Origin of the sequence: Coleofasciculus sp. G1-WW12-02 (genome assembly GCF_040219735.1) — a bacterium.
Taxonomy (GTDB): Bacteria; Cyanobacteriota; Cyanobacteriia; order Cyanobacteriales; family Coleofasciculaceae; genus Coleofasciculus.
Genome location: NZ_JAVJRX010000095.1, coordinates 1 through 45,360, shown reverse-complemented (window position 1 = coordinate 45,360; position 45,360 = coordinate 1). Strand labels below are relative to the sequence as shown.

Sequence of the window (45,360 nt, the reverse complement as noted above, 5' to 3'; positions counted from 1 at the left end):
TTGTGAGTCTCGATGTATTTTCTTTGCGTATACCACTAAAACATATAAGTTTTTGTGCTAATCTAAGTCGATCAAGGATTTTGGAGGTAAAACCGTCAAGCGTACCGTCTCCATCCCCGTCAACTTACCCCATAAAAGGTTGGGGCTGTTGACCTAAATATCTCCCCCTGCTTCCCCTGCTCCCTCTGCTCCCCCTGCTTCCCCATCTCCCTATTCGCCAAAATCATCCATGGGATAGAGTTCATCGCTACTCCACCAGAAAGATGCGTCGCCGCAAGAAAAGCCTTTGAATGAAGGGTGGAAGCCTTACTTCTAAGATTTGCTGACTATTCAGAGGACATTCATACATGTTTATTAAACACTATCGTAAAAGCTTACCTGCTAGTGCGATCGCCTTAGCGCTAATGGCTGTGCTACTTCCCTCCTGCGCCGACACCACGCAAGAGGTTGTCACCGCTGGACAAGAGGAAGAAAACGTGACGGCGGAGGAAGTCGAGGAGAACACCGAACAACTCATCGGTCAAACCGTGACAATCAGAGGCGAAGTGAGACAGGTTCTGGATAATGTCTCCTTTACCATCTCAGAGGATGAGTTTTTTGGCGGTGATGAAATTATCGTGGTCAATACCTCAGGCGAACCCTTTACCCTGCCAGAAGATGACGATGTTGAAGTCCAAGTCATCGGTGAAGTGCGCCAGTTTAATATGGTAGAGTTTGAGGAAGAATTCGACTTAGACTTGCAATTCGATACAGACTACGAAAACAAACCCGCGATTGTCGCCGAATCACTGGCACTTGCACCCAAACCCGGAGAAATTACCCAAAATCCTAGCCAATTCTACAATAAAACCGTGGCTGTAGAGGGTGAAGTGGAAGAGATTAGGAGTAATAATACCTTTACCCTTGATGAAGATCAGTTAGCGGGTGGCGGTGATTTATTGGTCTTCACCTTAGTCGCACCGGAGAGAACCATGGTCGAAGGTGAAGATGTCGTCGTGACGGGTGAGATACGTTCCTTTGTCTCTGCTGAATTTGAGCGGGATTATGATTTAACCTGGGATTTGGATGTCAAACGCCAACTGGAAGCCGAATACGAGAATAAGCCTGTATTCATTGCTAAATCAATCTATCCCTCTGCTCAATAATATTTAGTCTGGTAGCATTGGTTATCTGAAGGGGCGGGTAATGAAGCGAACAGCTAAGAACAGCTAAGTTCTTATCAATCTTAATAAGCTACCTGTAGGGGCACGGCAATGCCGTGCCCCTACCATAAAGTCAGTTATCCCCTAAAAAGCAACTCTCCCGTAATTATTAATGTGATCAGTTTTTAGGTATCACATCAATTACGGGAGAGCCTAGATTTTCAGTTTAATCTATCACTTCAAAGGACTTTACTTCGAGGACAGGACCAATCATTGCTGTGGTCATTACATCTTCTCGCACTTCTCCTTTCACCTTCACCTTCAAGTTCGGTTGCTGTAACTCATCGGGGGCATCCTGAAGTTCATAGGTTTCTCCAGAATCGGCAACTAAAGCCCAAGCCCCCATGCCAATATCCTTGTGTTCGATTTTGCCTGTGACATTAATGCTCATGCAAATCTCCCTTCTTCTTTAGAGGCAAAATAGGCAAGTCCGAAGCACAGGAGTGCATTTGCCATTAAAAATAGACGCGCCCCAATGCCACTTCCTAACCACAGAAGACTAGGAGACATTACCGCACTCACCGCTAAGCAACTGGCAACACCTAAGGCTGAACCAATCGCCACCCATTTCCATTGGGGATGTCCCAGGAACAGTGCCACTAAGATAAAGGGAATCAGCACGCTGGCAAAAATGGGATTTAATAACCCACTGCCTTGAATCGCTGTACCCAATTCTGGAATCGAACTGCCCATGACTCGTAGGGGCCACTGGGGTAAGTCAAAGATATAGAAGCCGCGCAGGAAGAATAATCCTGAACTTCCAGCCACTAACCCCGTGGTCAAACTCCAGCCAAAGGACAAATAAGTCCGTAAGAACCACGCCAAGAGGTAGGAACCCAGAACCATAAGAACTTTCGGCAGCAGCGCAACCGCACCACCATCAATCCAGAACCGGAGATTCAGATAACCGTTATCGCGCAACCAACGGAAGAAATCGCGGAAGGTAATTTGTCCCTTCGTCGCTAATTTCACCGCACCGGCGGCATCTAATTGTCCAGCGCCAAAGTGGTTGAGGGGGTCATCTTCAACCGGGCGGCTGGATTGTTGGAGAACGCTGAATATTTCATCAGGATTATCGATCCCACTGGCTTTTACCAAAGCCGCTACCCCAGCAACGTGGGGGGCTGCCATACTGGTTCCCTGAAAGCCGGAAAACATGGCAGTTTTGGTTTTGGGATTAATGGTTTCTTGGACAATCTTACCCGCTTCACTACCACCAGGGGCAGAAATGTCAACCCCTGCACCGTAGTTGGAATAGGGGGCTTTTACGCCAGCCGAATCCACAGCGGCAACACCCAGAACATGGGGATAACGGGCGGGATAGGAGGCGGAATTTTGGTTGGCATTCCCTGCTGCGGCAATAATCGCGACGCCTTTGTTATAGGCATAGTCGATTGCTTCTTGCATGAGTTTACTTTCACCGCCACCGCCCAAGCTCATATTGATCACATCCGCGCCATTATCGGCGGCGAATTTAATCGCTTCCGCGATATCGGAAATCGTACCACCGCCACCCGCACTCAATACTTTTAAGGGCATGAGACTGGCTTCATACGCCACGCCAGCAACCCCGTAACTATTATTGGTAGATTGGGCAATGGTTCCGGCAACGTGAGTCCCGTGACCATTATCATCGAAGGCGTCAACTTTATCGTTTACGAAGTCGTACCCTTCGACGAGTTTGGTATCTTTGAGATCAGGAACTGGACTAATCCCAGTATCAATCACCGCGACTGTAATCCCACTTCCCCGCGTTTCATCCCATGCGGCTTCCACATTAATGCTGCGGAGATTCCATTGCTGGCTATAGTTGGGGTCGTTGGGAACAAAAAACGTACTGTAGATGTAGTTGGGTTCAATATATTCCGTGTCCTTTGCCAGTTCTGAGCGTTTGAGCTGACGCAGGAGTTGCTTATCGCCCTCCAAAATGTAAATATTGTCAACGTCAGAGAATTCGCTATTGAGTCGCGGCGTCACACCGTATTTTTGTGCGATCGCGTTTACCTCGGCGCTAATCTCTGTGGCGGGAATATCTTCCCGGAAATCCAGCACAATTGAGCCAAATTCCCCTTGATTTGCCAACCCTTTAAAGTTGAGAAGGGCAAAACTTAGCCCAATGACAAACAAACACAGTAACAAAAACTTTTTCATTGGCAACCATCCGTATATCGTGCCAGTTTAACCTCTACGATAGCTTATTGGTCATTGGTTATTGGTCATTTGTTACAACCTCTGGCGAAATCTGTTGCCACATTTGTTCTTTGTCATTTGTCCAAGCGTTTTCGCGCTCAAAACTCAGTTGGGGCGGGTTTAGTTACATCCGGGTTCAGCCGCCGCCTTGATAGAACAGCTCAAGAAACCGGAAAAACTTCTCGCATAAGTTGGGATCTCGTGCGCCGACTTCCATCTCCTTGGTAATCTCTTCTATGGCTTGCATCCAGTAGGGGCGATCGCTTGGGGGTTCATTCCGGGTACGATGGAGTCGCTTACTGATAATAGCATCAGCGATATTGACAAGCTGGAAAACTTGGACAATAAACGGAATTTCATCGCCCTCGAGTCCTTTGGGATAGCCGGTGCCATTGAGTCGTTCTTGATGAGATAGCACTAGAGGGACGAATTCTCTCAACACAGGAAGTTGCTTGCAGACTAAAGCAGACACTTCTGGATACTCGCGAATTTTTACCCAATCCTGTTCACTTAACGAACCGGGATTGAGTAAAATCGAGTCAGGAATGCTGAGTTTTCCTAAGCCATGACAGTAACTCAGGAAAACAAGCTGGCGCAGTTGGGTTTTATCTAGTTTCAGCCACCGTCCAAAATGTAAGCACATCGTTCGCAGACGATAGCAGCGTAGACCAGCCGTGACGTTTCGAGCCAGCTGGATTTGTTCAAGAAAATTTAAGATATCGGCGTCGCCGGGGCGAAGCATTCCACTTCAGAATAAGTCTAGGTTACTTTTATTGTTGCATTGTTTTTGAGGTTAGTGAGCCGCTTTATAGAGTAGAGGGCTTAATTGCTATATTCTTAACCTTACCACAAGGGCTTGATAAAATCTGAATTGTGTATTTTTAATTTCCTGCTGTATGTTTCTATTTCTCTCCAAGCTACTCCCCCTATTTGTATATCCATTAGGACTCGCTTGCGTACTGATGGTTGTGGCGTTAGTCTTGTCCTGGAAACGTCCCCGTTGGGTTCCCATACCTATCGCCTTAGGATTGATTATCTTGTTAGTCACCAGTAACGGTTGGGTTGCCAATAGCATGGTTCAATCCCTAGAGTGGCAGCATATCCCCCCTACCGAATTACCCCAGGCGGAGGCAATCGTGGTTTTGGGGGGGGCAACTCGATCGGCTTTTCCGCCGCGCCCTGCACCGGATTTAAATGAAGCAGGCGATCGCGTTTTTTATGGGGCGCAGCTTTATCAGGAAGGCAAAGCGCCTTTAGTTATTGCTTCTGGGGGACGGATTGAGTGGCGAGGTGGGGGTTCTCCGGAATCAGCAGATATGGCTGTAATCTTAGAAATGATCGGCGTTCCTCCCTCAGCTATTTTACAAGATCCTGCGTCACTTAACACCCACCAAAATGCTATCAATGTGCGGCAAATTTTACAGGAGCAAGGAATACAAAAGGTACTATTAGTTACCTCCGCTATGCACATGCCCCGCGCCCTACGGATTTTTCTGCGTCAGGGGATTGAGGCGATTCCAGCACCGACGGATTTTTTGGTCACTCAACAAGAATTGAATGAACCGAATAGTAGTCTAGCAGCTACTTTGTTGAATGGTTTGCCAGATACTCAAAATTTAGATAAGACAACCCGCGCGATCAAGGAATATATTGGTACAGCCGTTTATTGGCTGCGAGGATGGCTATGACGAATGACGTAGCTTGCTTCTCACTCCCTTGAGTATGACAAATGACGAATGACTATTTTATCTGCGTTCTTCTTGAATCAATGTGCGTTGAAAGAGTTGATGACTTTTAAACCAATGCCAGGTGCGGGAGCGATGGTTATTGCAGGGACTCAGTTGAATCATTTCATATAAATAACTATCCGGTATTGTCTTGTAGGTAAAGTGTAGGATAATTGTTGCCGAATCAACTTCCCAGGCTTTCCCTTGAATGCGTTCTGTGTCAAACCAGAGGGCTTTATCCCGATAGATTGCAGGAAATTTATGCTCCTCCCGTTTGCCGTCAGACCAGTGATAGCGATTAATTTGATAATAATGATATGAACCTGTGTCAGGGAACTGACAACTTAAGTGAGATTCATGTTTGTCAAGAACCGTTCCTTGATTATCAACTAGGATGTAAGTTCCTACCCAGTCTCCTTCATGACGGGCAAGGAGAGGCATTTCATCTTTAATACTTGACATATAGTATTCTTACACGGATCAGACTGAGAGTCAGTTTTAATTAAAAGCGCCTTCTTCCTCATAAATCCTGTCAGTGCGGCTGCTCCCATTCGCGAACCCCCCATCCCAGAAAATTTAAATGAACTTTAACAGACTAAATCCACATTGTCAATGAGTGTCGCCCCTGTTTCTCCAGTTCCTTCAGAATAAACTAAGACATTTCGTAATTGGGGATGAGGGTGAAGCAGTTCGATGGGTGCAGGTACACAATCCAATTGGTTTAATCCTCAGTCATTTTTCCATAGCGTTAACAGAAACGCCAAATTTTGTTCAGCCTTTAAAGCGTGGGGAGCATTAGCCTGCATGGAAATAAAAACGCCCGGTTCTAATGGAATCTCCTTACCCTCCAAAGTAAAGATACCCTTTCCTTCAATCACATTAATCGTAGCGTTACGAGGTGACGTATGTTCAGAAATACTCGTGTCAGCCGCTAGACAGAACAACGTGTGGTCACATTTGTCATCTTTATGAATAACTTTACTCAGTACACCCCCTTCAGGATATTCGATGCGATCGCGCAGTTGCAATGAAAATGATGATTGGCTGGGAATTTGACCGGTCATGATGATTTTCTCCTATGGCACAATTTAAAAATGTTCAAACTTCTTTGAGTTGGCTTTATCTTTAGCACTTATGGTTTATCCTATTCAACAATGCTTTTCTCAACTTCTAGCGCTTGGTAGATTCTTTCTGGTATTACTCCTGCTCCAAGCCACGTTCATAACTCCGCCAGCCGTCGCTGTACTTCGACAACACCAAGACGCGCCGGGAATTATGCGCTATCACTCTCAGGAGTCTTTGAAAGATGAATCAGGAAGAACTTGGCAGGTGGTTCTGTTCAAAACAATAATACCAGGTCAGACAACGCGCCTGAATCTGCGGTTAGTTGGCTTTCCGGGTATGGCTGAGTTTACCCATCCCCAATTCCTGGAAATTACCACAGCAGACGGTAAACTTCTCACCGCCGCCGATGTCTTTGCCCAAGCCGCGCCTGCACTTAATGTTGGTCAGTATGATGTTACCGATGTCTTTGCCAAATTACAAGCTGATGAATCTCTGAATCTTTCCATACCCCTCAAAGGTGGACAACCCCTTTCCTTAATCATTCCTAAATCTTTGGTTATCGAGTGGCAATTGTTGCTCACAGAAATTCGGTAACCTATAATTCGCCGAATCTGTACGAGAAGCAGATTTTTTCCGACATTCCTCACCCTATTTTTAGCTTAACCTGACCTTGACTGATGCCAAACCTGATTTTAATCCGATTTTTCTATGCCCCAAAAAAGAGATTTTTAAGCCAGACGCGATCGTGAAAAAGGGGACACAATAGAGTTAGGGTCAATAAAGACGCGATCGCAACCGGAATCAGCCAACTCAGCCGTGGGTTAAGCTAGGGGTAGGGGGGAAGGGATTTCTGGCAGTTGCGACTCACACCCCTAAGCCAACTGCAACGGGAATCTCTTTCTCCAAGCCATGTCATGATTAAACAATAACTAATGTTACCATGCCATCTAAAAAAGAAAACAAGGGATGTGGATGTACTTCGATACCCATTTCATTAATCCTCGTTTTGTTAGGAGTAGGTTATTGGGGCTTTAGGCATCTCGATCTTGTCGCGATTAGCCAATTTTTGCCAAATAATCCACTAACGAATCAACAACCCACGGCGGTTAATAATCAACAACCCACTCCGCCGCCATTACCTCCTGCGCCTATCCCCAACGCACCGATTGTTAATTCTCCCGTGGCGTCAGTTACTCCCACTCAGACACCGACAACTAGTCCCCAAGTTTCACCATTACCCCTACCCCCAAATCCATCACCATCACCTCAAACGCCTTGGCAGAAAAAAGAAATTCGGGGAATTTATTTAAGTCGATATCAAGCCACGAATAATGCTAGCGAAAAAATGATTCGCGAACGAGTTCGGTATTATCGCGCTCAAGGCATCAATACAATTATTCATGGCGTGTGGGGCAATGGTTGCACGATGTATAACAGTGAGGTCATGCAGCAAACCTTCGGATACAAAAGTTGTCCCAATAAATTTCAAGAGCAATGGTTAGACTGGTTAATTGATGAGGCACACAAGCAGGGAATGCAAGTTCACGCCTATTTTGAGAAGGGGATTAAACTCGATAAAAATAGTCCGATTTTTGACACAGCAATTTCCAAACGATGGATTGTGCCTGGAGTGGATAAAACCTATCCCAGCATTGATCACTACTTACTGGATGTGGAACTCCCAGAAGTCGGGAGTTTTTTCAAAAATATATTAGTCGAGTTTGTGCAAAAGTATCCCACTATTGATGCGGTTCAGTGGGATGATTACCTGGGTTATCATGCCGACTTACCCGGAAAAGTTGATCGCACAACCCATTTGACTACTTTTGTACAGCAAATGATCGCGGATATGAAGCAAGCTAACCCAAATGTTAGTTTCGATATTTGCCATCATAATCCGTATTGGGGTAAACGTTATTTTGCGGCAGACTGGGAAAATTGGAATGTTGATCGGGTTTTTATTCAAGTTTATAATGACGACAATTTTCAAGAGGAGTTGAATTATGCCGAAAACTATGCGGGAGTTGCTATTTCCGATCAGCAGTTTTCTCGCTTAAAAGAACTGGTTAATAATCCCAAAATTAAGAGTATTTTAGTCTTTCCCGCTTCAGGAAAACCCGAAGAGGCGGCGGCTTCTCTCAAGACGTTTACGAATAAAAGTAACTAGTACCCCGACAAAACACCAAAGTGTACGTCTATCAGAGTTGTGATTAGTGATAGGGGAAGAAGGGAAGAGCTTACTGTTGACCATTCTGCCACCGTGCGATCGCCTGCTGCGCGGCTTGGTAGGATGGAGTCCCCGGCGGAACTAAGGCAGCAGTTTGTCTAGCCAGTGACAACTGACCCCGCCATGCGCGGGAATGGGCGATTAAATAAATCTGGCGACTCCATTGGTTAATTAACTGTTGCGCTTGAGCATAACCCGGTTGACCGACGGGAATTTGACGCAAGGTATTAATCGCGCGATTATAAGAAGAGGCTTGATTTGGTCGCAGTTGCTGTTTAGCGGTTTGAATAAGCCCTTGGTTTTGCTGCTGCTGTTGGGCTTGAGTCTGCCAGGTTTTAATCGCCGACTGCGCCTGATTATAAATCGAGGGATAGGTAGAAGGAACTAATTTTGCCGCCGCGATCGCAGAAGCAAAATTCCCTTGTTTGGCACGTCCTTCGGCTAAATCGAGAATCACCAGACTCCAGCGCTGGATATCCTGTTGCGCCTCCTGGTAAAGGGGTTCATCGGGTTGAATTTTCTGGGCTTGGGCGATCGCTTGACTGAAGAGTGAGGCTTGATTGGGTTGGATTGTGCCTTTGGCTTGTGCCAAAATTCGTTGATTTGCTTGCATGGATTCTGGATCAGAGGGCGAGGGTGAGTCTAGGGGCTGTTCCCTGGGCTTAACCTCAGAAGTCGGTGCGATAGCCTGATTTTCCACGGGTGAGGGGGGAAGCGGCGAAGGGGTAGGTTCTGGTGAGGCGACGGGAGTTTGACCCACTGAACCGACAGTCTCTTCATCGGCGTTGGGTTGGGTTTCTGGTACAGACTCAATGATCTGGGGACTTGTCCCAGTTTGGCGGTTGAGAATCCTGAGAGTGACTAGCATCAGTACCAAAACCAGTATTAGTCCACCCACTCGCAGCAGCCATTGTTTCCATTGATTGTCTGGCTTATCCTCCTGTGAAGCTGAATCAGGCGCTTTAACCAAAGCTTTTATTGACTGGGGATGTTCATCAAAACCCGTGGGTATTAACGAGTTGGTCGGTTTTTTGTCCGGTATGGCAACGGCATAGTTGGAGACAGGGACTGTTGCGCCATTATTAGTAGAGGCTTCCTGATAGGCTGACTTGCCATTTGTCGGGTCACCCGATGTTAATGTTGAGGCAATGGTTGTCGCCGTTTTCTGTTCGGCTGAAGCGGACAGGGAGAGGGGCAAAATGAGCTGTTTTCGGGTTGTCTGTGAAGGGATGATCATTAAAGGCGTCTGTATGGGGCGCCAGTGGTGTTGACTTAACTCCGGTAAGCGATCGCATAAATACTGCTCTAAGTTTGCTAGGGTTAGATCCCTTTGATAGTAGCCCAGAGCTTCCAGTAACGCGGTGCTAAACAAACCATTCCGCAACGCCGTCGCTTCGTGGGAAAATTGCCCCAGTTGACTTGAGAGGATCAGGGTAATTCCCATCTGACGGGCTAATTCCACAGTTTGGGCACCAACAGCTTTACCGGCTTGCAGTCCAGGCGATCGGTTAATATCCAGCAGAACCAGCAGGTTTTCATCCCCTTGGGGCTTAAGAGAACTCAGCAGCGATCGCATTGATATCCCAGTCCGAGGAATATCCTGTGGATTCCCATCAATGGGCATCAGGTAATCGGTTTGTTGCCAACAGACACCATAGCCACTGAAAAAGAACCACCGCCAACCCCTCGACGAGGAATTTTTGCCGTTCGTCGGGGAGGGTTGGCGAATCGCTTCCAGCCAGCGCCAAATATTGTCCTGAGTGGGATAGGTGGATTGGCGATCAATCAGGGGTGAATGATCAGTTAGTAATAAATAATCCTGGGATGACCCCTCCGCTTGCTGCACCAGAAACTGCCACAAGGCTTGAGCATCCGCCTGTCCGTAGTTCAAGGGCGGTAAAAACTGATAGCGATTGATGCCAATTGCAACACAAGCGTAATTTGCCATGGGGAGAGGGTTTTCGACGTTGGCGGCGGGAACTTGGTCAGGTTTGCTATCGTCTTGTATGACTAATGTTTCAGTCTTGATCAAGACGTTTTGGACACAATCATTCTATTACTTCCCTTACCCTTGCGCCAGGATAACCCTCAAATCGTCTCCAACGGGAAGATTTAATCAAAATCTGCCTTTGCAGGGTTTGCAGCAGTCGCGCAAATACCTAGATTTACCGATAATCGACAAGGGAGGTTTTGGCTGAAAAATCTATGGGTCGGTGGTTGTCGATAGGGGTGAAGCTGTTGACTCCTCGGATAAATCTCTGTAAGATACACAAATAATAGGTTTTACTCCTGTCATGACCCAAGGCGAATCCCGCACTTATGTCACTACAACAACCAACCCTTGGGCGGTGGCGTTTTTGAATGACGCGGCGACACTCGGCTATGATGCTAAGATTGAGTGCCTAAAGCTACTTTTAGAGCAAAAGCCTCCCAGTAAGTCAAAGCTTAATACTCAACTACAGCAAAACCACAACATCAACAAGCGACAAGCGAACAGTATTATTGCCTATGTTGAAGGCGCAGTTAAGTCGGTCAAAGAATGCCGTAGCAATCATCTAGAGGAACTTCAGGGCAAACTCAAACACGCAACGGAAGTTATTAAGAATTTAGAAAAAAAAATTAAAGCGCACTCCTATTATCTGCAAGCGGTAGAACAGGTAAACCGAGGGAAAAAGAAGAAAGTGCCAAAGTCCCTCAAACCCAAATACCCAGACGCTTGCCCCATGCGGTGCGCTCATCATTTAACTCTGTTCAGGCAAGCCCAAGTTAAACTTCATCAAAAGAAACGGTACACCCACAAGTTGAGGCAAAAAATCGCCCAGAGCAAAACCGCTCCTGTTCACGTAAATCTGGGCAATAAATATACCGTGGAGATGATTGGTTCCAAAGACGAATCTTACGGGAATCAGATTTGCCAGTTGGATCTAATTGGGAAGTTCCTTCATATTCGAGTTCCTTATGGCCTAGAAAAGCGATATGGAAAATACATCCAATGGACGATTCGATTACCCAAACATGGGACAGACTTATTGGCAACAGCTTGGTATAACCGACAAGCCTTAACCTATCGATTCATCCAGAAAAGTTTAACGGAGTGGGAAATCCATATCACTTTTGATGTTGAACCCGCTCCCAGGATAAGTGCCCCCGTTTCTTGGGGAGCCATCGGTGTAGACCTTAACCCCAACTGCATTGGCTGGGCAATGACTGATCAGGATGGGAATCTAGACGGCTTTGGTCCTCTCAAGGTCAATATTCAATCTCAGCCCAAGGGACGCACTGAGGCTATTCTGGTTGATGTCATTACTGACTTGACTACGTTAGCCTTGGAGCATAAGCGTCCCATTGTTGTCGAAAAACTCGATTTTACGGAAAAGAAAAAACGATTGCGCGAACTAAATGCAAGGGCATGCCGTATGTTGAGTAACTTTGCCTACTCCAAATTCCTTCAATTACTTAAAGCCAGGTGCTTTAAGTTAGGTATCCAGGTTATTCAAGTGAATCCAGCCTACAGTAGCTGGATTGGATTAGTGAAGTTCATGTCTATGTATGGCATGAATAGTGCCACGGCTGCTGCTTTGGTGTTAGCGCGACGTGGGATGGGTCTATCAGAAAGACTGCCAGCCAAATCAGCCTACCAAGGAACGGAACCACGGAAGCACGTTTGGTCAGACTGGCGGTCAGTGGCGAAACGAGCCAAAGGCTCATCTCGCCATTCTTTTTTCCAGCCTAGACTGACAGTCTACTCCAGGTTACGCCCAGTACGGGGCTTTCATTCTCCTGCGGAGGATGAAGCGATATCGGCTGTTGACAATCCTTTCGGGGAGCTTGGAGAGGTCGGTGAGAATCCGACAGGAAGTCGTTATACCGTGTGACGGCGTATCATGCTCCCGTTTTGCATAGATATTTTTTAGCGGTTATCTGATCAAGCTTGTGCTGTTAAAATTTCTGTTTCATTCAACTCCTCGTCTACCCCGATGATCCAGTCAATTGCCCGAAAACAAATTGCGCCCCTCGGTTTATGGGTGTTGTTCGGTTGTACCAGTATCAGTTGGCTGATGACAGCCGCGATCGCTCCTGAGATGGCTTGTGCTTACACAGCGCGAGTGGAAGTGCCTCTGAACAGTCAGCCAGAGGAAACTTACGCCAACTTTCTCCGCCGCGCTGAAGCCGTTGCTCGAGCCGCCGCACAACGCAGTTTCGATGGCGATATTTTGGTCACTGATGTCGCCGTGACGATTGTTGGGCAACATAATAACGCGATCGCCCCCATTTTGTTGCTACAAGTGAGTCGTCAGAACTGGAAACGACGTCCTATTGTTTCGTTTTGGGCAACCTATTTCCCTGGAACTCAATCCCTGCTAGAGTTTAACCAGCCAGTCCAGTCGAACTAGCCCGCCTAGCCTGAGCCTAATCAGTAAAGAGAGAGAGGGCTTGTGCATGATGTTTGAGGTCGCGTGCTAGTTCCTCAAACATCATACCCAAGCCCTAAACCATTCAGGTTCTGATTTGTCCCTACATGCTATTGTGTCTTCTGAGGATGGGTTCTAGCCTCAGCAAAACTTCTTAATCTTTTACGTCAATTGGCTGATAGATGGTTATCCAAAACTTTGACCTGGTAGGGAATCACCGTCCTACAAGGACGGTGAGGATGCCAAGTTTTGAACTTTCAGAACTCACCGCGACCATAAACTACCGCCACAAAACAAAACTGCCCAACCTGTCGGCTTTTTTCGCGCCGACTGCACTAATTCGATTGGTTTTGTTGTTGTTGACGCTCTTTGACAGCCTGAGTTAACAAGTAGGTCGCTAGGCTACTCAGTGACCGACTTTCTTCCTCTGCCCACTGTTCTAAGGCTCTCTGGATTTCTTCCGGTAAATAAGCCGTGACCCGCCCTTTTAGTTTCATCAGCCCTAAATTTTAATGCTTCAACATATTCCAGTATATAATTTTTCACTGTTTATTGCACAATCTAACTTTGTTATACATTAAAATAATATAATTTAACGTAAACTTGTGCTGGGATAGAAGCGAGTACAAGCAACACTCAACCTGGATAGTGGAAAACTTGTGCGGCGAAGGTTCAGTCATCCGAAAATTGCCAAGATATCCACGGGACAAATTCAGCCAAAGGGGATGCGCCTCAAAAGTCCCACAAGTCTGATAATTATTTATAATATTTTTAGGGGCGACTAAAAAAACGATATCGCACTTTAATTCTAGGGCTGCAGCTTCACAAAGAATCTAATTTATTAAGCTTCTATGAAGTAGAATCATGAATCAAACTTGCTCTATTAATTGCTAAAATATGAGGAAACCCAAGAGCTGATAAAACCGTCATTAATTCTGATTAGTCCTGACCCTAAAATAGGCAACAACCAATGACAGACAAGATGAACACAACAGTATTGACAAATTACTGGCTGGTGGTTGCCAATCTATTCGCCATGACCAAAAAAAAAGGTAAACGAATCCAGTATCTACTGTTGACGTTACTCCTAGCAAGTTTACCAACGGGGGGGTTAGCTCAATCAGTTGTTGAAGCGCCAGATGGGACGGGAACGGTTGTCACATCCAATGGCGATCAGTTTGACATCACTGGCGGGCAACCCTCTGGGGATGGCGCAAATCGTTTTCATAGCTTCAGCGAGTTTGGTTTAGACGCGAACCAAACCGCTAATTTTATTTCTGATCCTAGTATCAAAAATATTCTGTCTCGTGTGACAGGTGGCGACCCTTCCGTCATTAATGGGTTGCTGCAAGTGACTGGGGGAAATTCTAATCTATTTTTAATAAATCCTGCGGGTATTGTATTTGGTGAAAATGCCCAACTTAATGTTCCCGCATCCTTTACCGCTACGACGGCTACGGGTATTGGTTTTGGCGATAATTGGTTTAATGCACAAGGGGCAAATAATTATGCTGCATTAATTGGTCAACCCAGTGCTTTTACCTTTAATACCACAAATCCTGGGTCAATTGTGAACGCGGGTAATTTGGCAGTAGAACCCGGACAAGATTTAAGCTTAATTGGGGGTACGGTTGTCAGTACGGGTAGCTTAACAGCACTAGGCGGAGAAATTAGGGTGACAACTGTCCCTGGTGAGAGTATGGTGCGGATTAGCCAAGCTGGACATGTTCTGAGTTTAGAGGTTCAACCCTCTGCTTCAATCCCATTGACTCCTCTAAATTTACCTCAGTTGTTAACCGGGAGTGGGCAGATACCTGGTTTGCAGGTGAATGGTAATGGAGACGTCCAATTAGTGGGATCGGGTATCGCTGTGGAAAATGGGGATATTGTGGCGCGTGATGTGAATTCCCAGACGGCTACACTGTCAGCTCAGCATAATCTTACCTTAGTGGAGAGTCAGTTACAGACAACGGGAGATTTGAATCTGCTGGCAAACAATACAGTACGGGTGCGAGATAGTGTGGTCAATCCGTTTCTTGCCCAAGCTGGAGGAAATCTCTACATTCAAGGGAATCAGGGTATTGATATCTTAGCGCTGAATCATCCGCAGACACCGTTTCAAAGTGGTGGTAATCTCAGTTTAGTCAGCGATGGCAATATTTCTGGCGATGCTCACTTTGCTAGTGGGAGAAATTTCTCGATTCTCAATTTGTCCGGTGAGCCAGGTGATTTTGTTAGCCTTTACGACCCAATTATTCGGGTCGATGGTGATGTTGAGTTTGGAGATTATACAGGTGCAGCCCTTTTGGTCGAGGCGACAGGTAGTATCCAGGGGGGCAATATTACGATTACTAGACCCGATGATTCTCTTGATGCTAATGCAGGAATTTCTAATTCAGATTTGCAGCTTTTGACCAGTCAACCAACCCTGATTTTGCGAGCTGGGTTGGATGCGGTAACTTCTACTAACGTTCCTGCAACTGAAGGATCAACCAATTTTCAAACACCAGGATCGCCGTTATCGCTGCCACCAGGAAGTATCAATGTAGGAAATATTAACACTTCCGATGAAGTTTCTGTACTTAACCAAGCTGATGCAGGTCCTGTAATATTGTTTGCCACGGGTGACATTATTACAGACACTATAACGGCGACTACAAGTATGGGTAGTGGAGACGATTCTGGTTTTGTAAATCTGTTGGCTCAAGGAAATATTACGACTGACACTATCAACACCAGTGATAAAGGACAGGGTGATGCGGGTTCTGTAACAGTAACAGCCGGAGGTAATATTAGCATTAATGGTATAGATGCCAGTGAACAAGGACAAGGTAATTCAGGCGACGTAACCTTGACAGCAGGGGGTTCGATTACACCAGTCAATATCAACCAAGATGCTCTCCCACCAGGCGATATGGGTCAGCTTCAGATCACACCTAACCAAACCAACCCCATACCTAATCCCCAACCGCAACCCAATCCCCAACCGCAACCCAATCCCCAACCGCAACCCAATCCCCAACCGCAACCTAATCCCCAACCGCAACCCAATCCCGAAGAGATTTCTGCACTGATTTATGAACGGATTCCTGCACTGATTTATGAACGGATTCCTCAACCCATTCCTGAACCGGAACCGATTACTGAAGCCGAATCAATTCTTGAAGCGGAACCAATTCCTGAAGCCGAACCCATTGCGGAACCGGAAGCGGAAGCGGAACCAATTACTGAAGCCGAACCCATTGCGGAACCGGAAACGGAAGCCGAACCGATTACTGAAGCCGAACCCAATCCTGAACCGGAACCAATTCCTGAACCTAATCTAAATAGTACAAACCCAAGTAGTAATGAACCGAGTGATAACAACCAAGTTAACCAATCCCGCTCTGACAGCAACGAAGCTACTACAACCCAAGAGCAATCTGAAACAAACCCGCCGATAGATTCAACTCAAACGAATTCTGTGGCTGAGTTTGAAGAAAAATTCACGCGGCAATTCGAGCAATATTTAGAGCTACCGGGAGATATTTCCCTGAGAACCCTAGCAGAAAGCCGTGCAATTCTCGCTAATACTGAAAAATCAACTGGAGCTAAACCCGCACTCATCTATGTCGGTTTTGCTCCCCAAACGATTGCTACTGATGAGGCAACAAATCTACCCTTCCCAACTCCAAGTCCTCAAGATCAATTAGAAATACTCCTGGTAACTGCTCAAGGAACCCCAATTCGCAAAGAAGTAGAAGGAGTAACCCGTGAGCAAGTCCTGAAAGTTGCTAATGAATTTCGTTTGCAAGTCACGAATGTCCGTAGCCAAAAGGGTTATGTCGTGTCGGGACAGCAACTCTATAACTGGTTGGTGAAGCCGTTGGAAGATGAATTCCAGGGTCAAGGTATTGAAAATCTCATTTTCCTCCTCGATACTAACTTGCGCTCCGTTCCTTTGGCAGCACTTTATGATGGTGAACAGTTTCTCATCGAAAAGTACAGTGTTGGCTTAATGCCAAGTATTAGCCTCACCGATACCCGTTACCAGTCGGTTACTAACATGGAAGTTCTGGCAATGGGAGCATCTCAATTTACAGACCAAAAGCCATTACCTGCTGTGCCAGTGGAGTTATCAGAAATCACTCAGGATATATGGCAGGGGAAATCGTTTCTCAATGAATCCTTCACGCTGAATAACCTAAAAGAACAGCAAAAACGTCAACCCTTTGGCATGATTCATCTGGCAACCCATGCTAATTTTGTGCCAGGAGAATTGAGTAACTCCTATATCCAATTTTGGGATAGTAAACTGCGACTGAATGAACTGTCTCAGTTAGGCTTAAACAACCCAACGGTAGAACTATTAGTCCTAAGTGCTTGTCGCACGGCGTTGGGAAATGAGGAAGCGGAATTAGGCTTTGCTGGGTTGGCAGTTAAAGCGGGGGTCAAGTCGGCGGTGGGTAGTTTGTGGTATGTGAGTGATGAAGGAACCTTGGGGTTGATGACTGAATTTTATCAGCAGCTCAAACAAGCTCCGATTAAAGCAGAAGCCATACGCCAAGCTCAATTAGCCATGCTCAAAGGGCAAGTTTATACAAAAGATGGACAACTGATTACAACTGAGGAAATGATGTCTTTGCCACCAGAACTTGCCCGGTTAAGAGACCAAAGTTTTGAACATCCTTACTACTGGAGTGCTTTCACAATGATTGGTAGTCCCTGGTAAGCCAAAGCATGGAGTATAAAGGTCACAGATTCTTATCTAGGGGCAGGTTGAAGCACTCAAATAAGCTTGTTACCGAATAATTTTGACCTGATTCAATTGAAATAATAGCAATTATAGATTGCCTAAATGAAATTCATGGCACAGATCGGGGCGCTCCTACATATAATCTGTGTTGCCCTAAAAAAATCCTATACATTTTACAGGAATAAAATATTGAGCAGATTTAAATTAAATTTTGATAAAGCTCATGGACTTAGCTAGGAAAATGTTATAATCAAAAAAACATTGTTGTTTAGATAGTCGGGGAATTTATAAGGATACTTGATGTTGGATTTCTACATCTAACAATTCTCAGCTTAATAGCTTAGGTAAACTCACTGATGAAAATTGGCAGAATATTTAATGGCAGTGAAAAGCTATCCGGAAAGAACTCATAACTCTTGAAGGATCAAGTGAATTCATTAGCAACGGTGTGAAAAAGAGCTGTAAAAACTGAAATTAATTCAGTCAATTCAATGGTTTACATTCGATACCCCGATAACCTCTACCCTTTTTTATCGTTTTGTTCTCTAAAAGCAAAGAAAATTCGGTGAAGGTTGTTCAAATGTAAGTCAAGGTTGAATTGACTCAATCTAGCCTTAAGTTATCAGGCTGCAACCCATGAATCAGAGGAAAATGGCTGTGTGGTTGACAAAGCATGGATGGCAAGTTATTAAACTATTGAAGTGGCTAACAGAAAACAGTAGTAGAAATAACCTTTTACTGTGGATGTTAGTTGTGACTTTTTTTCCCACTGTAGTTAAAGCACAATCCGTTGTGCCAGCGAATGATGGAACGAATACTCAAGTCAACTCTAGTGGTGACAAATTTAATATTACTGGCGGTCAAACCTCTGGAAATGGTACTAATCTTTTTCACAGTTTTAGTGAGTTTGGTTTAGATGCAAACCAGATGGCTAATTTTATAACGAATCCCACTATCCAGAATATTTTATCCCGTGTGACGGGGGGAAATGCTTCACTGATTAACGGGTTGATTCAGGTAACAGGGGGCAATTCTAATCTGTTCTTGATTAATCCGGCTGGGATTGTGTTTGGTCAAAATGCGCGGTTAGATGTACCTGCATCCTTTACCGCGACGACGGCGACGGGGATTGGGTTTGGGGAGAATTGGTTTAGTGCGATCGCGTCTAATGATTATACCTCTCTTGTGGGTCAGCCAAACGCTTTCACGTTCAATACTTCCCACCCTGGGGCGATTGTTAATGGGGGTAATTTGAATGTTGGCAAAGACTTAAGCTTAATTGGTGGTACAGTGGTGAGTACAGGGAACCTTGAAGCCCCGAATGGACAGATTACCATTACCACAGTTCCTGGTGAAAGTACTGTCCGCATCAGTCAACCTGGACATTTGCTGAGTCTCGAAGTTCCGGCGGAAGAGACACTGATTACTCCTCTATCTTTACCGCAATTGTTGACGGGTTCCGTTGAGGTTCCAGAACTTGAAGTGAATAGCAATGGAACGGTAGCACTCTCAGCGTCGGGTATTCCGATTGAACCTGGGGATATCGTTGCTAAAAACGTGATTTCTCAGACAGCCACCTTGTCTGCACAGCATAACTTAACCTTGGTTGAGAGTCAGTTACAAACCACAGGTGACTTAAATTTATTGGCACAAGATACGGTGCGCGTGCGAGATAGTGCGACGAATCCCTTCCTTGCCCAAGCTGGGGGAAATCTCTATATTCAAGGGAATAATACCATTGATATTTTGGCATTAAATCATCCCCAAACCCCTTTTCAAAGTGGCGGTAATCTCAGCTTAGTCAGCGATGGAGATATTTCTGGCGATGCTCATTTTACCAGTGGCGGAAGTTTCTCGATTCTGAATTTAGTCGGTAATCCAGGTAACTTTGTGAGTTATTTTGACCCGATTATTAGCGTTGATGGGAATGTGACATTTGGTGATTATAATGGTGTGGCACTGAAGATAGAATCGACAGGCAGTATTATCGGCGGGAATATCACAATTACTGGACCCGATATAAGTTTACCAGAGTCTGATCCTGATCCAGATATTCAACTTTTAACTAGCTCTCCCTCCGTAATTTTGCGGGCAGGTTTAAACCCAGCAGATTTAAAGAATTCCCCCAATGTTCCCCAAAATGCTGGAAACACAAGTTTTGCCTCTACAGGAAGTCCATCGTCACCCGGAAATATTACCGTTAAGAATATCACGACGTCTAATTCTGTGCCGACAACTGATGCTGGTACTGTAATATTAAACGCTACTGGAGATATTACTGTTGATGGCACTATTAATACAAGTGATCAAAGTTTAAATAATGCGGGTGATGTAAACTTATCTGCCGCTGGCAACATTTTGGCAAACAACATAATTACTAACGATCAGAATGATGGCAATGCAGGTTCGGTAACGTTATCGAGTTCTCGGAACATTACTATCAACAATGGTATAAATACAAATGACAATGGTTCTGGTAATGCTGGTTCGATAATATTGGAGGCGGATTCAGGTAATATCATTATCGGCAATATATCTGCAAATAGACCTGGGAATATATCCACAAGTGAAGATGATGCTGGTGATAGCGGTTCTGTACAGTTATCCGCTTCGGGCGATATTAATATCAACGGTACTATAGATGTTTCTCAACGGGGAAAGGGTGAGTTAGGTAGTATAAACTTGATCGCGGGGGGTAGCATTCGATATAACAATATCATTCCCGGAGAGCAGGAACTGAGAAATCAGGGTCTGTTTACGAGTACCGAAAATGCAGTTATTCCTGATCCGGGAACCAATCCAGAAACTCCTACAATTCCGAATCCGGGAAGCAATCCCCTGATTAATCCAGTTGCTATAATATCTCCCGATCTTGATCAGGACACTGATTGGCAGATTGATCCTGAGCAACTTATTTTTGGTGGTGAAGAGTCTCCAATTCTCACTTACGAAAGAACTCCTTCTGTGAACCCAGAAGATAATTTAGACAATCCCGATAATCCGACTTCTGTGAATCCAGAAGATAATTTAGACAATCCCGATAATCCGACTTCTGTGAACCCAGAAGATAATTTAGACAATCCCGATAATCCGACTTCTGTGAACCCAGAAGATAATTTAGACAATCCCGATAATCCGACTTCTGTGAATCCAGAAGATAATTTAGACAATCCCGATAATCCGACTTCTGTGAATCCAGAAGATAATTTAGACAATCCCGATAATCCGACTTCTGTGAATCCAGAAGATAATTTAGACAATCCCAGCGATACGACTCTCTCTGAACCAACAACTCAACCAATTAACTCAACTAATCCTAGTCCTAGGGAAACCACTAATAATCCATCTGTCTCCGCTGAAACCTCATCTAATGAAGCGAATAGCAATTCATCCACCCCCGCTAACAGCTCATCCAGCGAAGCCTCCTCATCAGGTACTTCTGACTCATCTCTCCAATCCGTTGACGCCTCAGAGGAAAACTTTACTCAGCAATTTGTAGACTATTTAGGCTTACCCACTGATATTCCCTTAGTTACTCTCGCCCAAAGCCGAGATATTCTCGGCAACATCGAGAAAAGTACAGGGGTTAAACCAGCATTGCTTTATATCAGTTTTGTTCCACAAGAAAGTTCTAATCAGGCGGAAAATCCATCATCTTCAAGCCAAAATTATCCTACTAAAACCCGCAATCCTGAAGACCAAGTAGAATTACTACTCGTTACCTCTAATGGATTACCCATTCGCAAACGACTGACAGGAATCACTCGCCAACAAGTTCTCAAGGTTGCGGATCAGTTTCGCTTAGAAGTTACCAATGTTCGCAGTCGCCAAGGCTACATTCTGCCCGGAAAACGACTCTATGATTGGCTGGTTGCTCCCATGGAAGCCGAACTGCAAGCTCTAGGTATCGAAAACGTAACGTTTATAGTAGATTACGGTTTACGCTCTATTCCTATGGCGGCTCTTTACGATGGGCAGCAGTTTTTGATTGAGAAATATAGTGTTGGCTTAATGCCGAGTTTAAGCCTAGTAAACCCGAACTACAAACCCATTGAAAACATGGAAGTTTTAGCTATGGGTGCTGCACTATTTACTGACCAAAAGCCCTTACCTGCGGTTCCAGTAGAATTATCAGAAATTACCCAATCTCTGTGGCAAGGCAGATCTTTTCTCAACGATGCTTTTACCCTAGAAAATCTAAAATCACAACGTCAGCAGCAACCCTTTGGCATTATCCACTTAGCCACTCATGCTAATTTCCAATCAGGAGCACCGAATAATTCTTATATCCAACTTTGGGATAGGAAGCTGCGACTCAATCAATTACCTCAGTTAGATTGGAATAATCCCCCCGTCGAATTATTAGTTCTCAGTGCTTGTCGCACCGCTTTGGGGAATGAGGAAGCCGAATTGGGTTTTGCTGGATTAGCGGTTAAAGCGGGTGCAAAATCAGCCGTAGGCAGTTTATGGTATGTCAGTGATGAGGGAACTCTCGGATTAATGAGCAAACTCTATCAAACCCTCAAACAAGCCCCAATTAAAGCAGAAGCACTGCGACAAACTCAACTGGCAATGTTGCAGGGACAAGTTTATCTCAAAGGGGGTCAACTGGTTGCGGGTGATAAATCAATCTCGTTACCGCCAGAATTAGCTAGACTCGGAGACGTAAACTTTGAACATCCGTATTACTGGAGTGCGTTCACTATGATTGGTAGTCCCTGGTAATTTGTCTTATGTCTTATGTCTTATGTCATTCGTTATTCGTCATTTGGTCGGGGCGGGTTTTGGAGTTGTGCAGCAAGCCCTATCTAGCAGAATCCCCATCGACAAGAGGTTCGTTCATAAAAGTGCAATCGTCCCACACCCAGATAGTACCATCGGCTTGCTCAACAGCATGAATTGGGGCAATTGGCATTCCCCAGAGACTTGCTGTACTCAGGGTTAGAGCGATGAGAGTGGAAAGGCGCATAGAACAAAGCAATGTTAGCCCAACTACTGCCATGGGCTACTTACTTTTTATTGTATGCAACTCACAAATCTGGGGGTTGATCGCGGTTAGTTAATTCCGAGGGAGGGCGATCGCTACTCCAAGCCCACCACACTGTACCACACTGGCATTGATAGAATTCTTGCCACTTCTTGCGATAATCTTCAGTCAGGACTGGTGATTGTCGATTAATCCAAACCCGTTGGGCTTCCATGCAAGAAGCATGACAGGAGGGACAGCAGAATTCTAATGCATGAGTTGCTGATTTTGTCCATTGCGGCGGAAATGGGGTAAAAGCGTCCATAGTTTATCGCTTGGTTGTAGCTTGAGGTGAGAGTTTTGTTTTGACAATCTCCTGTGCCTATTTTAGGGGTTTCCCCTGCCCAGACGTTTTGAGTTTTGAGTCAATCATGAGATAGTTTGGACAATAAGTGCTTTGAATACCCTTTATCCTCTAAGTCCGAGTCCCTCGTCTGATGAATCCAGAGCCTGAAATTCGCCGTTTGCGTGATATAATGCCCGCCTCTGGGCGAATGCTGACGAAAATTATCAGTAAACCGCAACAGACGGCGGTGATTGAAACTCCTTTGCCGATGCCTTGGTTGAGAGATCGTCCAATTTATATTAATTTTGATCTATGGCGTCGCTTACCCAGACCGCAACGGGATATGCTGCTCCTAAGTACCGTAAGCTGGTTGATTAATATCAAATGGTTTAAGCCAGATTTATATCAAGGCGTCGTAATTGCGGGATTGTTAGGGGGAATGGTGGAACTGATGCAAGGCGATGCGGTGGGTGTTGTTGTGGCGACGGGATTGAGTGCGATCGCAGGAGGTCAAATTTGGCGCAATACTCGCCGTTGCCAAACCCACTTGGATGGGGATACTGATGCGCTTAAAGTTGCTCTACGGCGCGGCTATACCGAAACAGAAGCGGCACAGCATCTATTAGCGGCGATTGCATCCGTGGCTGAGATAGAAGGGCGAGTGAGTTTAAATTTTACTGAATTAATTCGCAGCCAAAACCTGCGGGCGATCGCAGGTATTTCCCCAGTGGGGGTTCCTGAAAGTGTTAAACAGGAATAGTCATTTGTTATTCGTCAAATAATCAGGGCGGGCGCGAGTCACATCTGTTGTGAGGTAAGAAAGGATAAGAGTAAAACCCGCGCCTACAAACGCGCCATGCTCTATGAGCGAAGTGAAGGGTCAAAACTCAAAACTCATCCACCTAGGGGATGTTAAGTTTTGATAACTTTGGGCATCCTGTTGATGGAAGCCGATTTTTTTGAGTCATGAAATCTTGAATATTAGTTACGGTGAAGATTTAATTTTGTCCATATTTCCTGGGAGTCAGAAACGTTTCTGGCGATACCTAATCACAGTTGCTCTAGTCGCGATCGCCTATATGGGTAGCGCTCATTTTACCCTGTTGTGGTTGGGATTGGGCGCTGAGGCGTCTCCGGTGTGGGTTAGTGCGGGGATTGCTCTGGCTGTGCTCTTCTTGGAGGGGAAACGGCTGTGGATTGGTGTGGCGATTGGTGCATTCTGGTTAAATCTGTCCCTGGGTGCTTCATTTTTGGTGTCCCTGGGTTCAGTTATTGGCTGCACGTTACAAGCTGTTATCGGTGCGATGGGATTACGTCGCCTGGATTTTAACCCGACGCTAGAACGCCTCAAGGATGCATTTGCCCTAATTATCGTCGGTGCGCTTATTGCCCCTTCAATTAACGCCACTATTAGTACAGTAGTGAATTGCTGGGTGGGTTTCATCCCGTGGCATCAATTTGGACTGAATTGGGGCACTCTTTGGTTGGGGGACAGTATGGGAATCTTAGTTTTTACTCCCTTACTACTATTAATTGCCCAAGGATTCCCCCAGGGAATGTTGCGGCAAAATTATCCACCCCATACGATTTTAGAAGCCGTCTTGTGTGGGGCTTTACTGTGGATGTTCAGTTGGCTGGTTTTCCAGTCTCGAACCATTTTTGCCCTCTCCGACTACCCCCTGGAATATTTGCCTTTTCCCTTTGTCGCTTGGGCGGCGCTGCGATTTCGGGTGTGGGGTGCTGTTTTTGCCAGTGTCGTTGTTTCGGGAATGGCAATTGGCGGAGCTATCCAGGGAATCGGACCTTTTGTGGTGAAGACGGGAAGTACCCAAGGAGCAATCCTACTGCTACAAACTTTTCTGGCGGTGGTGACAGTAACCGCTTTCGTTTTAGCCGCCGCCATGTCGGAGCGTCAACAGGCAGAAGCTCGACTCCGCGCTACTTTAGAACGCGATCGCTTGTTAGCCGAGATTGCCCTACGGATTCGTCAATCCTTAGATTTAGACCAAATTTTCCAAACTACTGTTGTGGAAGTATGCCAGTTATTACAGGCAGATCGCGTCTATATCAGTTACCTGGATGAAAATAACTACAGTAAAATTGCTGCCGAATCCGTCGCCTCTGCTTATAAATCCATGTTGGGATGGAAACCCTCAGAGAAACTGTTAAAAGAAACCCAGGAATTGTTTAGTCAGCGTCAAATTTTAATCCGGGATAATACCGATCAGGTTAATGTGACTCCCTATCTCAAAGAGTTTTATCGGTGCTATCAGATTAAAGCTACCCTGGCAATGCCTTTAATTCTCGATGATCAACTTTTTGGATTATTAGCGGTTCATCAATGCCATCATCCCCGTCACTGGAAATCTTTTGAGGTGGATTGGTTGAGGCGATTAGCGGTTCAAGTTACCATTGCCCTGCAACAAGCTCAACTTTACCAACAAGTACAAGATCTCAATAGTAACCTGGAAAGTCAAGTGGCAGAACGCACTCTGCAACTTGAGGAAAAAATGCAGGAGCTGCAACGGCTTTATGAACTTAAAGATGTGTTTTTACAAGCCGTGTCTCATGATCTGCGAACGTCAATGATGGGCTTAATTCTGATGTTGAAGGGAACGCAAAACTGCCCTGGGGAAACCGTGGCTCTCCCGCGCCGAATTCTGGAGCGGCTGATTGAAAATAGCGATCGCCAATTGACGTTGATCAATGCCTTATCTGAAGATCATTTTAACCAAGGGCTCAAAATTGAGCTGCACTGTCAACCCTTGTGCTTAAATGAACTCCTCAGCCAAATCCTGGCTGATTTGCAGCGGTTATTAACCAGTAACCAAGCTAAATTAACTCTGGCTATTCCCCAAACTTTACCCCCTGTTAAAGCTGATCCAACTCAACTGCGGTGTGTGTTCCAGCATCTATTGACGAATGCCCTTAAACATAATCTACCGGGGGTGCAGATTACGCTGACAGTAAGGGTTGAGGGGGATAGACTCTATTGTGCGATCGCCGATGACGGGGTAGGGATGAGCCAACAGCAGTGCGATCGCTTGTTTAAACTCTATGTTCGGGGATTGCATTCTCAGCACTTGACGGGTATTGGTTTGGGTTTATATGTATGTCGGCAAATTATCAATGCTCACGGGGGACAAATTAGCGTTACCAGTGCGCCACGAGCCGGATCAACCTTTGAGTTTACGCTTCCTTTCCCCAACTAAGTTGGCGACGTTGTTACATTAAAACACACTTAATGAGTGATTACAACGATAAAATTTTATAAAAGAAAATAAAATTAAGAATCAATAAATATCCTTGTTTATCAGATCATTCCCTGGTGATTAGGTGTATAAGAGTCATGGCGTCAATCGGTGATTTCGCGATCGCGCTGATCTTTCATTATCAATTCTTTCGGCAATCAAATACAGGAGTGCAAAATTAAAATGAGCAAAATAACGGCAATAGCCACCGGATTATCCTTTTTATCCTTAATCTACCCGCTAAGTGCTGAGGCAATCCAATTCAATCAGATTTATGTGTTTAGCGATAGCTCCGCTGATTCAGGTAATGTCTTCAATGTGAGTTCAGCTGCCCACTCATTAGGTTTCCCCGTACCGATTACCCCCACTCCACCTTATTTTGAAGGACGTTTTTCTAATGGCTACAACTGGATAGACATTCTCACATCCCAATTGGGCGTTGATTTGATTCCATCGACTGAATTAACAGTGGGAGAACCAATCATTCCATCAACCCCACCAGAGGCAAACTTTAACTTCGGTGGTGCTACCGCAACGAATAGCGTTAATTTTGCCTTTGGTGGCGCTCAGACAGGATTGGGTAATGTCTCTCCTGAGTTAGGCGTAGGAGTTCTCACCGAGATTAATGGTTTTATTAAGGACCTAAATGTCGCTCAAACATCGGCTAATCCTGACGCCCTTTATATTGTCTGGGCTGGTAATAATGATTACAGCAAGGGCGGGCTACGTGATAGTGCTGAACCCATTAACAACTTATTCACTGGGGTGACGGCTTTAGCAGAAGCTGGCGCTCGTCATTTCTTCATTCCTAACTTGCCCGATTTGGGCAAAACGCCCCGAGGGATTATCCAGGGAGAGGAAGCGGCTCTTACCCAAGTGAGTGCGGAACATAACGCGGGTTTAACGACAATGTTCGATGATTTGCGTCTCGCCTATGATGATATAAATATCATATCGGCTGATCTGGCGTCTCTGTTTCAAGAGGTTATCACCCAGCCTGATGAATTTGGTTTTACCAATGTGACTGACTTTTGCTTCACTGAATTGGGTGTATGTTCTAACCCCGACGAGTACTTATTCTGGGATGACATCCATCCAACGGCTAAAGGTCATGCTTTATGGGGAAACTATGCATACGAGGCACTCCAGGATGCGGGTGTAGAACCTCTATCTGTTCCAGAACCGGCGTTTTCCATCCCACTACTACTTATGGGGGTGGGTTTTTTGTTGCAATCAACTGTTCGTCATCGCAATTCTCTGTGAATGCCATTATCGAAAGGAACATTCTATTGTGAAAATTGCGGGTTCGGGTAGGGACACGGCATTGCCTTACCCCTACAGGTGGTGTGACTACGGTATCTGAATCGGTTTACTATTTGCGCGATCGCATCCGTTTCTTGGCTTAATTCCGGCTTACTTTAGCCCATACCGGACTTTCGGTCTTTGTTATGACAGTTAGCTTGATTACTTAGGCAAGCCGCACCGAAAATTATACCCTATATGTCGGCACACTTTCCCATTATAAAGTAAGTCTAAAATTAAACCCCCACCTCTGTCAATACCCTAAATCTGATTATTTTCCCAAAACCGACTTTTGATAAAATCTCCGGCGTTGCTTTCTTATCTGGATGTCTCAATTCTCGGTTCCTCGCCTTGGTTAACTCAAGCGCGATCGCATCCGTTTCTTGGCTTAATTCCGGCTTACTTTAGCCCATACCGGACTTTCGGTTTTTGTTATGACAGTTAGCTTGATTACGTAGGCGAGCCGCACCGGAAATCATACCCTATATGTCGGCACATTTTTCCATTATGAAGTAATCATAAAATTAAACCACTATCTTTGTCAACCCCTTAAATAGGATTCTTTTCCCCAAGCCTGCTTTGGAGATAATTTATTTTGACATCAGTAGGTTGGTGAAAATCAACCCAACTCCATTAACTTATGTAAACCCCCCTCAAACTCTTACAAAGGAAGTAGCTTGCTTCTCGCTCCCTTGAGTATAACGAATGACGAATGATAGACAAATGACGAACTCCCCTAATCTTCTCGCCTAAATCCGCCCCGATCAAAAGACAATAATTTTAATCGGTAAAAATAAAAATTCACCCATCCTTTACTTAATTTTTATTCAAACAATTTCCTATTTTCATCTCCATCTGTGTCGGCTACAGTGTAAGAGGACATCCCATTAGGGTGACATTAATTTTCTGCAAAAGTTTTGTCAGACTATGCCACCTGATCATCCGGAATGTTCTGATAAATCTCCGAAGGACAAAAGAGTGACGGGAGACAGATATGAAACTGAAAACAAAATTTATCTCAGGCTTTCTCGGAGTGGCATCGCTGGTCGCTGTTTTAGGAATTATTACGATTCAAACAAAGAAAAATGTTGATGATAAATTTAATCAGATTACCGAGGGTACAACCCGTCAACTGGTGGCATTAAACCAGATTAAGGCAGCCTCCTTACGGTTAACCAATAAAGCCTATAGTTATGCTGTAATCGAAGGAAAATCTACCGAAACATCGCCAACATCTCAAGACGAGGAACCTGAAAAACAAGCCAAAATTGACTTTCAACAATCCGTTGCGGCTCTAGATCAGTATTTAGCCGAATTCAACTCCTTTTCCAATACGGCTCAAGCTCAAAGTTTTTATCGGGAATTGAAAGTCAGTAAGCTACTCTTGGCAAAAATCAGCCAGGAAATTTTAGCCTTAGATGACGCCAACTTCCAACGGGCTGATATCTTGGCGAAACGACAAGCTTTGGAGAATGCTGAAGACCAATTTTTAGCCGTTGTTGATCAAGCGATTACCTTTCATACTAATACTCTAGAAGAAGAAAATAAAACAGCGAATCGCAGTTCAACCTACTCGCTGATTATTAATCTCACGGCGATTACTGGAGTTGTCGCGGTATCGATTATTTTCGGTATCGTTTTAGCTGATCGCGTCACCAAGCCGATTGTTAAGCTCAAAGAAGCCGCCTCGAAAATTGGCGAAGGGGACTTCGATACCTATGTTGAGGTGCACACCAAGGACGAGCTGAGTGTCTTGGCTGATGCCTTTAATCAGATGAGTAAACAGCTTCAAGAAACCACAGTTTCTAAATCCTATCTCGATAATATTATCAGTTCTTTGAGTGATGCACTCATTGTGCTGAATAAAAATATTAGAGTAGAGAGTTTTAATGAAGCCACATTATTCTTATCCGGTTATTCCCCGAAAGAACTGCGGGATCAGCCCTTAGATAATTTTTTTAAAGAAGATAACTTTTTAGCTCATTTACAAGCCAACGACTCTCAACAAAGTGGGTTTCTAGGTCGGTATGAAACCACCTTTTTTACGAAAAAAGGTGACCCCATTCCCGTATCGGTTACCGCCTCGGTGATGAAAAATTCAGTCCACAAAATTCAGGGAATTGTTTGTTTAGTCCAAGACATTTCTGCTCGCAAACGGGCAGATGAAGCACTGCGCCGCCAAGCGTTAATGTTTGAAACGATTTATGATGGCGTTATTGTCACAGATTTAAACGGTCATATCCTAGACTGGAACCCAGCGGCAGAACGTATTTTTGGCTATGAAAAAACAGAAGTGTTAGGTCAATCCTGTGGTATTATTTACCAACCTGATGCAGCCACCGCTTTAACTCAACAGATGCTGGATAGTTTACTCCGTGAAGGACGCTGGACACAGGAGATTGAATTTATTCGTAAAGATGGCAATAAAGGGGTTTGCGAAACCGTGGTTGTGCCATTGCGGGATGAACTGGGTAAGCCAATTGCCGCAATCGGGGTTAATCGGGATGTTACAGAAAGAAAAGAGTATGAAAATAAACTGGTAGAAGCGCGGGAAGCAGCAGTCGAAGCCGCCCGGGCAAAAGCTCAATTCTTGGCAAATATGAGCCATGAAATACGCACACCGATGAATGGAGTGCTGGGAATGAGTGAATTACTCTTAACCACAGATCTTAATCCCCGCCAACTGGATTTCGTTAAAACCTTGCAAGTAAGTGGTGAACATTTACTGGGCGTGATTAATGATATTCTCGACTTCTCCAAACTCGAAGCTGGAGAAATGCGCCTCGATGTCGATGAATTGAATATTAATCGGTCTTTGGAAGATGTTTTAGATTTGTGTTCTCCCCAAGCCGAAGCCAAGGATTTAGAATTAGCGTTGTTAGTGGATACCGATGTACCCCGACGACTGATGGGAGATGTTGGTCGCTTGCGCCAAATTTGCACCAATTTAGTGAGTAATTCGATTAAATTTACCGAGTCTGGCGAAGTCGTGATTCGGGTGTCGGTTCATCAGGAATTGGCGGAACAGGACAAAATTCAACTGCGATTTGCGGTGCGGGATACGGGAATTGGGATTCACCCAGAGGATAAACGGAAACTCTTCCAAGCCTTCTCCCAAGTCGATTCCTCCACCACCCGCAAATATGGGGGAACGGGTTTAGGGTTAGCCATCTGTAAGCAACTGGTAGAAATGATGGGGGGTGAGATTGGCGTCGAGAGTCAACTCGGTGTGGGTTCGACGTTCTGGTTCACAATTACCTTTGGTACAGTGGCGGCGGGTACCCAGGAGAATGAGAGCGATCGCATCTTTAGTAATTTACCCATTTCCCCCGAATCTCTGCAAGGGAAACGGGTATTAATCGTCGATGATCGCCCGATTAATCGCCAAATTGTCAAGTATCAGTTAGAAGCCAGAGGCATGGAGGTAGATGAAGCCGATAATGGTATTATTGCCCTCAACGCCATGCAAGCGTCTGCCGAAGCGGGTAAACCCTACGATGTAGCGCTACTGGATATGAAAATGCCCAAAATTGATGGATCTACCCTAGGACGGTTGATTCTCGCAGAACCGGATTGGGCAAAAACCAAGTTAGTCCTAATGACTTCGATGCACGCCGGGGATTCCGCCCAACCTTTGCTCAAAAGTGGGTTTGCCGATTATTTAGTTAAACCGGTGAAAGAATCTCAGTTGTTGGAATCATTACAGAAAATCCTGGCGTCTGAGATCCCAGCCACCCTGTTCAGTACCCAGTCGGCTATCCCTGACCCCTCTCAGCCAGCACCCCAATCCACTTGCCTAAAAATTCTCCTGGTAGAAGATACACCAATTAACCTGAAGCTGGTGCGCCATCAGGTGCAATTATTGGGACATGAGTCTGAGTCGGCAGAAAATGGTCAAGAAGCCCTTGACAAAATCGCCCAAAATGACTACGACATTGTGTTAATGGATTGTCAGATGCCCGTAATGGATGGCTACCAGGCAACCCAGACACTACGCCAGCGAGAAGGCACAGACCGTCATACAATAATTATTGGCATGACCGCTTACGCCATGCAAGGCGATCGCGAAAAATGTTTGGCAGCGGGAATGGATGACTATCTAAGTAAGCCCGTCATGGTGAAAAACTTGGCACCGGTATTAGAGCGATGGTCATCAGTTGTCAAAGGAGTCTCACCCAAACCCGAACGTCCATATCCGGCTCAATCCACGAGTAGTCTGCTCTCTGATGTCGTGGACTGGAAGCGTCTCAAGGAAATCTCTGAAGGTGATCCGGCATTTCAACTGGAGTTAGTCCAAGGCTTTATCAAAGAGGGCGCTAGTTTTATTAACCAGGCAAAACAGGCATTAGTCGATAAAGACTGGGTAATGGTTGCCAATAAAGCCCACCAACTTAAAGGTGCCAGCGCCTCAGTCGCCGTGCAAACTATGCCCGATGTGGCGGAGGAACTGCGACATCAGGCAATCACCAAAAATGCGGAGAGTAGCGCTAAATTAGTTGGGGAGTTAGAAAAACTCCTTGAGCAGCTAAAAGGACATATCGACCTAAATACCACCTCGCTGAGCGAGGAACTACCCAGCAAAGGATGGGATTTTCAACAAGAGGTTGCTGCATTGGCAGCAAAGACATCGAAATTGAAAACGGAAACTGACCAACAAATGCCACTAACTCTTTTGTTAGTGGAAGATACACCAGTTAACCTGAAATTAGTCCAGCACCAAGTTCGCCTCCTCGGTCATCAGTGGGATTCTGCGGAAAATGGTGAAAAAGCTCTGGAAAAATTGGCACAGAATGACTATGACATCGTGTTAATGGATTGTCAGATGCCGGTGATGGATGGCTATCAAGCCACGCAAACATTACGGCAACGGGAAGGTACAGACCGTCATACGATTGTGATTGGCATGACCGCTTATGCGATGCCAGGGGATAGAGATAAATGTATCGCGGCGGGAATGGATGACTATCTCAGTAAACCTGTGATGGTAAAAGAACTGAAAGTCATGTTACAGCGATGGTCGTTGGTGGTTAAGGAAAATAAGGCAAAACAAACTAATTCGATAGACAGCCAAAATAGAGCGGAAACGACTACAGATCCCGTCGATTGGAGTGCATTGTCAGAGATTTCTGGTGGTGACCCCGAGTTCCAGTTGGAATTAGTAAAAGGATTTATTAATGATGGGTCAACCTTTCTCACCCAAGCCCAGCAAGCGTTAGCGGATCAAGACTGGGTAATTTTGGCAAACAAAGCACATCAACTTAAAGGTGCTAGTGCGTCTGTGGCGGTGGAATTAATGTCAGATTTAGCATGTCAACTCAATGATCACGCCCACGAGAAAAATCTAGAGGAGGCGAAGAAATTAGTGAGTCAGATGGAGGAAATTATGGCACAAGTTAAGGCGTCGGTAGCAAAGAAAGCAGCGGCGGTATAGGATGAGCTACAGCCCTCCCCCCTAGCCCCCCTTTGAAAGTAGGGCGACTTCATTGTCCTCGAAGAAAATTTAAGGAGCGGGGGGAGCTGGGGGAGAAAATGAAGCCAATATTGAGACTATTATTATCACAATCCCACGCTTAATTATTTTCTCTCGTGAACATGAATTAGCCCTGCCCTTTGAAAGGGGGGAGAGGGGAGCGTGATATTTGTTCTAGATATTGCACGCACTAACACGATACAACAGATCATCACGAAGATTTCCCCATGCTAACCATCCCACAACTCCACCCCCAGGGAGATGTCCTATCGGTGCATTCTGATTAAACGTCAGCTCATTGTAACTCTGCCACCGATTAGATACCCGCCATCCAATCCGATCAGCAAATGCCATTAAATCCTTTCCTGATTGCTCATAGATTCGCTTTTGAACACTAAAACCAAATTTACCACTGCTGTACTTGATCCAAAGTTGATCAATCTGCCTAAGTGCATGACAAGGAAATTGCTGAATATCCTGATTAGTTAAATAGCCGCGTTTATCTGCACCCGTAATCTCCAGGAGAATTGTAAACGTTTCCTCGTCTGCTTCTTGCCACCGCCCTGCTGCCAGTAGTTCGTTGAGTTTGGTATAGTTTGCCCTTTCAGAAGAGCTTAAATTATCTTCAAGCATAAGTTTTCTTGTAAATCAATATACAGTAGAGATTTGGTATCCTAATCACCCAGTTTTTTCTACTGTATAACTTGATCAATCATTTCCTACCCGAATCAGAACGATTAAGCCAACAATACATAATGACGTATATCTGGCGGTGAAGCGAACAACTCTTCGCCTTCTAAAAACCCTTGCTGAATGTGAGCCGAGTCCAAATGTAGCCTCCAAGCTTGCTCACTTTCCCATTCTTCCACAAAGGCAAACTCCGTGGGAATCGCCGGACTTTGTAATAACTCGTAAGTGATACAACCTGCTTCCTTGCGCGTTGCTTCAACAATTTCTAACAGCAGTGCTTTGAGTTTCTCTTCTTTTCCTGGACGCGCTACCACACGAGCTAATACTCGCATTGTTGAGTTGACCATGATTATCAATCCTCTGCGTACATCTCCTCACCTATAAAAGGCTACCGCAGTTCGTAACGCGATCGCAAACACAAAAATACGGCGGAGCAACTCCCTGGATGAGAGATTTTCCCGCCGTTATTATATTATGGAAAAGACTAGAACATTTGTTCTAAAACCTTTTGAAAAAACGGGTCAACCCCAAATAAATAAATTGGTTAACCCGTAAGCTTGGGAACGCCTAGATGGACTATTTTTGTACCACCAGTTTAACGTTGGCATTTTGTAAGCCACGTTGTTTGACCTCTGCTAAGGTCTTGTTAACGGCGTACTTCTGGTTGATCGAGTTGATCAGTTCGGTTTGGTTGTGCTTTTTAGCAACACCCCACAGGTCAGCGATCAGGTCAAAGGAACCATCGCCATTGCGAGACCAACCGAGGTCATACTCGCCTTCGAGAACAGCAACGAGGTCTGCACGAACCCGTTGACCATTGTAGCCGCGCACATCAGCTTCCGTTTTCACGGAAATACCCAGATCGCTCAAAGAAGCCTTTAAGATTTCGGCATCGGTGATCTTGGTACGCAGAGTGCTAAAGTGAGACATTTTAGATTTCCTCCAGTAGAGATAGAAAACAAACGACAACGTAGCTTTTTTCTTGGGTATGCCGCTGTTACATTGCGGCGTCTTTTGAAACTGCTAGCAAGTATTTGCTAGCCTTTCCTCCTGTTGGGAGCAGGAGAAAGCCTGTTAGAACTCCATCCGCTGATATTCAGCAACGGAGGATGCAGCAGGTCGCGCTCTCTGTCTTGCCCAGTCCCTCAGGGCTGTGACCTGCTCAGTCATTGTCCGAGAAAGCGGTAGCGTTGCTTTGATTGCCGCTATAATATCCAGTTGGGTGAATTCCCGGTCTTGAGCAAATGCCTCGTACATTGCAGCGATGAGGGCTTGCTCAATTTCTGCACCGGAAAAACCATCACAAATTGTCGCCAACTGTTCGATATCAAAGCGCTCTATATCTCGACGCCGCTTACTCAGATGAATCTTAAATATTTGCTGACGCTCTTCTTTATTCGGTAAGTCAACAAAGAATATTTCGTCAAATCGACCTTTGCGGAGAAACTCTCCCGGTAGCCGTTCTACTCGGTTCGCTGTCGCCATGACAAATACAGGCGATGTTTTCTCTTGCATCCACGTTAAGAAGGAGCCAAAGATGCGGCTAGAGGTGCCACCATCGGAGTCAGCCGAGCCACTGCTCCCCGCAAAAGACTTGTCAAGCTCATCAATGAAAAGGATGGCGGGTGAAATCGATTCTGCTGTTTTTAGGGCATTTCTCAAGTTGGCTTCTGAGCGACCAACCATAGAACCATCATAAACCCGACCCATATCTAACCGCAACAGCGGTAGTCCCCAAAGGCGAGAGGTTGTCTTGGCAATGAGAGATTTTCCGCATCCGGGTACTCCCAGAATCAGCATCCCTTTGGGTTGGGGTAAACCATACTCTCTTGCACGTTCGGTGAAGGCGTTTGATCGCTGTTTCAGCCATCGCTTCAGCTCTTCTAAACCACCAACGGCATCAATGGTTTCATCCTCTTCAATATACTCTAAAATACCATTGCGACGAATGAGCTGTTTTTTCTCAGAAAGAACAATATCAACTTCCCCTTCCGTGAGACGCCCTGCTTTAACTTGGGCTTTGCGATACACTTTCTCAGCTTCATCTCGCGTCAGACCTAATGCCGCTTTCAGGAGTTTCTCCCGCGTTTCCGTAGTGGTGCGACGCCCTTTTGTTTTTTCCAATTGCTGAGACAGCACTTGGTTGAGTTCAGTCAAATCAGGTAAGGGGTAGTCGAGAACCACCACTTCCTTCTCTAACTCGATCGGCACCTGCTGCATGGGAGACATGAGTACAATCGTCTTCTGAGCTGCTTTGAAGCTCGCTATAGCATCCCGCAGCCATCGGGTTGTTGCTGGAGAATCAATAAACGGATGTAGATCCTTAAATATATAGATACCAGGTTCTTTTTGCTGAATAACCCATTGAATAGCAGCTTCTGGAGAGACTGTATTGTGTTGGGTGACGTGGCGTGATTGACCATACTCCACAATCCCATGGGTGACAGTCCACACAAATACGCGCCGTTGCTGATTTTTATTTTGAGCAATCATGGCTATTGCCCGTTCTGTCCGCTCTTCCTCTGACGTCACCAGGTAGATTAGAGGGTATTGAGCTTGAATGAGAATACTTATCTCTTCTTGCATGACTATCGACCTACTTAGAGACGGCACAACCACTGCCCAAACATTGTTAATAGAACTCTCGCAGTTAGCTGTTTTTGTACTGTTTTTGTAACACTATCAACAAGGAACGAGTTCCTCTTCGCCCTGAGAATCGGTACGGGAGTTAACTTCTTCTCGCACTTTCTCCACAGGCAGTTCATCATCCAGAAGGCTGGGTTGATTGTTCAGGGAAACCATATCTCCATCTTTTATAACCACTGAGCTAGAACATTCGGGGCAATTGTATACCCGATGAGTGTTTCCGTAGGATGCTTCTACCTCATCAACCACTTCCGGGTGGCGTAGATAGAATACGATTGCTCTCTCGACCATCGCCGACATCGAGTCTGAATCAACGGCTGCTCTAATTTTGAGCTGGCGATGAAGTCCTGGTGGAAGATACAACGTAACTTTTTGCTTGTCTTGCATATGATTTTCAATCGTTTTACCCGGGTATGTATGCCAGATTATCGCCATTTTTTCTGGCTGTCAATACCTCAAGCCAGCATGACGGCATTTTTGTAATATTTCTTTACATTATCCAGTTCTCATACCAGACTGGGCGGATAAATCTAAGGTGTGGGGGAGCAATTGTCGAGACTCCTAGGCGTGGAACTATGGCGAGCTGGGGTAGACAAGGAGGAAGGAATTTTTCCCAATCACCAATCACCACTTGAGACAGACAAAGGACGAATGACAAATGACCACAAAGTTCATTGCTCGAATCGCGCCACTGGCTGTCTTACTCGTAAGCTGTCAGGGTACTAACGTGGATTTGCCAGAAACCTGGAACACCTACCGCAACCCCCGCTTCAACTTTGAGTTCCTCTATCCCAGTAATTGGATACCCTTTCCCATACCCGACAATCTTGATGGTCGAGCTTTTCGCGATCCTGAGAATCCAGACTGTGAGATTAGGGGATGGGCAGAATTTGCCGAACTGGGAACCCCATCACCTGAGAGTACATCCAAACCACTCAATCCATCTCAACCTCAGAATTTCCTCACTGAACAAGGTGAAACAGGTAAACTCCAGGTAGACCTTGACCCTGAGATCAGTGTGATTACACTGACCCTGACACAGGACAATGTAAGCTACAACTGGCAGGGACGCTGTGAGAGCGAACAATTTGCTGATTACTATCGCTTTTTCTACTACATTGCTCGTCAGTATCGTCTCCCAGTACCCGATGAGAACCAATAGAGCCAAATCCGCATCACCGACTATAGGAGTTCGTAGTTGCGCTGTCTTCGCCATCATCCTCCCCATCACCAACGACAAACCTTAAATTGTATGCGGCTATCCATCTAGGGGACACAATGTTTGTAAAATACGGAAGTGCGATCGCGCCTGCTGCGTTACTTGGGTACAAACCATGTCCTCAGAACTTCCCTCCCCAACTAATTCCCCCACAAATTCCCCACCCCTGCGAGTGGTGATTGTAGAAGATGACCCCATGATGCAGCTTGGCTTAGAACAATCCTTATCCACTAACCCCCAGCTTGAACTGGTGGGACAAGCTGAAGATGGCTATATGGGCGTGGAAATGACCAAACAACTCAAACCTGATATCGTGGTCATGGATATTGGTTTACCGCGTTTAGATGGGATTGCTGCTACTCAGCAAATTAAAGCGGAACTCCCTGAGGTGAGAGTGGTCATCTTAACCTCTCACACCACTGATCGCGAAATTATTGCCTCCCTCTCTAGCGGCGCTGATGCCTACTGTGTCAAAGGATCAAGTGTAGAACGATTACTCCAGGCGATCGCAGCGGCGGCTGAAGGCGCGACTTACCTCGACCCTCAAATTGGTCGTCAAGTTCTCAAGCATTTGTCTCCCCCTTCTCCCAAAGGTAATGTTTCCAATTTGTCACAACGGGAGCTAGAAGTCTTAAAACTCATCGTCGAAGGCTATAGTAACCCAGAAATTGCCGCTCAACTTTACCTGAGCGCCAATACCGTTAAAACCCATGTACGCGGGATCATGAACAAACTCTCGGTTGATGATCGGGTACAAGCGGCGGTGGTGGCGTTGCGAGCGGGAATAGTTTGATTGTCATAAGTCATTCGTGAGACGAAGTATTCTGCTAAATTTTACTAAAATTTACACTTTTTTATACTTTTGTAGTATAGTAGCTACAGATAGCTACTCGATAAGGAAACCTGCCGATGGCAGATATCATCCATAACCAGAGTGTAAGTGATGAATCCTTGTCCACTTGATGTCAGACTCTTGTTGAATTCTGAGGTATCCCAGTTTTGTTGTTAGCTTTGGCTCAAGTAAACTCTCGCCAACCTGCTACGACGTTAGTCGTATGGACAGAGTACTGAGTACGGCAAATAGTAATCGAGGTTGAACACAATTCCCCTAGGATTTGATGGCACAGCCAGTTTAATCTGTACATTGGCGGTTTTGTCATCAAAATTAGACTGTTGAGAGTTTTTTCGATCGAATAATGACTTCCAATCTGTTTCAAATAGTTGTCACCGCTCTAAATCAGCGGATTTTGGGGGCTTGCAATCAACAAAAGCCTGGATTAAACCAATATCTGCAATGCTGTAGCGCTCAGACTTTCCCCCTGTTGAACATCTCTATAGGACAAACCCAGACCCTATCCATTGCAACCTTCAAAAACATCATGGTTGGTAATATAAGCAAAACGGGTAATGGGTTCAATCTTTACTTCCTGTCAGGAGAATACTGACTGGGTTTTCCAGCCTTTGAGTAACGAGATACTCTTAGAGTAAGCCAAAAGTCAAAGGTGAAAATCATCACTGTGGACAGCCTAAAACTCTAAATTCATCGAATCTATCAAATTTATTTTCTCATCCAAGTTGCATTGGGATCGGGAATCGTACCACTGTTAATGGTAAACACCTGGAGGTAGTTGCATGAAATCATCACTCGTTATCCTTTATCATCGCGAACCTTATGACGAGGTTGTGGAAAATGGCAAAGTGCATTATCGGGCAAAGAAAAGCCCCAATGGTATTGTACCAACCCTAAAAAGTTTCTTTGCCGGCGTCAATCAAGGCACCTGGATTGCTTGGAAACAGGTGAATGCTAAGCAGAAAGCTAACTTTGAGGAGCGGATTGTTGTCGAAGGTGAAGGGAACTACAACGTTCGTCGGATTCCCCTCTCCGCCGATCAGGTCAAGCATTTCTATCACATCACCTCAAAAGAAGCATTTTGGCCCATTCTGCATTCATTCCCCTATCACTTCACTTACGAGACATCAGATTGGGAAAACTTTCACACGATTAACCGTCTATTTGCCGAAGCCGCCTGTGACGAAGCAGCAGATGATGCTCTAATTTGGGTGCATGACTACAATCTATGGTTAGTACCCTACTACATCCGGCAGCTAAAGCCGAATGCTCGGATTGCGTTCTTCCATCACACTCCCTTCCCCGCTGCGGATATTTTCAATATCTTACCTTGGCGGGAAGAAATTACCGATAGTTTACTCTGTTGCGATATCGTTGGCTTCCATATTCCTCGCTATTCAGAGAACTTCGTCAACGTGGCTCGCAGCCTGCGCCCGGTAGAAATCCTCAAGAAAGAACCCGTACCCAAGCATATCACCCCGACGGGAATCGCCTTGGCTGAGCCAGAAATGACCACGCAGCTAAGATACAAAGATCAATTAGTCAACCTCGATCCCTTCCCTGTCGGCGCTAATCCTCAACAAATTCTCTCCATCCTGCATAAGCCAGAAACTCAAAAACGGTTTGAGGAAATTAAGGAAAGCTTAGGCGATCGCAAGTTAATTATCTCAGCCGGACGAGTAGACTACGTCAAAGGCACTCGTGAAAAGCTAGAAGCCTATGGACGCCTGTTAGAGCGTCGTCCGGACTTGCATGGCAAAATTAATATGCTGGTCACCTGTGTGGCTTCAGCGTCTGGAATGCGCGTCTATAAAACTGCCCAAACTCAGATTGAGCAGTTAGCCGGAAAAATTAACGGGCGGTACGGGAACTTAAACTGGCTACCGATTATGCTATTTACCCAACCCATTCCTTTACCGGACTTACTCTGTTACTACAAAGCCGCAGATATCTGCTGGACAACTCCCTTGAGAGATGGTTTAAATCTGGTTGCGAAGGAATATATCATCACCCACGAGAAAAAAGAAGGTGTATTAGTCCTCTCGGAGTTCGTCGGTGCAGCCGTGGAACTACCCGATGCCATTTTGACCAACCCCTACTCCGTCGATCGCATGGATGAATCGATTGATCAGGCGCTGGCTATGTCTCCGGAAGAGCAAAAGGAACGCATGGCAAAAATGTATGACATCGTAACTAAGTACGATATACAGTGCTGGGCAGATCACTTGTTTGAGATGTTTGAGAAAACCAAACCTCAGACAGCGAAGCAACCGGAAGCAGTGGCTGTTTGATCGGGAAGTTCCAGGGACGTTTTGAGTTAACGTCCTTGTCGCCCTTCCCTGATTTGTTCATTTTGCATAGTCGCGACTACTGTGGAAGTTAGATTAGATGTTACTCAAACGGGATCATGCGTGATTTTCAAACCATCCAGAGCCAAACCTACGATTTAATTGTCATTGGAGGTGGCATTAATGGTGCTGGTGTCGTCCGAGATGCGGCTTTGCGAGGTCTTAAAACCATTTTGCTGGAGAAGGCTGACTTCTGCGGTGGTACAACCAGTTGGTCAACGAGATTAGTTCACGGTGGCTTGCGCTATTTGGAATATTTTGAAATAGCCCTAGTGCGGGAATCGCTACGGGAGCGAGAAATTCTCCTGCATACAGCCCCCCACTTAGTCAAGCCCCTAATGCTGACGATTCCCATCTACAGCGATCGCTCTCGTCCCTATTGGAAAATTCAAGCGGGGATGCTGCTCTATGATATCTTGAGCTTCGAGAAAACCCTGCCCCCCCACCGGATGCTGCCCAAACAGAAGTTTAATCAGCTCTTTCGCCATCTCGATCCCGATGGTTTAGTCGGTGGAGCGCAATATTATGACGCTCAGGTGGCGTATGCGGAGCGTTTAGCACTAGAGAATATTATCTGTGCAGAACTTGCGGGAGCAACGGTTCTCAACTATGCACAAGTGACCCAATTGCAGCGCCAAGGCGATCGCATCACCAGCGTTACGTGCAAAGATGCCTTAACCGGAGAAGAATTCACCGTCCGAGGGAGCGATCGCGCCGTGGTGGTGAATACAGCCGGTCCCTGGGTAGATAAGGTTTGTCAGTCTGGGGTGCAAAATGGACAATCAGCGCCCATTGGTAAGGATAAAAAACTCGGTCCGACCAAGGGAAGTCACATCATTGTCCCTCCCTTCCCCGGCGCTCCCGAAACAACCTTGTATGTAGAAGCAAAAACGGATGGTCGTCCGTTTTTTATTGTGCCATGGTTAGGTATGTATCTGATTGGCACCACCGATCTGCGACATCAAGGTGCCCTAGACTCAATTAAGGCAGACAACGAGGAAATTGATTATTTACTCACCGAAACCAATCGGATTCTGCCCACTGCCCAATTGTCCCGCCAAGATGTTAAATTTACTTACGCGGGAGTACGTCCTTTGCCCAATGCAGAGGGGAAAAAACCGGGCAGTGTCACCCGCAGCCATATTCTCTATGACCATACCCCAGAGGGTGTGAACAATCTAATTTCTCTAATTGGCGGCAAAATTACCACCTATCGCCAAGTGGGTGAAGAGATGGTGGATAAAGTATATCGCAAGCAGGGACGATCTGCCCCCCCTTGTCCTACTTACGAGAAACCCTTACCGGGAGCCATTTTACCCAGTGATCCGCGCCTAGAAAAAGCGCTGCAAGACTATCGCACCTCATTACCCTTGGCGACAATCCATCACCTGTTTGATATATATGGGGCTAAGGCGTTGGATATTTTAGCGCTAACGGACGAGGAACCGGAATTAGCACAAGGGATTACACCGAACTTGCCCGATATTAAAGCCCAAATTATCTATGCGGTGCAGTCGGAATTTGCGCGGACGTTGGTGGATATTGCCCGTCGCCGTACTAGCTTAGCCATGCATACCAACTATGGCTTTGATATTCTGCCCGTGCTAACCGACACCCTGTCTCAATATGGGGGCTGGAGTTCGGCACAGTGCGATCGCCAAGTTGAGGAGTATCGCGCTTATATGGAAGCCAATTGTATTCCCAATTACGCGATAGCGACTCAGAAACAGACACAAACAGTGAGTTGATAATCTTTTTAAAGGCAAAAGAATGCATCTGATTCTTTTGCCTTTGACCATTAACTTGACCTATAAATTATTGAGTTCAATACATCAAATCTATGGTGAGCAATCTGACAAATTCTCAATCCAGCTCATCTCAAGCTGATCAGAACCCACAAGCCAGTCAGGCTCATGCACAATCCACGCGCCGACCTGCACCAGAAGCCACCCTCGCCATTCTCGGCGCTGGTGCTTGGGGTCAAGCCTTGGCAACGATTGCTAGACATAAGAATCATCAGGTTCGACTTTGGTCTCGCAGCAGCACCGAATCCCTAGAAGAGGTATTGGCGGATATTGATATGCTAGTCTCTGCGATTCCCATGAAAGGGGTAGTGACGACGGCGGCGAAGATTCAAGAAATTGGTTTACCGGATTATGTGACAATTATTACCGCCACCAAGGGATTAGACCCGGAAACGACTCGTACCCCTTCTCAAATCTGGGAAGCCGACTTTCCTAACCATCCGATTGTGGTACTTTCAGGTCCAAATCTCTCCAAAGAAATTGAGCAAGAACTCCCCGCCGCCACAGTGGTGTCGAGTACAGATATGGCAGCCGCTGAGGAAGTGCAAACGGTATTTTCCTCCAGTCTCTTCCGAGTCTACACCAGTCCAGACCCCATTGGTACAGAACTGGGAGGAACTCTGAAAAACGTGATTGCGATCGCGGTTGGGGTTTGTGATGGTCTACAATTGGGAACCAATGCCAAATCTGCCTTAATTACCCGTGCGTTAACTGAAATCCTTCGGATCGGGACTCACTTAGGAGGACAAACAGAAACCTTCTTCGGATTATCGGGCTTGGGCGATATGCTAGCCACTTGTAGTAGTATACTCAGCCGTAATTATCGGGTCGGCTACGGTTTAGCCCAGGGGAAAAGATTGGAGCAAATTCTCGAAGAATTGCAAAGTACAGCCGAAGGGGTAAATACAGCCAACGTATTGGTTAAAATTGCTAATCGAGAGCAGATCCCCATACCCATCTGTCGGCAAGTTTATCGTCTACTCAACCATAAAATTACGCCCCAAGAAGCAGTAGAAGCATTAATGGAGCGGGATTTAAAGCCAGAATTTTGCGATCTGTTCTAAACATAAGTCCGCTCGCTCGTAGTAGCGTTGTCTTGCCGATAGATTTCGCGTCAACTGTTAGAAGAGAGATGGCGATCGCTCTTAGTTGCTCCACACCCTTTATTGCAGGACAGATGAGACCGATTGAATCACACCCTGCCGCCGGCTCACGATTAAATGACACAGATTGACACAGAAAACCGTTTCCTATCTTTCTCAATCGAATATGGTAATTGTGTCCCCACATCTGTAAACCGGCAAAGTAGAAATCGCGAGGAAAATGATTAGGGTTTTAGATCAAGATTTGGGCGAGTAGGGACTGCGATCACAAACCTAATAGAATGGATGGTTCTTGGTAGGGGCGCACAGACGTGCGCCCTTGTGGTAAATGGCGTCACTGATGATGATCTAGAAGCGGTGCGACGGTTGAGGTAGAAATTGTCATTAGTAAGTATGATCGCCTGTTGGTTCATGGTATACTTTTCATCGTGGGAAAATGTGCCTACCTATAAACTCGATAAAGAAGCTTGCAGACAAGAACATAGAAAGAGCGATCGCATCCAAAACGCGGTTGGCATCCAGAAAGAGTTTGATGAATGACCAATCAAATACAATGAAATTAGTTGTCGCTCCCTGACCGACTCATGCTAGAGTACAACCCATTAGATTGCTTCCCCTGTGCAGAAGAGCTGCCTGATTCTGACGATACGCCAGTGGATAATGAACTGCAAGATTTGATTCCCTCATTACTTAAAGCTGTCCTAGCGCTGTTGTGGGAGAATCGCTGGGATTGGTTCTTTGGCGTAGACATGGGAATTTATTATCACCCCAAAGAACCAGCGATTGTACCCGATGGGTTTTTGAGTTTGGGGGTACAACGATTTATTGATGAAGACTTGCGCCTGTCTTATGTGTTATGGGAAGAGCAGGTTGTACCCATGTTGGTGCTGGAGGTAGTATCTCACAAGCGTCGCGGCGAATATAGCAGCAAGAAAAAAATCTATCGGGAAATGGGGGTACTCTACTATGTAGTGTACAATCCCCTGCGGCGTCGTAAAGCCCCGTTGGAAGTTTATAGGTTAGTGGATGGGGTATATGAGTTACAGTTTGGTAATCCGGTGTGGTTACCGGAAATCGGATTAGGGATAGGAACAGAACGAGGCAGCTATCAGGGAATAAATCGAGAGTGGTTGTATTGGTACGATGAGCAACGACAAAGGATATTGACGCCAGAAGAACAGATTGCTCAGGAGAAACAACGCGCAACAGAAGCAGAACAACTGGCTCAACAAGAGCGACAACGAACAAAATTGTTAGAGGAGAAACTGCGATCGCTAGGCGTTGATCCAGATAATTTGTGAGAACACAGATGACACCGATTTAATCACATTCTGCTGTAAACTCACGCTTAAATGACACAGATTGACACAGAAAACCGTTTCAAGCGATCGCGCGGACTAGGTTATAACGGGGGTAGCTAACTTGGTATTGTAACAATTACCTTGTGTCAAGGACATGGCAAGGGCGGGTTTAGTCAAGTTATCGGTTGCTTTCAGAACGTTATCGGTCAAACCCGCCCCTACACCTTGGATTCCTCTTGCTGTATTGGCAGACGGATAGGATATTATGGCTGAATCCCTATCACTAGGCAAACTTTATCAACAGTTGCTTGAGGGGAATGCCAAGGGTTCTTCAGGACTTATTATGCTAAAATGTTAGTTAATACCTGAATAAACACAGTCGAAAAATGAAGAAACAGCTTACTCAACTTCTTAGTTTGCAAGGCGTTATAGTTAAATCTAAAAAAAACCTTGAAAAAGCCTTAGTGTTAGAAGTTGAATCCCAATCGAAAACGCCAGCTTGTCC

Annotated in this window: 34 protein-coding genes and 2 pseudogenes; 20 read left to right on the top strand and 16 right to left on the bottom strand. The window is 45.6% G+C overall.

The features are described 5' to 3' along the window. The first annotated feature begins 347 nt into the window (after positions 1 to 347). The gene (locus RID09_RS15410) at positions 348 to 1,145 is read left to right on the top strand and encodes a hypothetical protein (RefSeq protein ID WP_446336806.1); all 798 of its coding nucleotides are present in this window, start codon (positions 348 to 350) and stop codon (positions 1,143 to 1,145) included. Between the two features lie 223 nt (positions 1,146 to 1,368). Here RID09_RS15410 and RID09_RS15405 read toward each other — a convergent pair whose 3' ends face one another. From RID09_RS15405 to RID09_RS15395, 3 genes are all read right to left on the bottom strand, one after another. After that, positions 1,369 to 1,593, bottom strand: coding sequence for a hypothetical protein (locus RID09_RS15405; protein ID WP_446336805.1), 225 nt, complete (start codon positions 1,591 to 1,593; stop codon positions 1,369 to 1,371). Beyond that, complete coding sequence (locus RID09_RS15400; protein WP_446336804.1) at positions 1,590 to 3,353, bottom strand: S8 family peptidase; 1,764 nt, start codon at positions 3,351 to 3,353, stop codon at positions 1,590 to 1,592. Before RID09_RS15400 ends, RID09_RS15405 begins: the two co-directional genes overlap by 4 nt. 175 nt (positions 3,354 to 3,528) lie before the next feature. Then, entirely contained in the window at positions 3,529 to 4,134 is a 606-nt protein-coding gene (locus RID09_RS15395; RefSeq protein WP_446336803.1) for an HD-GYP domain-containing protein, read from the bottom strand. Positions 4,135 to 4,288: 154 nt separating this feature from the next. Here RID09_RS15395 and RID09_RS15390 point away from each other — a divergent pair, with 154 nt between their 5' ends. Then, the gene (locus RID09_RS15390; RefSeq protein WP_446336802.1) at positions 4,289 to 5,080 is read left to right on the top strand and encodes a YdcF family protein; all 792 of its coding nucleotides are present in this window, start codon (positions 4,289 to 4,291) and stop codon (positions 5,078 to 5,080) included. A 57-nt stretch (positions 5,081 to 5,137) separates the two neighbouring features. Here RID09_RS15390 and RID09_RS15385 read toward each other — a convergent pair whose 3' ends face one another. The 4 genes and pseudogenes from RID09_RS15385 to RID09_RS15370 all read right to left on the bottom strand — a co-directional run bounded on the left by RID09_RS15385 (position 5,138) and on the right by RID09_RS15370 (position 6,183). Beyond that, the gene (locus RID09_RS15385) at positions 5,138 to 5,581 is read right to left on the bottom strand and encodes a DUF3598 family protein (protein WP_446336801.1); all 444 of its coding nucleotides are present in this window, start codon (positions 5,579 to 5,581) and stop codon (positions 5,138 to 5,140) included. Then, positions 5,524 to 5,706 (bottom strand): annotated as a pseudogene (locus RID09_RS15380) (hypothetical protein); the annotation flags it as partial. The gene RID09_RS15385 and the pseudogene RID09_RS15380, both read right to left, overlap by 58 nt. Continuing rightward, a complete protein-coding gene (locus RID09_RS15375; protein WP_446336800.1) occupies positions 5,707 to 5,835 on the bottom strand; it encodes a hypothetical protein in 129 nt (42 codons plus the stop codon). A gap of 12 nt (positions 5,836 to 5,847) precedes the next feature. Continuing rightward, on the bottom strand, positions 5,848 to 6,183 hold the full coding sequence (locus RID09_RS15370) for a cupin domain-containing protein (RefSeq protein ID WP_446336799.1): 336 nt from the start codon (positions 6,181 to 6,183) through the stop codon (positions 5,848 to 5,850). 70 nt (positions 6,184 to 6,253) lie between these two features. Here RID09_RS15370 and RID09_RS15365 point away from each other — a divergent pair, with 70 nt between their 5' ends. Both RID09_RS15365 and RID09_RS15360 read left to right on the top strand, forming a co-directional pair. Continuing rightward, entirely contained in the window at positions 6,254 to 6,778 is a 525-nt protein-coding gene (locus RID09_RS15365; protein ID WP_446336798.1) for a DUF3122 domain-containing protein, read from the top strand. Positions 6,779 to 7,124: 346 nt separating this feature from the next. After that, positions 7,125 to 8,351 carry a family 10 glycosylhydrolase gene (locus RID09_RS15360; RefSeq protein ID WP_446336797.1) on the top strand — a complete coding sequence of 409 codons (1,227 nt, stop codon included), beginning with the start codon at positions 7,125 to 7,127 and terminating at the stop codon, positions 8,349 to 8,351. Positions 8,352 to 8,421: 70 nt separating this feature from the next. On the opposite strand, the gene RID09_RS15355 is transcribed toward RID09_RS15360, so the two are convergent. Next, positions 8,422 to 10,443 (bottom strand): caspase family protein, encoded by a 2,022-nt coding sequence (locus RID09_RS15355; protein ID WP_446336796.1) that lies wholly within the window; start codon positions 10,441 to 10,443, stop codon positions 8,422 to 8,424. A 262-nt stretch (positions 10,444 to 10,705) separates the two neighbouring features. Here RID09_RS15355 and RID09_RS15350 point away from each other — a divergent pair, with 262 nt between their 5' ends. Together RID09_RS15350 and RID09_RS15345 are read left to right on the top strand one after the other, a co-directional pair. Continuing rightward, positions 10,706 to 12,286 carry an IS200/IS605 family accessory protein TnpB-related protein gene (locus RID09_RS15350; RefSeq protein WP_446336795.1) on the top strand — a complete coding sequence of 527 codons (1,581 nt, stop codon included), beginning with the start codon at positions 10,706 to 10,708 and terminating at the stop codon, positions 12,284 to 12,286. A 102-nt stretch (positions 12,287 to 12,388) separates the two neighbouring features. Beyond that, positions 12,389 to 12,805, top strand: coding sequence for a hypothetical protein (locus RID09_RS15345; RefSeq protein ID WP_446336794.1), 417 nt, complete (start codon positions 12,389 to 12,391; stop codon positions 12,803 to 12,805). A 353-nt stretch (positions 12,806 to 13,158) separates the two neighbouring features. Here the strand turns inward: RID09_RS15345 and RID09_RS15340 are convergent, their stop codons facing one another. After that, on the bottom strand, positions 13,159 to 13,320 hold the full coding sequence (locus tag RID09_RS15340) for a ribbon-helix-helix domain-containing protein (RefSeq protein ID WP_006104592.1): 162 nt from the start codon (positions 13,318 to 13,320) through the stop codon (positions 13,159 to 13,161). Between the two features lie 473 nt (positions 13,321 to 13,793). On the opposite strand from RID09_RS15340, the gene RID09_RS15335 reads away from it, so the two are divergent. Beyond that, on the top strand, positions 13,794 to 17,534 hold the full coding sequence (locus RID09_RS15335; protein WP_446336793.1) for a CHAT domain-containing protein: 3,741 nt from the start codon (positions 13,794 to 13,796) through the stop codon (positions 17,532 to 17,534). Positions 17,535 to 18,209: 675 nt separating this feature from the next. Further along, complete coding sequence (locus RID09_RS15330) at positions 18,210 to 22,283, top strand: CHAT domain-containing protein (protein WP_446336807.1); 4,074 nt, start codon at positions 18,210 to 18,212, stop codon at positions 22,281 to 22,283. 79 nt (positions 22,284 to 22,362) lie between these two features. On the opposite strand, the gene RID09_RS15325 is transcribed toward RID09_RS15330, so the two are convergent. Next, positions 22,363 to 22,560, bottom strand: coding sequence for a hypothetical protein (locus tag RID09_RS15325; RefSeq protein WP_446336792.1), 198 nt, complete (start codon positions 22,558 to 22,560; stop codon positions 22,363 to 22,365). 28 nt (positions 22,561 to 22,588) lie between these two features. Beyond that, entirely contained in the window at positions 22,589 to 22,849 is a 261-nt protein-coding gene (locus RID09_RS15320; protein ID WP_446336791.1) for a hypothetical protein, read from the bottom strand. Between the two features lie 172 nt (positions 22,850 to 23,021). Between RID09_RS15320 and RID09_RS15315 the strand changes: the two genes are divergently transcribed. The 5 genes and pseudogenes from RID09_RS15315 (at position 23,022) to RID09_RS15295 (ending at position 32,854) form a co-directional block, all read left to right on the top strand. Continuing rightward, entirely contained in the window at positions 23,022 to 23,630 is a 609-nt protein-coding gene (locus tag RID09_RS15315; protein WP_446336790.1) for a DUF3318 domain-containing protein, read from the top strand. A 199-nt stretch (positions 23,631 to 23,829) separates the two neighbouring features. Further along, positions 23,830 to 26,016: pseudogene (locus RID09_RS15310) on the top strand (sensor histidine kinase); the annotation flags it as partial. 288 nt (positions 26,017 to 26,304) lie between these two features. Continuing rightward, a complete protein-coding gene (locus tag RID09_RS15305; RefSeq protein ID WP_446336789.1) occupies positions 26,305 to 27,384 on the top strand; it encodes an SGNH/GDSL hydrolase family protein in 1,080 nt (359 codons plus the stop codon). Positions 27,385 to 27,715: 331 nt separating this feature from the next. After that, positions 27,716 to 27,868 carry a hypothetical protein gene (locus RID09_RS15300; RefSeq protein WP_446336788.1) on the top strand — a complete coding sequence of 51 codons (153 nt, stop codon included), beginning with the start codon at positions 27,716 to 27,718 and terminating at the stop codon, positions 27,866 to 27,868. A 549-nt stretch (positions 27,869 to 28,417) separates the two neighbouring features. Beyond that, a complete protein-coding gene (locus RID09_RS15295) occupies positions 28,418 to 32,854 on the top strand; it encodes a response regulator (RefSeq protein WP_446336787.1) in 4,437 nt (1,478 codons plus the stop codon). Between the two features lie 213 nt (positions 32,855 to 33,067). On the opposite strand, the gene RID09_RS15290 is transcribed toward RID09_RS15295, so the two are convergent. From RID09_RS15290 to RID09_RS15270, 5 genes are all read right to left on the bottom strand, one after another. Beyond that, complete coding sequence (locus RID09_RS15290; protein ID WP_446336786.1) at positions 33,068 to 33,526, bottom strand: GUN4 domain-containing protein; 459 nt, start codon at positions 33,524 to 33,526, stop codon at positions 33,068 to 33,070. A 104-nt stretch (positions 33,527 to 33,630) separates the two neighbouring features. Continuing rightward, entirely contained in the window at positions 33,631 to 33,930 is a 300-nt protein-coding gene (locus RID09_RS15285; RefSeq protein WP_446336785.1) for a putative quinol monooxygenase, read from the bottom strand. A gap of 229 nt (positions 33,931 to 34,159) precedes the next feature. Continuing rightward, on the bottom strand, positions 34,160 to 34,513 hold the full coding sequence (locus RID09_RS15280; RefSeq protein WP_446336784.1) for a DUF1257 domain-containing protein: 354 nt from the start codon (positions 34,511 to 34,513) through the stop codon (positions 34,160 to 34,162). A 144-nt stretch (positions 34,514 to 34,657) separates the two neighbouring features. After that, positions 34,658 to 36,169 (bottom strand): stress-responsive protein Ycf46, encoded by a 1,512-nt coding sequence (ycf46, locus tag RID09_RS15275; protein WP_446336783.1) that lies wholly within the window; start codon positions 36,167 to 36,169, stop codon positions 34,658 to 34,660. A gap of 96 nt (positions 36,170 to 36,265) precedes the next feature. Continuing rightward, positions 36,266 to 36,616, bottom strand: a complete 351-nt coding sequence (locus RID09_RS15270; protein ID WP_446336782.1) for a hypothetical protein — start codon at positions 36,614 to 36,616, stop codon at positions 36,266 to 36,268. Positions 36,617 to 36,887: 271 nt separating this feature from the next. On the opposite strand from RID09_RS15270, the gene RID09_RS15265 reads away from it, so the two are divergent. The 7 genes from RID09_RS15265 (at position 36,888) to RID09_RS15235 (ending at position 44,855) form a co-directional block, all read left to right on the top strand. Next, a complete protein-coding gene (locus RID09_RS15265; protein ID WP_446336781.1) occupies positions 36,888 to 37,391 on the top strand; it encodes a hypothetical protein in 504 nt (167 codons plus the stop codon). Positions 37,392 to 37,563: 172 nt separating this feature from the next. Further along, complete coding sequence (locus tag RID09_RS15260) at positions 37,564 to 38,241, top strand: response regulator (protein ID WP_446336780.1); 678 nt, start codon at positions 37,564 to 37,566, stop codon at positions 38,239 to 38,241. Positions 38,242 to 39,080: 839 nt separating this feature from the next. After that, entirely contained in the window at positions 39,081 to 40,589 is a 1,509-nt protein-coding gene (ggpS, locus tag RID09_RS15255; protein ID WP_446336779.1) for a glucosylglycerol-phosphate synthase, read from the top strand. Between the two features lie 116 nt (positions 40,590 to 40,705). Next, entirely contained in the window at positions 40,706 to 42,394 is a 1,689-nt protein-coding gene (gene glpD, locus RID09_RS15250; RefSeq protein ID WP_446336778.1) for a glycerol-3-phosphate dehydrogenase, read from the top strand. A gap of 92 nt (positions 42,395 to 42,486) precedes the next feature. Next, on the top strand, positions 42,487 to 43,515 hold the full coding sequence (locus RID09_RS15245; RefSeq protein ID WP_446336777.1) for an NAD(P)H-dependent glycerol-3-phosphate dehydrogenase: 1,029 nt from the start codon (positions 42,487 to 42,489) through the stop codon (positions 43,513 to 43,515). Between the two features lie 417 nt (positions 43,516 to 43,932). Next, on the top strand, positions 43,933 to 44,094 hold the full coding sequence (locus RID09_RS15240; RefSeq protein ID WP_446336776.1) for a hypothetical protein: 162 nt from the start codon (positions 43,933 to 43,935) through the stop codon (positions 44,092 to 44,094). A 44-nt stretch (positions 44,095 to 44,138) separates the two neighbouring features. After that, the gene (locus RID09_RS15235; RefSeq protein ID WP_446336775.1) at positions 44,139 to 44,855 is read left to right on the top strand and encodes a Uma2 family endonuclease; all 717 of its coding nucleotides are present in this window, start codon (positions 44,139 to 44,141) and stop codon (positions 44,853 to 44,855) included. Positions 44,856 to 45,360 lie beyond the last annotated feature (505 nt).

Bases quoted from the DNA above. Each gene is read 5' to 3' on its own strand.
- RID09_RS15410 (WP_446336806.1), top strand. From the start codon at position 348: ATGTTTATTAAACACTATCGTAAAAGCTTACCTGCTAGTGCGATCGCC.
- RID09_RS15405 (WP_446336805.1), bottom strand. From the start codon at position 1,593: ATGAGCATTAATGTCACAGGCAAAATCGAACACAAGGATATTGGCATG.
- RID09_RS15400 (WP_446336804.1), bottom strand. From the start codon at position 3,353: ATGAAAAAGTTTTTGTTACTGTGTTTGTTTGTCATTGGGCTAAGTTTT.
- RID09_RS15395 (WP_446336803.1), bottom strand. From the start codon at position 4,134: ATGCTTCGCCCCGGCGACGCCGATATCTTAAATTTTCTTGAACAAATC.
- RID09_RS15390 (WP_446336802.1), top strand. From the start codon at position 4,289: ATGTTTCTATTTCTCTCCAAGCTACTCCCCCTATTTGTATATCCATTA.
- RID09_RS15385 (WP_446336801.1), bottom strand. From the start codon at position 5,581: ATGTCAAGTATTAAAGATGAAATGCCTCTCCTTGCCCGTCATGAAGGA.
- RID09_RS15370 (WP_446336799.1), bottom strand. From the start codon at position 6,183: ATGACCGGTCAAATTCCCAGCCAATCATCATTTTCATTGCAACTGCGC.
- RID09_RS15365 (WP_446336798.1), top strand. From the start codon at position 6,254: ATGGTTTATCCTATTCAACAATGCTTTTCTCAACTTCTAGCGCTTGGT.
- RID09_RS15360 (WP_446336797.1), top strand. From the start codon at position 7,125: ATGCCATCTAAAAAAGAAAACAAGGGATGTGGATGTACTTCGATACCC.
- RID09_RS15350 (WP_446336795.1), top strand. From the start codon at position 10,706: ATGACCCAAGGCGAATCCCGCACTTATGTCACTACAACAACCAACCCT.
- RID09_RS15345 (WP_446336794.1), top strand. From the start codon at position 12,389: ATGATCCAGTCAATTGCCCGAAAACAAATTGCGCCCCTCGGTTTATGG.
- RID09_RS15340 (WP_006104592.1), bottom strand. From the start codon at position 13,320: ATGAAACTAAAAGGGCGGGTCACGGCTTATTTACCGGAAGAAATCCAG.
- RID09_RS15335 (WP_446336793.1), top strand. From the start codon at position 13,794: ATGACAGACAAGATGAACACAACAGTATTGACAAATTACTGGCTGGTG.
- RID09_RS15330 (WP_446336807.1), top strand. From the start codon at position 18,210: ATGGCTGTGTGGTTGACAAAGCATGGATGGCAAGTTATTAAACTATTG.
- RID09_RS15325 (WP_446336792.1), bottom strand. From the start codon at position 22,560: ATGGCAGTAGTTGGGCTAACATTGCTTTGTTCTATGCGCCTTTCCACT.
- RID09_RS15320 (WP_446336791.1), bottom strand. From the start codon at position 22,849: ATGGACGCTTTTACCCCATTTCCGCCGCAATGGACAAAATCAGCAACT.
- RID09_RS15315 (WP_446336790.1), top strand. From the start codon at position 23,022: ATGAATCCAGAGCCTGAAATTCGCCGTTTGCGTGATATAATGCCCGCC.
- RID09_RS15305 (WP_446336789.1), top strand. From the start codon at position 26,305: ATGAGCAAAATAACGGCAATAGCCACCGGATTATCCTTTTTATCCTTA.
- RID09_RS15295 (WP_446336787.1), top strand. From the start codon at position 28,418: ATGAAACTGAAAACAAAATTTATCTCAGGCTTTCTCGGAGTGGCATCG.
- RID09_RS15290 (WP_446336786.1), bottom strand. From the start codon at position 33,526: ATGCTTGAAGATAATTTAAGCTCTTCTGAAAGGGCAAACTATACCAAA.
- RID09_RS15285 (WP_446336785.1), bottom strand. From the start codon at position 33,930: ATGGTCAACTCAACAATGCGAGTATTAGCTCGTGTGGTAGCGCGTCCA.
- RID09_RS15280 (WP_446336784.1), bottom strand. From the start codon at position 34,513: ATGTCTCACTTTAGCACTCTGCGTACCAAGATCACCGATGCCGAAATC.
- ycf46 (WP_446336783.1), bottom strand. From the start codon at position 36,169: ATGCAAGAAGAGATAAGTATTCTCATTCAAGCTCAATACCCTCTAATC.
- RID09_RS15270 (WP_446336782.1), bottom strand. From the start codon at position 36,616: ATGCAAGACAAGCAAAAAGTTACGTTGTATCTTCCACCAGGACTTCAT.
- RID09_RS15265 (WP_446336781.1), top strand. From the start codon at position 36,888: ATGACCACAAAGTTCATTGCTCGAATCGCGCCACTGGCTGTCTTACTC.
- RID09_RS15260 (WP_446336780.1), top strand. From the start codon at position 37,564: ATGTCCTCAGAACTTCCCTCCCCAACTAATTCCCCCACAAATTCCCCA.
- ggpS (WP_446336779.1), top strand. From the start codon at position 39,081: ATGAAATCATCACTCGTTATCCTTTATCATCGCGAACCTTATGACGAG.
- glpD (WP_446336778.1), top strand. From the start codon at position 40,706: ATGCGTGATTTTCAAACCATCCAGAGCCAAACCTACGATTTAATTGTC.
- RID09_RS15245 (WP_446336777.1), top strand. From the start codon at position 42,487: ATGGTGAGCAATCTGACAAATTCTCAATCCAGCTCATCTCAAGCTGAT.
- RID09_RS15235 (WP_446336775.1), top strand. From the start codon at position 44,139: ATGCTAGAGTACAACCCATTAGATTGCTTCCCCTGTGCAGAAGAGCTG.